Raw genomic sequence first — 57,671 nt, 5'->3', positions numbered from 1 at the left:
CCCCGGTCATTGAGGACGTTCGGCGTGCCCTGCCGCAAGCGCACTGCACCCTGTTTCTGGAACGGCGCAGTCAATCGGTGAAAGACCTGCTGACCATTGATGCCGTGGTGCCGCTGCAAGTGCAAGGACAATCCCGGCAAAGCCTGTTCGCCGAACTCTGGAACCGCTTACGCACCGGGGACTTTGACGCGGTCATCTCCAGCGGTAGCAGTCCCTTTATTCCCGTTTTGCTGTTTGCCAGTGGCATTCCCGTTCGGGTAGGCTTTCAAACCGGGGCGGTCAGTCGTGCGCTACTGACCACCGAAGCCCCACTGGCTCCCAGGCACGCCCGCAAGGGCTACGCCGCCGATATGTACTTCGCCCTGGCCAGCAGCTTTTTGCGGTATCTTCTGGGAGACGCCTACCAACCCATGCGCCCCGTACTGCCGCATCTCAAGCCCCCTTCCGAGGCCGATCGGCAATGGGCAGCCAGCGTGATCCCACCCCATCCGCCCGGCTCCAAAATTCTCATCCACCCCGGGGTCAGCGCCATCAGCGTACAAAAGAACATCCTGAAAGGCTGGCCGCCCGCCCGGTGGGCAGAGTGCATCACCCAGCTCTGCCAGCAGGGGCATCAGGTCTATCTGGCCGGGGGGCCAGATGACGCCGAGACCATCGATCAGATTCAACAGGCCCTGCCTGCCACGCTGAACGGATTCCATAGCTTGTACGGGCAAACCAAAAACCTTTTGCAACTGGGAGCTTTGGTGCTGGCCGCCGATGTGCTGATCGGTGTGGATTCCTCCCCCATGCACCTGGCCGTGGGTTATCAAAAACCGGTTGTGGCCATCTTTGGGCCCACCGATGAGCGCAAATTACTCCCCCCCAACGATGCCCGCTTTCAGGCGGTCACGGTGGAAAACTTAAGCTGCCGTCCCTGCCTGTGGGACGTACGCAATGAGAACTGCGCCACCTCGGATTGCCTGCAAGTGCCCGTGTCTCTGGTACTGGCCAAAGTGCAAGAGGTCCTGCAAGGCGCCGCCAGCCCCGCGATTTAGCCCGGCTCCGCAGTATCCGTTGGACACCCGTTGGATGCCCGCGATTGGGGTGTTTTGCGCTATTCGTATTTTTCCGGTAAAAACGGGGAGCCTTTCACCAGAAACCGGGCAAACTTCAGGAGATCCTCCCGACTGCGGTTTTTGGTTTCCACCACAAAAATAATTTCCCGATCATTTCGGGGCGACTGCTGCAAGGCCATCTCCGGCAAGTGGCGGGGCATGCCCATAAACAGGCGGGCCCCGATCATGCGGGCGCTATTGCCCTGGGCCTGTTTGGCCATGTCTTCCAGAAACTGACGAATCCCCGCAATGGGTGGTGTCTTCTCATACACCAAACGCAGTCGAACCCGATCCGGCATGGGCTTTTCCGTATCGGAAACCGCTTCTTTAAGGGAATCACTGAGCTTCAGGATCTGCCCCTTGGGCGTCAACAGGTGGGGCTCTTCCCGAATGTAGAACACCTTCTGAAAGGTGCCCGGTTCAACAGGCTCCTCCGCCAAAGGGGTATTAGTCCCCCCTCCGGCCCCAAAACACTGAAAACTCTTGAGGTATAAAGGGCGAAGGGTATTCCACTGGTTGAGAGACGGCGGCTTCAGCGGCGTATGCCCTTTTCTGGCCAGCGCAGTCTGCCGACTTTTGGTTAATAAGTCACTACGCACGGCAAAAGAAGAAATAAACGAGTTTTGCATGAGATCCCCTCTACTTGAATCTGAAGATATGAAAGCAATCAGCAAGCGAAATGAAAAAATTTCAAACGGTGTCCTGAATACGGTTGAACGTCTCAGGATGGAGCCATTGTAGAAACAACCCCGCCATTTAACAAGGGGTCTGAAATGTGCCGCAAACCGGTTTCACATCCCAACCCTTGCGGGTGTACAATAGGCGTATGAGTCGATTGAGTGAGAGCCAAGCGCAAGAGAGTCAGGCCCTGCTGGAGCGGGTTCTCTATGAGCTGAAAAAGGTCATCGTGGGGCAGGAGCATCTGCTGGAGCGCCTGCTGGTGGCCGTGATCGCCGGAGGCCATGTGCTGGTGGAAGGGGCGCCGGGGCTGGCCAAAACGCTGACCCTCAAGTGCCTCAGCCAGGTCATGGATCTGGCGTTCAAACGCATTCAGTTCACCCCGGACTTATTACCATCGGATCTGGTGGGCACCCGCATCTACAACCCCAACAGCGGGCTTTTCAGCACGGAAGTGGGCCCCCTATTCGCCAACTTTGTACTGGCCGATGAAATCAACCGGGCCCCAGCCAAAGTACAAAGCGCCCTGCTGGAAGCCATGCAGGAGCATCAGGTCACCATCGGCAAAGAGACCTTTACGCTGAGTGAGCCCTTTATGGTCATGGCCACCCAGAATCCCATTGAGTCGGAAGGCACCTTTCCCTTGCCGGAAGCCCAACTGGATCGCTTCCTGTTCAAGCTGATCATCGACTACCCCTCGGCGGAAGAAGAACTGGTCATTATTCAGCGCATGAGCGGCGAAGTCTTACCCTCGCTGGAAGCCATCCTGGATCAGACCCGCATTTTGGAGGTGCGCCAACAGGCCCAGACTGTTTATCTGGACCCCAAACTCATGCAGTACATTGTGGCCCTCATCGACGCCACCCGACGGCCCGAGCAAAAGGGCATCCAGTACGGCTCCTCCCCACGGGGCTCTCTGGCCTTGGCCCACGCCAGTAAGGCCCTGGCCCTGATGAACGGTCGCACGTACGTGACGCCCGGCGATATTGAAAAACTCATTCATGACTGCCTGCGCCACCGCATTATTTTGTCTTACGAGGGGCTGGCCAGCGGGTTGACCCCGGACAATCTACTGAAAAACATTCAGGCTGACATTCCCGCCCCGGTTATGACAGGAGCCTGAAGCCATGGCAGCCTTCCTGCGTTGGCTCGATCCCATTCTGGATCCCATGGCCTGCCTGCCACCGCCGCCTGTGCAAACCGAAATCCCGGAGAACGCCGATGTGCTGCTGGCCCGTCTGGAGGTTTTGCTGCGCCAGAAATTAAAATACGCCATGGCCGGTAACCAGAAAGGCATATTGCGGGGAACCGGGCTGGATTTTGCCGATTTACGGGAATACCGCCCAGGCGATGACATCCGAAAAATGGACTGGAGCGTGTTTGCCCGCACCCTAACCCCCCACGTGCGGGATTATCATGAGGAAAAGCAACTGACCCTGTGGATTGTAGTGGATTTTACCCCCTCCATGCGCTTTGGGCAGCAACAGACCAAGCTGTCTCAGGCCATTGAACTGTTTGGATTGCTGGCCTTACTGGCCCAAAAAGCGGGGCATAAACTGGGAGCCTGCCTGATAGGGCCCAACCGCAACAATATACTGCCGCCGGGCAATGGCCCCGGCCACGCCCGGCACCTCACCCAGAAACTGCTTCACTGGGCAGCGCATATTGATACCCAGGAGTCCGCCGCCACGGGCGATCCCCTGAAGCGGACCTGGCAAGAGCTGAACCGGGTAGCGGCCCGCCACAGCACGGTGGTCATCCTCAGTGATTTTCTGGATAAATGGAACCCAAAGGCAGGACAGCCCCATGACGGCCCCTGGCACTTGGCCTTGGGGGAGTTGTCCCAGCGGGTCAAGCTGCTTTGCCTGATGCTCAGCGACCCTTTGGAGACGGCCTTGCCGCCTGCAATGGGAACACTGTGCCTGATCGATCCGGAAAGTGCTGCCCCGCTTGAGGTGGACACTCAAAATTCCGCCTGTCTGCAAGCCTATATCAGGCAAGCAGCCAGTTATCAGGAAAGTCGCCTGCAACAACTCAAGACGCTGGGGGCGGCCACGCTTGTTTCCACCCACCATCCCCCGCTGGATGCCCTGCTGAGCCTGTTGAACGGTGAAAGCCGGTGGTGGCCCCGATGAACTGGCACGATCTTTCCACCCTGTATTTGCAATGGCCCTGGATGCTCCTGCTGTTGCTGCTCGTCCCCCTCTTCTGGTGGCTGTACCTCAAACGCCTGCGTCAGCGACTGGTGCGTCAGGCCCTGAACTTCAGTTACGCCGCCGTGGTGGAGCAAATTAAAACCGCACCGCCGGTGTGGAAACGCCTGCTGTTTCCGGGGACAGTCAGCGTGATAATGACCCTGATGATGGTGGCCCTGTCTCGTCCCACCATCGTAACCCAGGTACCGGTCAACTCGGCCGATATCATGCTGGTACTGGATATCTCGCTGAGCATGATGGCCAACGACATCCAGCCAGATCGCCTCACAGCGGCCAGACAGGCGGCCATTGACTTCGTGGAAAGCCTTCCCTCGGACGCTCGCGTTGGCCTGGAGTTTTTTGCCGGAAGCACCTACGTGGTCACCCCGCCCATTCCCCAGCACGCCGAGGTGGTGAACTACCTGAAGGCTCTGAACCTGAAAGACCTGAAACCCCGCACCGAGATTGGCAGCGCCCTGCAAGCCGCCTTACAGGTGCTGAGCCCCCCGGATACCTCCGGGCAGACACCCCCAAAAACCGCAGAGCGCCCGGACAAAAAGACCCCGGATCGGGTAATTGTGCTACTCAGTGACGGGGACAGCCACGAGGGTTTCCCCTCGGAACTGGCCGCCCGGCAGGCCAGAGCCGCCAACATCACCGTGTACACCATTGGGGTGGGCAGCCCGGAAGGGGGCACCATTACTTACCAGGGGCTGCAACTGCCGGTTAACTTTGATGAAACCACCCTGCGGGAAACCGCCCGTCTTGGGGGGGGGCAGTACTTTCGGGTGTTTAAGCAGGACGATTTCCGCACGGTCTACGATCAAATCCAGAAGCGCACCATTCATTACGAACAGCGCGCTGTGGATTTGGCATTTATACTGGCAGGTGCAGGGCTAGCCACGTTGCTCATCGCGCTGGGTGTGGCTATGGTTTGTCTTTAAGCCTCGCCTCCACCTGCTTCAGGGCGGCAGTGGCTTCCGGAAAATCAGGCTTCATCACCAAAGCACATTCGTAGGCAGCCCGGGCTTTATGCCACTGTTGTAACTGCTCATAGTTCTGCCCTTTCAGGTAGTACAAAGCCTCATGCTGACCGTAATAGTGGATGGCATCATCCAGCGCCTTGTTGCTTTTGTCATACTCGCCCATGCCATAGTAGATCTGTGAAAACCAGAAGGGAATGTTGACCTCACCGGGATAGAAATAATAATTCTGCCAGGTCTGCTCCATCAACTGCTTCAAATCCGCCACCTGAGAGTGCAAGGCTTGAGGCAGGGCATCCACCAATTGCTGGCCCATGGCCAAAAACACCCGGGGATCGCACAGGTTCAAACGAATGTGGGACAACAGCTGCTGGATATAAGCGGCGCTCCCGTATTCTTCCCGTCCGGGCATAGCGGCGCATACACTGTTAATGGTGTTGGCCCGGTTCAATTTATGACGATACAGATAATCCAGGTGTTCAAACTTCTGCGCCGGGGTGTTTAATTTCAGGCAGCAAACCGTATGGACACTGAGACTGCTGCCTTCTGTGTGGAAATAATGGCCGTCCTGGTTCAAAAAGTACTGGCCAATGGCGTCGTAGTTTACCATGTAGGAGAAGGCACCCTCGTGGCGGGCATAGTCATGCCTGTAAAACCGGGTCATCTCTTCCACGCTGGTATAGGCCTTGTCCGAGGAAATCACCATCAAACCCTTATCAGACAAGGCTTCCAGGTTCTTGATAACTTGGAAAGCACCGATGGGAAATAAAATACTGCCATTACGAACAGTATGCCGGTAGTGCTTTAAAATGGCGTTCAGGCGAGCATCATCGTAATACTGATCACTGCGGAGATCCTTGTAGTTGTAGACCGGCGTAATCTCGCTGAGCTGGGGGGAGGATTCCGGATCGACCCCTTCCAGATTGCGCTCCAGAGTCACCAATCCTTCTTTCAGCACCTTGGATTCAATCCGGAACACGTCCTGCTTAATAGTATCGAAGAAGTAGTTGGCGATGGCAATTACCGGGTTTTTCAGAGAACCGGGGGCTAACATCTCACCACTCATCCGCAGGGTCACGGAATCATTGGCCAGCGGATTGAAAACGGCAAAATCCAGCATGCCTTTATCCACAAAAGGCCTCAACCGTTCATGCTGCTCCCAGAAAGTAGGGTTGCTATCGGTAAAATCGGTCATCACGTAGCGAATTCGGACGGACTGATACTTGGTAAAGCTGGCCAGCTTGCTTTCCAGTTCCTTCAGCATGTGGTGGCTGAATCGTCCCGTGCCGGTACCCAGTTCAATAATGGTCAGAGGTTCGCTCAAATCCAGATGCTCAAAGTAATCCTCCACGAAAGCCAGAACCATTTCAGCGTAGGATTCGGCAATATAAGCGCTGTTGGTAATAAACAACGGTACATTCTGTTCCCAGGCGCTAATGCCCGCCTCCCGGTAAAACTGCTCTTGCATGTCCCACAACAAAGATTCCGACAGGCGACACTCCTGACCCAGGATGGTCCTGGCCGGCTTGAAAACGGCCTCTTCCTCTGGCAAAGCCTGTTGCGTGGTCACATGACCCAACAAGGAGCCCAAACCGGGTTTTAACAAAAGGTCCAGTGGGCTGGGCAAGGCCGTTTGCAAATGAGCCAGTAGTTCCTGACCGTGAGAGGTGGATTGTAACAAAGTCTCCAGGTTTTCTTCCACCGAAAGCTGACTATCCTTAGGCTGAAATTCATGCATGAGGTGGCGGTCTCCATCGTCATTACTGGCTTTAAAAAAATAAAAACAATTAAAAGAAGGCAATTGTCTTTCTATATAAAAAATTTAAAAAATATATACAAAAGCCAAAGAAAACGACTTCAAAAAAATTCAATATTCCAGAGAAGCGGTCGAAACACTCATAAAGCCTCCGCACAAAGAGGCGCCTCAAACAATGCTGGGGGGGTATCCTCCCTTGGAACATTGAGGCACTATGCAAGCCAAATCATCGATGGAGACTCCCCCATGACGGCCCCCCAGCAGGACGACAGCAGGAAACTGAAACTCCAGAAGATCCTGAACCTTCTGGCCAAGGGAACCTTGACCACCGTGGTGGTGGCCTTGATTCTGGTCACCTTCCTGCTGGCTGGTATTGACCGTATGGTGGCCCAGTTGGAACTCAAAACCTATGATCTTCGAGCCCAGATGCAATGGGGCGAAGTGACCAAGCGGCCCAGTCCCGATATTTTGATTTTACAGTTTGATGATTCCTCGCTCAACGTGCTGAACGATGAGTTCGGGGTGTGGCCATGGCCCCGGGATGTACATGCCCGCATGATCCACTTTTTGAACCGAACCGGGGTGCGCAGTCTCATCTATGACATTATGTTCGTGTCCCATCGCAAGGGCAGTGAGGATGCCGACCAGAAGCTGATAGACGCCTTTAAACATTACAACAATGTTTTCCTGAGCATGAACTTTGACAACGAGCTGTTGCAAAACCAGAAACTGGGCAAGGACATGACCCCCAAGGATATAGAAAACCTGCTCCCACTGGCAGTTGAAGTGCGATCCGAGCTGAATCAGGCTTCCGCCAACAACATGCTGAAGCTGGAGCGAAATGGACGCGACGGCACCGTTTTCTTTGATAACGACCATATGACCTTTAACCACTACCGCAGCATTATGGATGAACTGCTCCTGACCGGGCGCAACATCGGCATTATCAACCACGGGGCCGATTTTGACGGCGTCAGCCGAAGCAACCCGTTGTTATTTCGCTTCCAGTATCAACCCTTCATTCAAACCAGCCACAGGCCGTTGACACAAAAAGGCGGGCATTGGTACGACAGCCAGGGGAACCGGACGGATGCGGATGGTTACCTGTTCGCCAGGACGGAATACCTGCCGGTGGTCAAACTGAAGGAGGGGCACTACGAGGATCACAACCCCACCGAGCCCAAGGCGGTCGACGCGCAGGGGTATCTGGTGGACGACTACGGAAACCTGATCTACGCCCGGCAACCACACTATGAATATAAATACTTTCCATACCTGGGCTTACGGGCCGTTCTGGATTTAAAATTTCCCCATCAAAAACCGGTGCTGACCCTCACCAAGGATGGGCACCTCCAGTTTACCGACTACGACATCCCACTGGATGAGAGCGGGAACTTCCTGGTGAACTGGTATAACGTAAACATCCGGCGGGATGAGTACACCCAAACCCTTCGGGATCTAAAGGTCTACTACGCCTATTTGACTCAAACCATTGAAGAGACTGAGAAGCAACCCCAGAAGAACGCCAAGACCTCCGGGGAACTCCGCCAACTCAAACTCAAGCACCAAAAAACCGAATCGATCATCACGCTGCTGGAAGCGGCCCTGAACAGCAAATACGTTCCCCAGCCCTACAAAATGATCTCCGCCTGGGAAGTCATTCGCACCATGAAAAAAGAAGAGGCCGGACTGCCGCTGAATGAAGAGGATGAAGCCCTCAAAAAACTGCTTAAAAACAAAATTATTTTCGTAGGGGCCACCGCCGTAGGGGCCTATGACATCAAAAACACCTCTATCTATCCCACCATGCCCGGCGTGGTGCTGCAAGCCAACCTGTTTGACAACCTCTATCAAAACGACAAGCGGTATCTACAGCGGGTGCCTCCCTATGTCAACTTCTCCCTGACCCTGCTCATTTGTTTGCTAGCGGCATGGAGTTCTTTCAAAATGCGCTCACCGCTGGCTGGCGTACTGATCACAGCCAATATCTCGGTGCTGTACGTGCTGTTTACCATTGTCATGTATCAATCCCAACACCTGTGGGTCAACGTGGCCATGCCCATGTTGTGTCTGGTCATCACCATTACAGTCACCTTTATGCTCAAGTACTTTTTCCGCAACCAGGATTATGAAAAAACATACGCCCTGGCCACCACCGACAGCATGACCAACCTTTACAACCACCGCTTCTTTCAGGATCACATGCGCCGCTCCGTGGATCAGGCCAATCGTTTCAAGCACAAATTCTCACTGCTGTTAATTGATATCGACTTCTTCAAGAAGTTTAACGACACCTACGGACACCAGGCCGGGGATGAAGTGCTGCGACACGTGGCCCGAAAACTGAAAAAGAACGTGCGCAACGTAGATGTGGTGGCTCGCTACGGCGGCGAGGAAATGGCCATCATTCTGGATCGTGCCAACGAAGAGGAGGCTTTGGCCGTGGCGGAGAAAATCGTCAAATCCGTGGCGGAAGAGGCCTACGCCATTGCGGAAGGGGTGGCCAAGCACGTCACCATCAGTTGCGGGGTGGCCACCTATCCCACCCATGGCGAGGCACCCTCCGAACTCATCGAATTTGCCGATGGCGGACTGTACCGGGCCAAGGAGAACGGACGGAACCAGGTGGGCACCCAGTACAAAACGGAAAACGCTTGTATGACGTCAAAACCAGAAAATACAAATCCCACAGATGGCTATAGTGAATGCGTGCCAAGCGAGTACCCCTCACCGGACACAGCCCATTAAAACCGGAAAAAGTGCCTCCCCCGCAATAATGCCCTTCTCTAGCGTTTTAAACCAGGTAAACCTCCCTTCTCAACACGCTTATCACTGTTTGAGTGCAGCAAATTCAAAAAATTCACGATGGGTGGCTTTACCAGAAACAATGCCACAACTTGTCTCTGATCTGCACACAGCTTTAGAAACGTGTTGAGAAGGGATGCCTACCTTAAGCTAAAGTTTTTTAATACATGATCCGATAGATCATTGGATGACTCCGTAATGCGCCAATAATAACAGGAATGCCCCCACATGCGATGCAGCCCTCCCATGCTCCCTTCGACTGCACTGGGCTTCACCCTGGCCGAACTGTTGGTTTCTCTGGCTATTTTAGGGGTCATCGCCACCTTTGCCATTCCTAAACTTGTCAGTACTCAGCAGGCCGCCACCAACAAGGCCAGAGCTAAAGAAGTGGCCGCCATGATTACCGGCGCCTATCAAAAAGCGCAGCAGGACGGCATTGTTACCAGCAACACCAAATCCTCCGACTTGATACCTTACATAAATTACGTCGCGCAGATTACCGATGGTCGATTGATTGATTCCATCCGCGGGTTCACCTCCAGAACCTGCGATGCAGCTAATCCTTGTGTCTCTTTGCATGGCGGCGGTATCCTCTGGTTTCAGAATACTTACTGGTTTGGAGGCAGCAGCACACTCAATGTCATTGAGTTTGACTTTGACCCAGATGGAACTTACAGCGGCAGTTCCGCAGACAGTCCTGGCAAATCAGTTCAATTCACCCTTTATTACAATGGCCTTCTCACCACACGAGGACAGCCCAAACCCAATAGTTGTGATAATACCGGGTGTACCATCAATCCCGGTAACTTCGACCCATCCTGGTTCAACTGGAACTAGAGCAGCCGCCAAACCTGGATTCGGAGCAGGGACAAAAGCGATCTGCCGCCTTAATGTTTCGTATGTTTACAACATTGTTAATTTTCGTGTCTATTCAGGCAGCTGTTGACTCATCCATTTGGGGATTCTGATAATATATGAATAGTCTAACCATTCCTTTCTTTCTTACGTAAAATTCAAAAGGCCCTTTTTCCGTAGGGCCTTTTTTTTTGGCTTCTATTAGGAAAATGAAGCGCCTTCGGCAAAACGACAGAAAACGGCAAGTCCACAGGCAGGCCAGCCGCCAAAATCCAGAAGAGGTCTTTTTACGGAGCGTTCACCGGTCCAGGCGGCACCCAAACCCGCAATGACCGGGCTTGAGGCTTAGACGGCGTTGCCTCTCAGGCGGGTAAAGCCCTGGCGCCCTCTCCCGGTAAGTCTGCCCCGGGCTCTCCCAAGGGAATGCGGAAGCCAAAAGTACTCCCCACGCCCACTTCGCTTTTAACGAATACCTCACCGCCATGATGATTCTCAATGGCCACTTTCACCAGATGCAAGCCCAGCCCGGTGCCTTTCACCGTGTGGACCTTGTTTTCCACCCGATAAAACCGATCAAACAGATGGGGCAGATGCTCTTCCGCGATGCCACTGCCGGTATCCTGGACGGAGACTTCCAGGGCATCGCCAATCTCGGTGACTTCCGCCCGCACCCGGATGCGCCCACCCTCATCGGTGTATTTAATGGCGTTACTCAGCAGGTTGCGCAGCACCCGCTCAATGCTATCACTGTTAATGTACAACTTGGGCAGGCCGGATTCGATGGCCGTGCTGAGGGTAATCTTCTTCTGATCGGCCAACACCTTCACCGACTGCACGGTCAGGTTGATGACCGGCGTCATATCGGCCAGCTCCCGCTCCAGTACCACGGCCCCTTCATCCAGTCGGGAGAAGTCCAGAATATCGTTCACCAGCTTTTTCAGGCGATCCGTTTCCGTGTTGATGGTCTCGATAAACTCGTCGTAAGTTTCGGCGTCCAAATCTTTCCCGTGGTTGTAGATGGTATCCACGTAACTTTTGATGGTGGTCACCGGGGTGCGCAACTCGTGGGATACGTTGGAAATGAAGCTGGTTTTCATCTTATCCACTTCGGTTTCCTTGGTCACATCGTGCATAATCAGCACAAAGCCCAGCATGTCGCCCTCCGTATCCTGAATGGGAGAGAGCATGATCTTCAGTGTGGTACCCGGCACTTCCAGCTTATGGATAAACAAGGGGGGTAAGGGGGTTTGCTTGTCGGCCAGCACTTTTTCAAAGTCCGCGATGATGGGCTCAAAGCAGCGGGTTCCGCTCTCGGTCGTGTAGTCCTTTAAATTGCTGCCCAGGGCCCATTCGCTGGATTTATAGCCCAGCATATCGCAGGCGGCATCGTTGATAATGGCCACCTTGGCCTGCATATCGCACACCACCACCCCATCGGCGATACTGAGCAGAATGGCCTTGAGCTTGTTGCGCTCAAAGGTGATGGTTTCCAGATTCTGATCCTCATAGGCCCGCAAGCGCATGGACATATCGTTGAAAGATTCGGCCAGCGTTTTCAACTCGCCCCACAGGTCATGCTCCAGGATTTTATAGCCAAAATCTCCGGTGGAAAGGCGCTTAACCCCCCGCACAAAAGTGCGCAGGTGCTTGCTGAGAATATAAGTGTTGAGCGATACGGCCAGCACCGAAATAAACCAGGCGCTTAAAAAGACCCAGATAATAATATTACCCGTGGCGACTTTGATATCCCGGAGGGTTTTGCCGGTCAGCTTCACATGAACCGTGCCCACCTCTTCCGGCTCCATGTCATCGTGCAGCACCCGCCGCAGGGGGGCCACATAATCGGTCATAGTCTTGCTTTCAGCCACAGACAAGGGCTTGGCGCTTTTGTAAATCAGTCGTCCGCTTTTATCGTAAAACTCAATGGCCGCAATGTCCTCACTGCCCGCCACCATGTCATCGGCAAAACGTTTTACCCCAAATTCCGGATTGCTGGAGGAGAGCCGCTCCACCCCGCCCACGGAAACCACCTCGGTAATCATGTTGGCAAAGCGATCGTAGTTATCGGCCAGCGAATTGTTGTAGTTGGTGTAAATGCCAAAGGCCACAATTAAAAACGACACCGAAATACTGGTAATGACCAGTAATAAAATCTTGTTTTCCGAAGAGAAAACTTTAGCTTTCCACACGTCCACAGTTGCCTCGGCTTTGGATGTTGGGCTGGAAGCGCATTCGCGATCCCCATCACACCAGTATTTATTGTATCCTGTTCCGCCCAACAGGGGAACGGGTCAGCGGGACGGAGGCCCCCAGCGGATCCCCAAGGGACAGCGCAGCACAGCTTCTTCGGGCGCTTACTCCAGAATGCGCCCTTGCAGTAACTCCACGGCATGCTTTTTGGCCTCGCTCAAATCCGGATCGCCCGCCAGATTAAGCGTTTCGGTCGCCGAAGCGCGCGGGGAAACCGGGGCCAAATCAGGCCCATCCTCATCCAAAAAAGGGGGCGGATCCCCCATGTCCATGGGCGGCATGTCCTCATCCGCCGGGGGGCCAGCGTTCACGGAGGTAGAAGCTGGCAATGGCTGAGGCGGGGCGTTAAAATTCAGGGGGATGAGCGGGGTTTCCTCAACCTTGGGCATGGCCGGGGCAAAGGGAATGACCGGCTTCTCCGCTACGGCGGTGCCCGTGGGGGCGTTTGGCTCGGTCATACCGGCAGGCTCCGCCATGGCCACCGAGGAAACAACTGTGGCCGATGCAGAGACAGGGGCTGGGGTAGAAGACGATGCTTGCGAAGAGACAGGCGGGGCGAGAGCCGCCACCGGCTCCGGAGCCCCACTGGCTACCGGCACAGAGACCTCTGGAGAAAGAGGCTCGGAAACAGTCACAGAAGCACCGGCAGGCTTCTTTTTTTTCAGCACCAATTCCAAACGCATGGCCCGCCCAAAGGCTTTATCCACGGCCCGCTGCAAGTGGGCAATCTTCTCCGGCTTTTTGACCGTGTTTAAATGGGCTTCGCTCAGGCAGCCCACCACCAGCATGTCACCATCCTGACTGAGGGGAAAGGTTTGCTGCTGAATCAGGGAGCGGAACATCAGGCTGGGAATGGTAGCGCATGCCTGAGCATACAGGGCCTCTAGTGATCCACTGACCGGCGCTGGGACGGTAGTTACCGAAGCAACGGGAGCCGCTGAGGCCGCCGGGGCAGCAGTGACAGGAATTGGTTCCGACATTGCAGGAGCCGAAGGCGTAAGCACCGGCGCAACAGGAGCTGAAGCCATCGCCACTGGCGCAGGCTCTTTGGCAGGTGACGGGTTCCCTGTCGGTTTCGGAGGGAGGGCAGAGGTCACCGGAGCATGCCCAGCAGCAGGCCCGGGAGCAGACGCAGGCAATCCGCCCGCCAATTGGCTTTCCAAGCGGGACACTCGTTCGGCCAAGTCATGAACCAACTGAATCTCATAGCGGTAGGCCAGCTCAATCAAGCCCACTTCCAGCCACAACTGGGGCTGGGAACTCTGGCGCACGTTGCGCTCCACAGAGGAAAGCCGCCCGATAATCTGGGGAATTTCCTCCACCGCCGGGAACAAAGCCGCCTGCTGAGAAAGCTGATTAAAATAATCCGGCGGCAAGGATAACAGCTCGGGATCAGTGTTTCCCCCCGAGGCCTGCACCAGCAATAAATTTCGGAAATGCACGGTCAGATCTTTCAAGAGCTGAATGGGCTCAATGCCCCGGTTCAGCAGTTCATTCAGCTCGTGTAGCAAATCCGCGGCCCGACGCTCGGCAATGGCCCCACCCAGACGCAGCAGCAGATCTTCTTCCAGGTTGCCGATGAACAGGGCCACATCCTTGCGACCGATGACTTTATCCGTCTGGGCCCGGCTGAGGACAGACACCTGATCCAGCAAGCCCACGGCGTCTCGCAACCCGCCCCGGGCGTGACGCCCAATCATCAGCAAGGCCTCTTCATCAATGGCGATGGCTTCCTGCTGGGCGATATAGCGCAAGCGGGAGACGATGTTCTCGGTGGTAATACGGTTAAAATCAAAGCGCTGGCACCGGCTGATGATGGTGGGCAGCACCTTGTGGGCTTCCGTGGTGGCGAAAATAAAAATAACGTTGGCCGGAGGCTCTTCCAGGGTCTTCAGCAAGGCGTTAAACGCCGGAGTGGTCAGCATGTGGACTTCATCGATGATGTAGACCTTGAAGCGCCCGGTCATGGAGCTGTATTGACAGTTTTCAATCAGCTCCCGGGCATCACCGACCCCGTTGTTACTGGCGGCGTCGAATTCAATGACATCCAGGGCGTTGCCTTGGGCAATCCCCGTGCAGGAGGCGCATTGCAAACACGGGGAAACCGTGGGCCCCTGCTCACAGTTGAGAGATTTGGCGAAAATACGGGCGGTAGAAGTCTTTCCGGTTCCCCGTGGGCCGCAAAACAGGTAGGCGTGGGCCACTTTGTTCAGGTTAATAGCGTTACCCAACGTCTGGGAAATGGCCTCCTGTCCCACCAAATCGGCAAACAACTGGGGACGATACTTGCGATACAGGGGGATGTAAGTCTCTATGCGGGGTTGCGGACGACTATCCAGTTGATCGGTACTCATGGCCCTGCCTGATTCTCCTGCTTGGGAAGATAGCATCAGTGTACTGAATTTGCCCCCCGGAATAAAGAGCCCCTCCGTCACCACTCCCAGAATCGGCGCTCTGTCCGAATCGGCTCGCTAGGCCCAACGCCCTACCCCGTGCATCACCTGCCCGGTAACGTTCCGTAACGACTCCTCCCCGGGACGCCGGGCTCGCCATCGGGCAAGGCTCGCGGGCAGCTGATCCTGTGCGGACCGCATGCCCATGCGGATGACTTCCGTCCAGGTAGGAATAATCTGATGCCAGGGCATTTTGCCAATCACATCCAAAACCCAGTTGTTGGCCGCCGTACTGGCCTGTTGCAGGACCAAGGGATGCTGATAGGGTGATAAATAGTAGAGATAGCCGCTGTAATACCCGTAGAAGGAGGAATTACCGTTCTGGTTATGGGCGTGCAGGCCCGCAGGACGCCTCCCCGGATAGCCATGGCCGGGCAGGCTGCTTATGCCGGGTCGATACGGCGGCATCGTAGAAGCGCTCTGGCGGGGCGCATATGCCGTCCTGAACTGGCTGAACTGGGGCGGGTATGGTTGATGAACAGACATGGTATAAACCAATTGGGGGTGTCTGGAAGTGGGGAGGTCACCGTTTTTATTCAATAACATAAAACGCCTCCAGCCCAAAGCGTGCCCTGTTCCCTCGCGTTTTCCAGCGGCCAGATCCCTCAGAAACTCTCCAAGCAAATAAAAAAGCCATTTTTCGGGGGCAATACAGCCTTACGAAAAATGGCAAAAGCGCAAATGAAAGAAGAGTTTAATTAATTTTGAATTCTGAACCCAGCCTATTTAATTTCAAACCCAGCCTGTCTTGTATATTCCAGCCTTGTGATTGCATAAAAACAATCATTATTCAGCCTGGAACAGTTTATTACTATTTGTTTACAATCTGGCGACAAATGCCAGCCGACAGGCAAAAAAAACCTCTCCGAAAAAATCGAAGAGGCATTTAAACGCAAGAAACCAGTAGAGGAGGGAGGAGTGTGTGTGTTTGTGAGGGAGGGAGAGTGAGTCAAATTTGTAATTCCTGACCTACAAATATATAAAAACAATCTTTTGAAACGACGGAACGTATATTTAAGATATATTAAGCCCAATTTAATATATCCCGCTGTCAGGCAGGCCCCATCAAGCGCCAGAGGCAATTCTGCAATAACCCGATGCTAATTATCGAGGCCGTAATTCTCGCTGCCGCCCCCATCACCATTGCAATCAAACACATTGCGATGGGCCAATTTAACATGGCGCTTACTGACCTGGGTATAAATTTGCGTGGTGGAAATGTCGCTATGGCCCAGCAACTCCTGCACAACCCGCAGATCCGCCCCGTTCTCCAGCAAGTGGGTGGCAAAACTGTGTCGAAACGTGTGTGGCGATACCTCTCGCCCAATCAGGTACTTCAGGTCCCGCACCCGTTGCCATACTTCCCGGCGATTGAGCGGGGTTTTCCACAGGGAGCCCTTGCCCTCAAAACTCACCAACAATGGGTCTTCTCCCTGCAGGCCGGTTTCCCCCAGATATTGGCGCACAATCCCCAGCGAGACGTCCCCCAGCGGGATCAGTCGCTCCTTATCGCCCTTGCCCACCACCCGAATGTACCCGCCACCCAGATCGATGGATTTGACTCGCAGGGCCGTCAACTCGGAAACCCGCAGCCCGCAGGCGTACAGCAACTCCACAATTAACTTGTCCTGCAAGGTCAACTGATCGCAGGCCAGCAGGCGGCTGACTTCAGAAACACTCAGGACCCTGGGCAGCAACTTGCGCCGCTTGGGCAGTTCCAGCAAGGTCAACGGGTTATCCCGCAATACCCCTTTTATCTGCAACCATTCGTAAAAGCCCTTGATGCTGCTGATTTTTCTCAGGATAGAGGCCGTGGCGTTGTTTCGGGCTCGCAGTTCTCCCAGGTAGCGGTTCACCTCCCGCCGGGAGATGTGATACAGCTTGACCCGCTGACTGTCGTGATAGCTCAGGAACTCCAGAATATCCCGCTCGTAGGCTTCCAGCGTGTTGGTCGCATAGCCCCGCTCCGTGGATAAATGATCCAGATACTCCGATAACATCAAATACATAGGGCCACACCTTCTATCGGCGGCCCGCACAACCGCTGACCGCATTATTCATTGTATACGAACCGGCTTAGCCGAACCGGGTGAATGCGCCGGGTAAAGAACCGGGGGAATCCCAACTGACTCTGTGGCCTGATTGCCAGTCGCCACCAGCAGTCTGCCAGCCATGCCGCTTTGTGGTTGCTAGCGGGCAGCCCCGCCCCCGCTCACCAGCCGCTTGAAATCCTCGGGGCGGGTGGTCTTGGACAAGGCGTCCTCAAAGGTCACCAGCCCCTTCTGATACAGATCCTTCAAAGAGGTCTCCATGGTCTGCATCTGGTACTGGGCACCGGTTTGAATGGACGAGTAAATCTGGGCGGTTTTCCCTTCCCGAATCAGGTTGGCAATGGCCGGGGTAATCACCATAATCTCCAGGGCCATGACCCGACCGGATTTTTCTTTCAGCTCGTTCAGCTTGGGTAACAACGCTTGAGACAGAACCGCCACCAGACTGTTGGACAACTGCACCCGAATCTGCTGCTGCTGCTCCGGTGGAAACACGTCCACAATCCGGTCCACGGTTTGCATGGCGCTGGAAGTGTGCAGGGTTCCCATGACCAGGTGACCCGTTTCCGCGGCGGTCAGGGCCAGACGAATGGTTTCCAGATCCCGCATCTCCCCCACCAGAATCACGTCCGGATCTTCCCGCAAAGCGGCCCGCAAAGCGTTATCAAAGCTGCGGGTATCCTGACCCAGTTCCCGCTGGTGAATCACGCAGCGCTTGGAGGTGTGCAAAAATTCGATGGGGTCTTCCACGGTTAAAATGTGGTGGGGCTTGGTGCTGTTGATATGATCGATCATGGCCGCCAGCGTGGTGGATTTACCGGAACCGGTGGGCCCCGTCACCAGTACCAGCCCTTTGGGTCGCTCGGCGATTTCCTTGACCACCTGTGGTAAATTAAGTTGCTCAAACGTGGGCACATCGGCCCGAATGGTCCGCAAAGCCGCCGCGTAAGAGCCCCGGTCCTTGTACACGTTGACCCGGAAACGCCCCAGGCCGGACACCCCGTAGGAGCAGTCCAAATCCCAGTTTTGCTCCAGCACCCGGCGCTGTTCGTTGGTCAGCATGCTGAAAATCAGTCGTTGGCAATCCTCTTTGGAAAGTGGGGAAAACTCCATGCGCACCAGATTGCCATCAATCCGTAACACCGGCGGCAAACCGGCAGACAGGTGAAGGTCACTGGCTCCCCGTTCAAAAACCTGTACCAGTAATTCTTCCAGAATCATGCCTGAGCCTCGCTCCTCTTTCCCATCAGGGGGTTATTACTCTCGGTGGCCAAGCCCGCCAAACCGGGCCAAACAGCCAGGGGTTCTTATCCTATCAGGGCCTTGCGTTATCAGGGGCGTGCGTATCACGTTCCATCCATCTATCGATATCACTCTATCTGGCTGTATCGCCTGTGCCACACAGCCTGCTGCAAGGTGTGCCATGACCGGCATTTATGCTCTTCTAATTTGTGATCTTCTGATTAACGCTCTTCTCATTGTATCGAAATTCCAGGTAACGCTTTACACCAAACACGCCAGAGAAGCATAAATTCCCCCAAACGCATGAGCCTCCCAACCGGTTGCTTTGGGCGAACCGCTTCCCGCGACAGGCCGGAGGCCAGCCCGCCTGAAAATCACCGGTAGTGGCAATGGCCCAGTTTTCCGGGGAAACGCTTATAATAAGGTGATGATGAACGGGAAAGAGGCCAGTCAATCTCTGCTGCCAGAGAAAACCCTCCGCCTGATGCTGAGCATCGCCAGCACCATCCTGATGCTGGGCGGCTTGACCCTGTTAATCCAGTATTTCTACGCCATTACCGCATTAATGGGCAGCGTGTTGATTGTGACCTACATCCTGATTGGGCCAGTCAATGTATTGGAAAAAATCATTCTGGCCTGCTCCCAATGGGGCCATCAACAGCCCCTCTACCGCCTTCTGACCCAACGTTCCCCCGAGGCCAATCCCCGGATTCTGGCGGTTTTAATCGTCTACGCGGTTGTTCTCATCGGGCTCGCCCTGGGCGGCATTCGCTTTTTACCCATTCTGGCGGTTCAGTTGGGAGACCTGGGCCAGCGACTGGGCGTACAGGCCATGGAAGCCTCGGATTCGGCCATTGACTGGGTCGATCGCAATGTCGGTCAGGGCACCTTGCGCAGCGTCTTTAAAACAGACATTCAACAGGCAGAGCGACAAGGTATGGTAAAACACCACTCCGATGACGGCAAACCCGTTTCCGTGGAGGAGAAAACGGTCATCCAGCAAAGTGTGATTCAAAACGCCCTGTCCCAGCTGGAAAATTTTCTGATTTCGGCCATCCCCAACCTGATTGCCGTGGCCACCGGCACCGTGAATGGCCTCATCTATTTTATAGCCGGACTCATCCTGACCTTTTACTTCCTGATTGACGCCAAACGCATCAAGCAGGAGTTTTTGCGCATGCTGCCCCTGCACAGTCGCCCCACCATGGCCTATTTACTGGAAACCTTCCATCAGGTCATGTTCGCCTTCGTCAAAGGGCAAGTGCTACTGGGCATTTTAACCGGCGTTTACATGTTCCTGATTTACTCCATTTTCCATGTGCCCTACGCCTTTTTGCTGGGTTCCATTTTCGCCATCGCCGAACTGCTGCCCGTGGTGGGCACCTGGATTGGCATTGGTATTGGCCTCACGGTCATTCTGCTGAACATGGACCCGGCCACCGCCCTGTACGTATGGGCCTGCTCCTACGCTTACCAAACGGTGAAAGACAACATACTGGCCCCCAAAGTGGTGGGGGATGTCATGGGCCTGCATCCCATGGTCATTTTGCTGGCCCTGCTGATTTGCGCCCAGGTGGCCGGGCTGTTGGGCGTTTTACTGGCCCTGCCTCTGGCCAGCGCCCTGAATGTGATCATTCGCCTGTTACTGGAAAACGACGCCAAGGCGTCTCAAAGCGCAGGCCAAAACACTTCGGGAGGCGACGCGCATGTCCAAGCCCCCAGCGCCTGAGGCGTCGACTTCTGCCACCGGGCAGGCTGTCATCTTTTCTCCGTTGACCCGGTTGAACCTGTTTATACTGTGTCTGGTTTTTCTGGCCTATGTGGGCGTCTCACTGACCGAGCGACTGCCCGCCATTATCGCCATGTTGGCCGCTTCCCTGATACTGACCTATTTATTGCTCAGTCCCGTGCAATGGCTGGAAGCAACGCTCCAACGCCTTTTCAGCAAACAGAAAAAAATCCCGACGGGCATGGCCAAGGTGCTGGCCATCGCCCTGGTGTATCTGGTTGGCTTATCCCTGTTTGGCCTGACTGTCTTGCAAATTGCCACCCCCCTCTCCCTGCAGATCAAGGGCTTCGCCAGGGATATTCCCCAACACCTCAACAAGGCCAATCCGGAAACACTCTCCCCCGAGAATAGCACAGTAACGACCACAGTCATGCGAACGGAGCCTGCCACTCTCTCAGGCTCCACGGGCTGGGGAAGCCCTTTAAGGCAAGCCACCGCCCAAAGCTCCAAGGCTCGGATTTTATCGGGCACCCGCGCCCTGGTCACCCAAAAGTTCACCGGCATTTTCAAAAACTACGCCGCCAAACTGGGTCGCTATGTGCTGGATATTGGCACCACAGCCCTCAGCAGCATCATTTATATTTTAACCACCCTGGTATTAACCTTTTACTTGCTGCTGGATGGCAAAACCCTGCAACAGGGACTGATCAACCTGATGCCCAACCGGCACGAGGCCGCTGCCAAACAGTTCCTGACCCGGCTACACCGACAGTTCTACACCGTGGTTAAAGGGCAAGTGCTGATGAGCTTTTTATCCGGCGGCCTGATGTACGCCGCCCTGCTCATTCTGGGCGTGAAATACGCCTTGTTGCTGGGTGTTGTATTGGGCGGGGTTTCCATTCTGCCGGTCATTGGGCCCTGGCTGGGCCTCTTGCCCATTATCGCCGTGGTGGAAATGGGCGGCAACCCCATTGATATCCTGCCCGTGCTTTTGGTGGCGGGCTGCTTTTACCTGCTGAAAGCCTACTGGCTGTGGCCCAGGCTGGTCAGCCGCAAGTTTGATCTGCACCCCATCCTGTTTATTTTAACTTTTTTGATGTGTACCAAAATCATGGGCTTCTCGGGCATCTTTTTATCCTTCCCGATGGCCAGTGTGGTGGGGGTGTGGATGGACATCCAGAAAGCCCGGCACAGCAAGGCCTATCTCACCCGAAACCCTTAATTCCCCGTGTTGAGAGAGTCTATAGAACCCGCTTGCCCATAATCACGGCATGCTGAGCCCCGGTACAGGTGGGAATATTATTGGGAAGCCCCTCTAGATTGGCCCAGGCCAGCAAGGCAAAGGCCAGGGCCTCTTTATATTGATCGGGAATACCAAATTCAGCGTGTGCTTTCACCGTGATTACTTGCTGTTGCTCAGCGAATAACGCCCGTAAATTGTCCAGCAACACCGGATTAAATGAGCCGCCGCCGCCCACCACCGCTTCGGATATCGCGTAACGGGGAAACACAAAGCGTTCGTAGGCATCCGCAATGCTGGCCGCCGTAAACCGGTTCAGGGTGGCCAGCCAGTCCGCCGGGGCAATGGCCGGAAACTGAGTCAACAACTCCTGAAAATAGGGCGCTCCAAACAGCTCTCGTCCCGTGGTTTTGGGCGGATCTTGCGCCAAATAGGGATGATGGAGCAAATGGGCCAACAGCCCCGCCTGCACCTGACCGCTGGCGGCCACCGCCCCGTCGGCATCGTAGGCTTTGCCAAAAAAGTGTTCCATGGCCGCGTCCATCAACATGTTGCCGGGGCCGGTATCAAAGGCCATCACCGGTAACTGGGTTTGCTGCCAATCCGCCAGAGAAGGCACCACGGTGACGTTGGCGATGCCCCCGATATTCTGGATGCAGCGGCCCAGTGTTTCATGCTGAAACAGCCATTGATCGGCAAAACAGACCAAGGGCGCCCCATGACCACCGGCGGCCATATCCCGGGGACGAAAATCGGCAATGGTCAGCACGCCCGTTTTTTCCGCAATCAAGGACGGTTCCCCGATTTGCAGGGTGCCCCCCAACTGACCCGGCTGACCGGGCGGCCAATGGTACAGTGTTTGCCCGTGGGAACCAATGGCGTCAATCCCGGATGCTGGAATATCGTGCGCCTGCATCAGGGCCCAGGCGGTTTCCGCAAACAGGGTGCCCACATCCACGTTCAGCCGACAGAATTCTTCCAGATGAATCTGCTTGTCCCCCATGCAGCGCAGCAGACGATTCCGCAGATCGGCGGGCATGGGCTGGCTGTGAGTGGCCAAAATCTCATAGCGCAATTGACCGGACTCCAGAAAGAAGCGGGCCAGACAGGCATCCACCCCATCCACGGAGGTTCCCGACATCAACCCCATCACCGTTAGCGGAGGTGTCGTCCTATCCCCCTTTAACAAACAGGCGCTCCAATCCCCGCAGCACCTTGTACAAGCGGCGCTCCTGATGCTTAATCAACGGATCCACCAAAATGGTGAAAGCGCCCATGCGCTGCCCCACCCAAATATCGGTGAGGGGACGATCGCCCACCATGGCCACTTCCCGGGCGCTCAAGCCAATCATCTGAAGGGCCTTGCGAAACTGGGAACGTCGGGGCTTGGCCGCATGACTGATGACCGGGATATTCAACACCTTTTCGGCCAACTGGCAGTAGTCCGCTTTTTTGTTGTTGGACAGCACCAGACACTTGAAGCCTTCCGCCTGCAACAACACCAGCCAGCTTTCAATGCGTTGCTCCAAAGCGCCCGTATGCGGGGCCATAATGGTGTTATCCAAATCAAAAATGAACCCTTTGATGCCATTGGCCTTGAGCAGGGCCAGATCAATGGTGGTGATGTCCTGAACGATGAGAGACGGTTTAAGAAACAACGGCGGCCAACTCCTTACCTCGAATCATAGACCAGACCAAAGCGGCTTCATCCGCCTGCAAGTCAGACGGTACCGGAATGGTCACCACATGGTTGGTCTGGGCTTCCCGCACCGGGAACCCTTGTTGATCATATAACGCATCCAGCGTGAAGGAAACCATCCCCGAAGGCGTGATCCAGTCCACAGCGTCTCCCACCCGGAAGGGATTGCGGGCCTTAAAGCGCAAGCCGCCATCGGTCAACACCGATCCCGCTTCATCCGGCAAGGCCGTCCCCAGAAACATGGCCGTCTGGTGACTGCGAGAATCCTCATAGTTGTAGGCGTCCTTGTTGGGACGCCCATCAAAAAAGCCTTCTGTAAAGCCCCGGTTACCCGCCTGAGACAATTCCGATACCCAGCGATTGGTCAAACTCTCCGGGGCAGTGGCGTGTTGCTGGAAATAGTCAATGGCTTCCCGGTACACCCGACCGGCGGTGGCCACGTAATACACGCTCTTGGTGCGCCCTTCCACTTTAAAGGAGACAATGCCCGCATCCTGCAACTCCCGCAAATGCCGCACCAGGCACAAATCCTTGGAGTTCAGCATGTAAGAACCTTTTTCATCCTCCTCAAAAGTGTAGATATTGTTAGGCCGGGTGGTTTCCACCATCTGCATGCTTTTCAGGCCGCTTTCAGTCTCCTCGCACTTTCCGGCGTTATCAGAAGAAGCGCAACCACAAGCGCCCGTCTCGGATGAACCTGCCTCAGATAGGCCCGCATGCGGCTTGGGCGTTTCAAACTCCCACCGACAACTGTTGCCGCACATGCCCTTGTTGGAATTCTTGGTGTTATCGGTCAGATAATCGCTGATCACGCAGCGCCCGGAGTAGGCCACGCATAAAGAGCCGTGAATAAAGCACTCCAGCTCCAAATCGGGCAGTTTCTCATGGATTTCCACGATTTCCCGGTAAGGCACCTCCCGAGCCAGAATGACCCGCTCCACCCCCAGATCCTGCCAGAAAGCGCAGGCTTCCACATTGAGGGTGTTAGCTTGAGTACTCAGGTGCAAGGGCACCGATGGGGCGTATTTTCGGGCCAGCCGATACACGCCGGGATCGGTAAAAATAATGGCATCCGGGCGAATGCCCTCCAGCAGCTCCAAGTGAGGAATAATGCGCTTTAAATCGTGATTGGAGGGAAAAATATTAATGGTGGTGTAGGCCTTCACCCCCCGGGCCTGGGCATAGGAAACGTACTGCCCCAGATTTTGCGGGGTAAACTGCTCTCCCCGACCGGGGGTGCGCAAACTGGCCATGGGCAAGCCCAAATAGACCGCATCGGCCCCGTAGGCAATGGCGTACTTAAGTTTTTCAGGACTTCCGGCGGGTAGCAACAGTTCTGGCTTGGTGGATGCGCTTGCGGTCATGGTTCAGGGATCCCGGTTGGTGCATGGTGAGCATATCAAAAATCAGGACAGGGTTGAAGCACAGGCATTTTCCACCCACTGCTTGAGGGCCTCGTTCATGGCCCGATACCCTTGCCGTGATTCTGGCATATTCATAAAAGGCAGTAGCACGCCGGAAAATGTCTCTTTCTGGGTCAGGCGGGTTCGCTGGGTATTTTGTCCATCAGGCCCGTTATTTAAAGGCTCTAAAATAAACTGATGGACGCCGTTCAGCAACCAGCCAGCCCCGTAAACGCCACGCCAAACCAGCTTCTGTGACGGCTCCAGAGCCAGAATGGTGGTTTTAAAGCGCACCCGCTTCTCTTTGGAAACCACGACCCACTCCTCCAGAACCGCGCCCACAGACGCCTTCCCGTTGAGCTGGATGATAAAGGGATTCCAATCCGGGTAGCGCTCAAAATCCAGCAAGGCCTGCCAAACCTGCGGAGGGGCCGCATTAATTTCCACCGATTCGTTAATATGTTCCATCCCCAACCTCCCCTGCATCTGTCTGTCTATTGTAACCAGAGGCCCCGGCAAGCAAAAGCCCCCGGACAACACCGGAGGCTTTTGGATTGCTGCTGTGCTTGTGGCTGGAAGTTTTATTCCGCCGAAGGGGGAGCGTCTCCCGCATCCCGGGTGGCTGATTCCCCACCCAAAAGGGCTTCCTCGTCATCCATGGGCACAATTTTGGTAACCGAGGCCACGAAATCGTTCTCATCCAGATTCTGCAGCCGCACCCCGGTGGCCATGCGGCTTTGGCGAGAAATCTCTCCGGCCCTGAGGCGAACCACCACACCATTGGCGCTGACCACCATCAGCTCGTCGTTTTCCGTGACGATGCAGGTATTGGTCACCCGGCTCTTGGCGTTTTTGAACTTGGTGGAAATCAGACCGATACCACCCCGGTTCTGGGAGCGGAATTCGGCCACGTTGGTACGTTTACCGAAACCATCGTTGGTGATGATCAACACATCGGCAGTGTGATCGTTGTTGGGCAGGGTGCTGAAGTCAACAATCTCATCGCCAGCACGCATTTTCATGGCGGTCACCCCCCGGGCGGTTCGGCCCAAGGGGCGCAGATCCTTCACCGGGAAACGAATGGCCATCCCCAGGCTGGTGCCAATTAACAGATCATCCTGATCAGTGGTGGCCATGACCCAACCCAGATAGTCGTTATCCTCCAGACCAATGGCGATAATGCCATTGCGACGGATGCTGTCAAAGTTGGTCAGCTCAATTTTCTTAATCCAGCCCTGCTTGGTCAGCATAATTAAAAAGTGACCCGAGGAGAAATCGGTTACCGGCAATACAGCGGTCACCGTCTCATCCTGCTCCAGGGCCAACAGGTTGATGATGGCCAGGCCCTTGGCGGTGCGCCCGCCTTCCGGCAAGTCATAGACCTTCAGGCCGTAAGCCCGTCCCTTGCTGGTAAAGAACAGCACCTTGCTGTGCATGCCAGCGGTAAAGAAGTGGGTGACATCATCCTCATCCCGGGTTTTGATGGCCCCTTTGCCCCGGGTGGCCCGGCTTTGCCGCTGGAAGGTATCCAGAGCGATGCGCTTGATGTAGCCCTGCTTGGTGATGAACACCGCCATGGCATCGTTGGGCGTCAGGTCTTCAATGCTGAACTCATCATTTTCATCCGGCTGGATGGAGGTTTTACGGACATCGCCGTATTTTTCCTTGGCTTCCAGCAGTTCAACTTTAATAATTTCCAGCACCCGGCCCCGATTGGCCAGAATCTCGTTGTACTCGGCAATCTTCACCATTAAGTCAGAATGTTCCGCATTGATTTTTTCCCGTTCCAAGCCGGTCAGGCGTCGCAGCTGCATTTCCAGAATGGCGTTGGCTTGCAACTCATCCAGACTGTAGTTGGTGGTCAGCTTCTCCCGGGCTTCCTCGGTGGAATTGGCGCTGCGGATCAGCTTGATAATGTTATCCATATCGCCAATGGCAATCATCAAACCGGCCAGAATGTGGGCCCGAGCTTCCGCTTTATTTAGCAAGAACTGGGTGCGGCGGACAATGACCTCCACCCGATGCTCAATGAACTCGCTGAGGACATCCACAATGTTCAGCAAGCGGGGCTGATTTTTAACGAGGGCCAGCATGTTGACCCCAAAGGTGGTTTGCAACTGGGTGTGCTTATACAGGTTGCGCAACACCACATCCGGCTTGGCGTCCCGCTTCAGTTCAATGACCAGACGCATGCCTTCCCGGTCAGATTCGTTGCGTAGATCGCTGATGCCTTCCAGCTTTTTGTCCCGCACCAGATCGGCCATTTTCTCGATCAGGTTACTGATGTTCACCTGGAAGGGCGTTTCGGTGACCACGATGGCGGTGCGCTCCTGACGACCACCGCCGCCCGGAATCTGTTCGATAGAAGCCACAGCCCGCATGACCACACTGCCCCGCCCGGTACGGAAGGCTTCCCGAATGCCGGAATAGCCAATGATACTAGCCCCTGTGGGGAAATCCGGCCCCTTGATGTACTGCATCATGTCATCCGGGGTCAGTTGCGGCTGATCAATCAGCGCCACCAAACCATCCACCACTTCCGTCATGTTGAACGGCGGAATGTTAGTGGCCATGCCCACGGCAATCCCGCTGGAGCCATTCAGCAACAGCATGGGCAAACGGCACGGCAACACGGAGGGCTCCTCTTCCGAGCCGTCGTAGTTGGGCACAAAGTCCACCGTGTCCTGCTCGATGTCTTCCAGCATGGTGGTGGCCACATGGGTCAGTTTACACTCGGTGTATCGCATGGCGGCTGCGTTATCGCCCTCAATGCTGCCAAAGTTCCCGTGACCATTGACCAACGGGTAACGGCTGGAAAAATCCTGAGCCAGACGCACCAAGGCGTCATAAACCGCCGTATCACCGTGCGGGTGGTATTTACCCAGCACTTCCCCCACCACCTTGGCGCATTTTTTAAACGCCTTGTCCGGGGAGAGGCCCATTTCGTGCATGGCGTACAAAATGCGGCGATGCACCGGCTTCAGGCCGTCCCGCACATCCGGCAGGGCACGGCCCACAATCACGCTCATAGCGTAATCAATGTAAGAACGGCGCATTTCATCCCGAATACTAATTGGAAGGATCTTGCCGTCACCAAAAATCTGCTGAGAACTCAAGGTATCTGCCTTTCCTGTTAAGCGCCCAAGTGCTGCACACACACAGGCTCAAACTGCGGGATCATCAGGAACTCTGCCGATTCCACGGCACTCTAACTAATTCCCATTGACATGTGGGCCCATTATACCCCAAAAGGGTTTCATCCGCTGGCCAAGAGATCCCTTTTGTTACCAAAGGCGCAACAACAGGAGACAACAAGCACAAGCGCTAGCCCGCATTCCAAAACCGCAGCCCCGGACGAAGCAATACAAAGGCAAACAGCCGCACCAGCCACGGCGGAATCAAAAATCGGTCGCTCAGGGCCACCTGGTACTGTTCCACCTGCAGCAACCAACCCGGCTCGCTCAGGGCTACCTGAACAAAGCCCGTCCGCCAGTCAAAGCGCACAATGGTCCCCGGCGCCACAGCCTTTGCGGGGGCAGCCCCTTCCAGAACAAAGCGGCTGTGATAAAACAGCACGGGCCACCGTCCCTGCAGGCGCGAATAACACACCACCCACGGGTATAGGGCCCGAATTTGCCGGGACAGGGCTTCCGGGGACTGAGACCAGTCCAGCAAACCGGACTCCTGCTTGAGCTGTCCAAAGTAACTTTTGGCCGTTTCATCCTGAGGGCGTTCCAGCAAGGGGTGGCCCAACAATAGATGATCCCGAAGCTGCCCAATCAGATCGGGAACCATTTCATAAGCAGCCACCACGCACTTGACCCTGACGGAATCGCCGGTTTCTTCCCGACTCAGGGGAACAGCCCGCTGCAACAGAATTGCCCCCGTATCAATCCCGGCGGCCATGCGATGAAAGGTAACCCCGGTTTCCTCCTCCTGCTGCAAAATGACGGAGGCGTAAGGATTGGCCCCCCGGTGGGCGGGCAACAATGAAGGATGACAATTCACCAGAATGACACCGGGAAATTCCAGCACGTGGGCTTTTAATATTTCCCCCCAGGAACCCACCAAAACCACATGCGGACGAATCTCCTGCAACAACTGAATGAATTCAAAACTGTTCATACCGGGACAGACAATATCGCGCAATCCAGCCTGAGCCACCAGGGCTTTAAAGTCATCTTCCACGGGCTCCCAAAAGGCCTGTCCACCGGGTCGGGCCGTCCAGCGAAACACGCCCGCCACCTCGCACCAATCGGGCAGGCTCAATAACCCCTGAAGCAAGGCCAACCCCAGATGACCATAGCCGCAGAGCAAAACTTTCAGGCGACGGGTGTCAGTGCTAAGGGTTTCCATGGGCGTACAGATACATTGAGATATTGGCCACCATATTCAGCTTGACGGGAAACTCCGGATTATCAGCGGCGGCGGGCTGTGGGTCCTCCACTTTCTCCGGTCGGGAGATGGTGACCTTGTTAATCCGAATCAATTTCTTACGAATCACCAGCTCATTGAGAACATCCACCAGAGCGGGATACGTTCCGCTCACCTTCAGTTCATAATCAAACCGCTCCACCGGCAATGTCGTGGAACCAATCTGGAACGGGACTCCCTGGGAAGCCTCCGGGGACGTGCCACCCGCAGACCCTGCCCCAGCAAGCTCCGGGTTGGCGGGAGCCGCGTCGGGAGAGGATGGCGCTTGCGATGGCGCTGCGGCGCCCGCTGAACCATTCCCCGCATTGGCATCGGCACCATCAGGCTTCAATAAATCCATCTGGGCACTGGAGAGGAAAGTCAGGGATGCCTCACTGCGCTGATCGTGGGGCGGCAGCAGACGCGGCAGCACGGTCTCCTCCCGCTTGTTGCCCTTGACCAGTTCCAGTATCTCGGCGGCCTCTGTCACCGCCACAACCTTGGAGGAATTCCCGGCAGGCACCGGAATCAATTCCGTCCTCATGCTTTTTAGCTGCTTCTCCAGCGTGCTGTACTGCTGTTCAAGCCCCTCACGCTCAGCCAGCAGCTTTTTCTGCTCCTCCAGCCCCTTGGTTCTGGCTTCCATCTGCTCCATACAGGGGCGCAACACGGTATCCCAGGTGCCCATGTAGATCAACAGAATGTTCAACACAATCAGCCCCAGAATTTTGAAGTCCAGGATGACCGCAAAAAAATTGCTCGCCAGGCGCTTCAGATTGATCCCGTCCTGCTGCAAACCCATAGCCTAGGGGCCTCCCATGGGTAACGCTGACGGCGACGAGGGGGGCATACCCGGCCCACCGCCCTCGCTGGATTGAGTGGCGTCCGGATTTTGAATGGTCCAGGTAAAATAGGCCTGCCCATCCGTGGATGTGGCCGGAGCCGCATTGGAAACCTGCAAATTGGACCCTGTGGCTATCTGGTTAAGGGGGGCCAGCATGGCGTTCACCGTACCCAGTTCAATGGCTTTGCCCTCCAGAGAAATGGCCAGCGGTTTTTCGGCAGCCCCAACCGCCAACTGGATTTTTTCCAGCCACACGTTGGGCTGGACCGTGGTGCCCAGACGAACCAGAAAATTGTTGGCCTGCACGTTGCGATCAATCACCGATTTAATAAATTTCCGACGCTGGACATCATCCATCTTGGCCGTATCAATACCAGCCCCCAGCTTGGCCAACTGCTCACTCACGGAGGCCCGCTCCATGTCCTTCTGCCACAGAAACAGGGCCATCACTCCCCAAATCAACAGGGACAAAAGAAACACCAGCACGTTGGAACCAATCAGCCAGACCATGGCCTCTTGCCGGTAGCGCAATACGCCCGCCAGATCAGATCCGCCCTCCATCTGAAAGTTGATGGCGGGCATATCGGCATATTGCTTGTAAAATATCCCCCCCAGACCCTCCAAAGTACATGGAAAAGCACCGTCCAGCGCCCCCCTTGAACGCAGGGTCAGGGCATTCTGGTCAATTTGAGTAACGGTGGCGGGCATCACAATTCGACACAGCAAATCTTCACTTTTCAGGCGATTGGCATTGTTCACGAATACCAGGCGTTCAAAAAACTGGTTATCCGTAAAAGCCTCAAAGTCCTGAATAATCTCCTGAATCGTGGCCATATCGTCCTCTTCGTTGATCGATAGAGGCGCGTCGGCAGTCTTTAAAATTTTGGTTCCTTGCTGAATAGAGGCAAAAAATGAGTAGTCGCTAATGACCAGCAAGCACCAGGGCTGCTCCTGTTCCAGTTCCTGAGAAACCGCTCCCGTTACCACCAGTCCCCGCAAAATACTGAAGTAACTTAACTCAATGCCCAGCAACGGAATACGGAGTTCCTGAAATACTTTCATGTATTTTTCAATTTCGGCCTTGGGAAAAGCCGAGTAAAGCAAGCGGGATTCATCCAGATTGATCCAGCCAATTTGCGGCTCGCTTTTTTTGAAAATATAAAATCGCTCCGCCTCGGAAACCAGGGCAAAGCGCAGCTCATCCTTGCTGAATTCGGCAGGCAGCTCAATTTCCCGGGTAAAAAAGCTGGGCAACACCAAAACAACGGGCGTGGTATAGGGAATCCGATTCATGCTGAACAGATCGCGAATGGTCTGCATCATCTGATCCCGGTCACTCATCTGCCGGGCGGCCGTGTCAAAGGAACAAGGCAAAGCGGACGCTTTTTCGATCTCGCCGGTTTTATCGTCAAACTGCACCAGTTCAACGTAATCCAGCGACGGAAACACGTTTATGGCAACAGGCAGCTTTTTTAAACTCATAACGCCCAACGGTACCAGTTACAAATCAATCAATTGGCACTTTCCTCACTATATCATACCCCATTAAACGCAATGAAAACCGCCCTCAGCGTCCTGACTCCTCCAAATGCAGGAAGTGCATACGGCACACAGGTTAAGCCGGGTAGGGGCTGTGGCCGGGCCTTCACAGAATTTACAAATCCCTCAAAACCGCATTGGGCCCACGGATTATCAATTTTTTACAGGAGAAAAACAAAGGGAGGTCAAAAAATTTGTAGGCAACCCGAGGATCTCTGCTATAATCATAGGGCGTGGATGATATCAGTCTTATGGAAAGTATTTGTTTTACGGACAGGGCTTGAGTGCGATTACTTTCCTCGGCGTTTTCTCCAATGAATAGAGGCAGATAGAGAAAAGCAGATAGAGAGTACCCAGGGTGAGTATGGCTTATACCAATCGTCAATTTGCTTACACGGAGGTTGCCTATCCCGAGCTACAACCCGTTATAGAACGGCAAGTAAAGCGGCAACCGGTCAGAAAATCTCAATACAAAAAAAGAACAACCCGGTTTGAGTACCTGTTGTACCTGACCATTAACGCGGCGTTGATTTTTGGGGTGGTGCAATGTGCCAGAACCCTGATTACAGCCAGCTTCAATTTATCGCAACTGGCCAGCAGCCAGGCTTCTGTTAAAACCTTTTTCAACCAAACCAAAGTGGAAAACAAGATTTTAAACGACAAAATCCGCGTGTATTCCTCTCCTTCAGGGATTGAGGAATTGGCCCGGAACTATCTGAACATGGTGGGTGAAAACGAGCTTCCGGTTCGTTTCCAATAAAATTTTCCAAACAACTTCCTTCCCAAGGTATCTCTATCAAAAGGCATCCACATTGCGGGATGCCTTTTTGCATGACGGGTTCACGGCCCCTTGCGAAAGCTGCAACGGGTTTGCCTCCCTGCGGTTCCAGCAGACATACTCAGCAGGCACAACGAACTAAAGTTTTGTAAACGCCCGGTAGGGTCTGGCGGCACAGAATTAAATTGAGGCGTGTTAATGGCCTTAACGCCTCATCCCCCATGAACCAAGCCAGGTTTTTTTCCGTGGTTTCATCCCTTTCCAATACAACCAAACCAGCGCCCAGAGCGTTCACTCCCCCACCGCCACCGGGGGATGGCTTGACTCATAACTCCCGCCACCAGCCGGACACACGGACACCCCCACAGGTGGCATGCGCCAGTCCCCAGCCAAAGGCCCAACCCGGATTGGGCCCAGCCTCTCCCCAGTTTGGGGCAAGCAGCGCAAAGCCTACCCAGTCACCCAAACCGCTGTTTCGGGACCAACTCTGGCACGCCTTCAAGGAAGGCGCCTGGAAATCCTACCGGCTTTTGGAAGAGGCGGTAAATTCTCTGGTGGCCGTGGGATGCCGGATGGCCCTGATGAGTACCTTTGTGTTTGGCAAAATGCCCAAGGCGATCTACGACTTTATTGAGCGTCAGACTTTCTATTCACCCATCAAAAGTTGCTCGCTGGAGTTGCTGGATGATGACGAACTGGCCGACAAAATTATTAAATGCCCCATCCCCTTTAAAACGGACGGTGGAAAACGCATTGATATTTCAGCCTGGCACATCCCCGAGGAACCGGGCAGCAACAAACCCACCATCGTTTTCAGCCACGGCAGGCACAGCAACATCAGTAACCTCAAGCATTATTTAAAAACCTTCAGCGATCAGGGGTATGGCATTTTGGTTTACGACTACCCCGGCTTTGGCAACAGCGAGGGCAAAGTCACCCTGGAGAACTGTTACAAGTCCGGTGTGGAAGTGTGCAAGTTTTTAAGCAAGCACAAGAAAATCCCGCTTGAGCAGCAAATTCTGGTCGGCTACTCGCTGGGAACGCACATCACCTCTCACATGGCAGCCACCATTGCCCAAAACGCCAACAACGAATTTGAGGGCAAAAAACCCAAATGCGTGGTGCTACTCAACAGCTTTCCCAAATTGAGCGATGGGGTCACCTATCAGAAAAAGAAAATCGCCGATCGTCTGTTTTTATTACCCAAACCGGTGGCCTTAAAAATCATCGATAAATTTTTTGACACCCGCAAGATGCGGGTGGACCTGAATACCCAGGCCAAGCTGGAGGAGGCCGCCCGGTTTAAAAAGCTCAATACGCTCATCATCAGCGGAGACGCCGATCGGGAACTGGATTATCGGGATGCCCAAAGAATGGCCGCCGACCTTGGCCTTCCGTTTAAAAAAATGGACGGCGTGGCCCATAATCTGAAAGAGAAAGACTGTCAGGCCCTATTCAAAATCCTGGAAGGTCATTTGGCCCAGATCGCTTAATGCGGGCCACCCGCCCGACCTAATAGTGATTTTCTGCCACCGTTTCCAACGGCAGGGCTTCTCCGGCCACAATTTGAACCCCGGAACTGGTGCCCAGCCGGGCAGCTCCCGCCTTCAGCAAGGCTTCTGCCTGAGCCCGGGTTTTGATACCGCCACTGGCTTTCACCCTGGTTTTTGGGTAAACCTTTAGCACCGTGTTCACCATGCGCTTCACCGTTTCCACCGTGGCTCCCAAGCCCCCTTCCACCATACCGGTGGAAGTTTTGACCATCAGCAGTCTTAATTCCGCGCACCAGCGACTGGCCAGCACCACTTCCTCATCACTCAGCAAGTCAGTTTCAATAATCGTCTTGATGGGCCGCCCCTGAGCCGCCTCCTGAATGGACTTCAGCCCCAGACGGGCCACCTCCGACCCACGGCGGGCATCCACTTTCAACTGCGGCACATCAATCACCACATCCAGCTCATCGGCCCCATCCAGAATGGCCTGACGGGTTTGCGACAATTTATCCGATAGCGGTTGACGCCCGATGGTGAGCTGCAGCCTCTCCGCCTCCAGCCTGACTTTAGCCGAGGGAAAGCCAATGACCGTGGCCACTTTGACCCCGGAGTCGGCCAGACGGGCCTTGCAAAAGGCCACATGTCGGGGCTGCACACAGACCGAGTAAAAGCCGTAGGTCAGGGCCTCCTCGCACAATTGGGCAATGGCAGCCTCTTCGTCCTCGCCGGGCGCAAACGTCAATTTGGTATGATCGATGGCCTTGGCCAACTGGGCCACCTGTAACTCAGCCCCGGTTGTTTGTGAACGTTGCATGCCAAACTCCTAACTCATTGTCTGCCCGATATCTGGCCGGTGTCTAATCGGTGCCCGCCCGGAACTTGTCCTGAATTGAGCCGACACACTTTCTCCTGATAAGACCATCTTACCCTTGAACGGGTCAGGCAATCAATTCCCACTTGCGTTTTTTTCCACCGGGATTGCCGGGAGGCTCCACCCGGGGCGGCGTGGACAAGAGATCCAGAGAACGCCGGGTCTGGGACTGCCCCTCTTCAAAAACGGTCACCAGCGGCAGGTGATCCGAGGCCTCCTTCCAGGGGGACGCCTCAAACGAACCGGCCACATAAGCCTGACGCACCAGCGGTGTGAGGGCCTTGGAGGTAAAGGTGTAATCCAGCTTGGCATCCGGGTAACCATGGGAGCGGTTGGTGGGAATGCACTGATGATCCTTGAGAATCACTTCTGACAGGGCCTCTTCTCCCTCCGCCTGACCCAGACGCTGCAAGGTCTGGATGACCGGGCGGCCCGCTTCGCTGTGATGATGCGTATTGAGATCTCCGGTCAGGAAGAGGGGGGCGTCAGGCTCGGCCTCCAGGCGCTTTCGCAGGATGGCGGCGGCGGCAGTGGCCTCCTTCATACGAACCGGGGCAGTCTTCAGCTCATCCCCGCGCATGGACTTGAGGTGGGCGTTGAATACGGTAAACCGATAGCCGCTTTCCGTCTCAAAGGTGGCCTCTAAAAAATCACGCACCGCCGCCCCGTGGGAGAGTTTGCAGAATTCCGTCCAATGACTTTTGGTGTCCACTACACGAATATTACCTTTGGTCATAAAGGCCAATTGATGCTGACTTTTGACCCACACCGGCTTACTAATAACATTGGGGTAGCGCCCGTTCAGGTACTTCAGATTGAATTGAGTCAACAGGCCTTTGTCCCCCACCTCCTGCAAGGCGATGACATCCGGCTCCTCCTGATTAATCACGTCCGCCAGGGCCTGAATGGAAGCCTGTGACTTAATATGGGCGTTTTTGGAAGACTGGTAGAAATTTTCCGCGTTGTAGGACATCAACTTGCGGAAGGGCCGCAACAACCGCAGATGATCCCTGGCCTCCTCATTCTCCACCAGAATGATGGGCTGAAACTCAGGCTCGACTGCCTTCCCCGGATGAGAGAGAAAGGCGGATGGCAAAAGCAGCGGGGCGAACCGGGCCATTTCCTCGCTGGACAAAGAGGTCAGACGTTTGGTATGGGCTTGGCGCACCCATTGCTTGCTCCCCCCGGAAGCATCAACAACCACCGGCCCCGGAGCCCTGACTGGTAGCTTGCCAGCGGCCACCCTTGGCGCAAAGAAAGAACGTGTCATCATCACACTCACACCCCTTTTAGGATCACCCAATATGCCTTGAGGGAGGCCCAATGGCCTGATCTCCATTCCCATTCCTGACATCCCAATTGTCTGACAATAAACTGACGAAGCACTCAAAATAGTTGTGTTTTAAAATTCTTGGCAATATTAACACAGTCGGGTTCAAAAACAAACCGTCATCCCACCCGGCCCAATGGACTGAAAAACCCTCACAACAAGTCTATCAGCCGTTTCAAGAACTGCTCAACTTGAGCCCCGCTATCCCCAGGGCGATACAGCCAATGCAGATCACCTTGATCACCGAGACCGATTCTCCCAGAAAGAACATACCCACCACGGCCACACCCAGCGCCCCAATCCCCACCCACACCGGGTAGGCCAGACTGATGGGCAGCACCTTGAGGGCCTGAGACAGCAAGACCAGACTGAGGACCATGGCCGTTGCCGTAAAAATACTGGGCCACAAACGCGTCCAGCCGTGGGTGGCCTTTAAACCCAAAGCCCAGCCCACTTCCAGTAGACCTGCCAATACCAGCAACACCCAGGCGTTCATAAAACGGCCCTCCTCAGCTCAAAATGGCTTGCGCTTGCGGCTGAAAAGGCGGCCAGGCCTGATCTTTGGGAGACAGTACCCGCTCCCCGACGTCTGGCCAGTCAATACCAAAGGCCGGATCATCGAACCGGGCCCCCACTTCCTGCTGTGGCTGGTAGGTGCCTGCCACCTGATAAGACACGGTGGAATCGGGTACCAGCGTTTGGAAGCCGTGCAAAAAGCCATGCGGCATGTACAACATGCGATGGTTCTCAGCGCTCAGCACCAGGCCATACCACTGAAGGTAGGTGGGAGAGTGGGGCCGGATGTCCACGATCACGTCAAAAATGGCCCCCTGAATGCAACGCACCAGCTTAGCCTCCTCGTAAGGCGCCCGCTGGCTGTGCAGCCCTCGTACCGTTCCGGCCTTGCGGTTGTAGGAAATATTGGTGCGGTTAAAGACCACCGAAATCCCGTGGGCCGCTGCGACCTCATCTTTCCAGCCTTCGGCGAAAAAACCGCGCTCATCCTCCAGCTTTTCGATATCCACCACAAAGGCGCCAGCAAGCGGGGTCGGGGTAAAAATCATTCGGGCAATCCCCTCTCTTACAGCGCTTTTTCAAGCTGGCAGACAAACAGAACCTGAAAATTCCAGTTCACCGGAAACGGCAGCTTGCGCAAGAAGCGCAACAGACCCGGGCTTTTGGCCGGATGCCGCATCACAAAGCGGTAAATGGGCGGCACCGTGGGGAAGATTCCCTGTCGCTCCACCACCCGAAAGCCTGCCCGTTCAAACAGTTCCTGATACTCCAGCATGGGCCGATCGCCGGGATGATGGCCCACCGAAGCGGTTCGCAACAAGCGCCCCCGGAACATCAGCTTGAGGCGGCTGGTAAAGTGGGCCAGATTGGGACAGGAAAAAATCAGGGTGCCCCCGGGCTTCACCACCCGGCGAATCTCGCTGATAGCGACAGATTGTTCGTTGTAATACAAATGCTCCAGCATATCCAGGCACATCAGGGTGTCAAAGGTATTATCCGCAAAGGGAAGCGCCGTTACACTGCCTTCCTGCACATAGGCCGAGGCGTAGTTTTTATCCACTCCCACAATCTCCCAACCCTGCCGGGCGTACTTTTCCACCAGAACGCCCTCACCGCAGCCAGCATCCAGAATTTTGCCGGACTGGCAGCCATAGCGGCGCAACAGCTCGTCAATCAATTCCACCTTGTTGATATAAACCGGGTAATAGCTCCAGTTGGGGTTCAGGTTGCGGTGAAATTCCCCCTGGCGGGCATACTCCCCTTTCAGGGAAGGCTGCACCGGCTCCAGCGGCGAAGTCGAGGTCTCAGGCAATGGCTCGGTCATGGGTGGCATGGTTGGCTCTGGGTCAATATGCCCTATTTAATCACAAAAAGCTGCGCCTGCCGATGCCCTTGGAACCCGCCACGCTCAAAGACGTCCACCCCTATTCCCTCCTCCGTCTATTCCCTCCTCCCTTTGTTCCCTCCTCCATTTACACGCTTTTAAAATCCCACTCAGCCAAAGGTGCCAGATCCCATGTATGATCAAACGTATGCGGTCTCCGTGAAACCGCCTGTATCCCCGGTGGCCCCTGGCCTGGAAAGACCCAAACAACCGACCATGTCCCAAGCCCCCTTCGCGCGTGGCCTGCACTGGCTTCACCTTCCCGACGCCAACACCGTGGCCCAACAGGCTGCTGCCATTGTGGCCGAGCAATTGGCCCAAAAGCCCAGCGCGTCCATCGTTTTTCCCACCGGAAATACCCCCTTGGGCATGTACGCCCAACTCCGCCAACGAAACGACATCAACTGGGAAAAAAGCCGCCTGTTTCAGTTGGATGAATACGTACGGCCTGAGTTTGATGGCCCCTTGCCCTACCAGACCTTCGCCGATTTTATGCAAAACGAGCTGTGGCGCTTTGTGGGGGGCCAAAAATTCTACATGGCCCAGTATTTTGAATGCCCCGCCGCCTATGAGGCCCTGATCACCCAGAATCAGGGGCCCGATCTGGTCATTCTGGGCATTGGCAAAAACGGACACATCGCCTTCAACGAGCCTGGCTCCCAACCGGATTCCCCCAGCCGGATTGTGGCGTTAGCCCCGCTGACCCGCATGAGCAACTTTGCCGACCCCACTCAACCGGGACTCCCCACGCAGGCCATTACCCTGGGGTTAAAAGCCATTCTGGGGGCTCGCCATATTTTAATGCTGGCTACCGGCGCCGGGAAACAGGACATTGTGGCCACGGCCTTTCATCCCCAAACCCCGCCCGATATCAACTGTCCGGCCTCCTGGCTCAAACAGCACCCCAACGTGACGCTCCTGACTGATTTTTAGGCTAACTGACTTTTTAAGGCATGACTGAGGTTCAGGACGGACTAACGATCAAGCCCACCGGCGCTGTGAACAAGCGGCACTTGAAGGCCAAAACGCTGGACCCTATACCGTTTCCCCCTTCTTAAAGGGCCCCGCAGGAAAGAGGCCAGCCAGTCCGCAATTTCACGCATTGAAATCCCACGCAATGCTGTTAGAATATGAAGCAGGGGTATGTGGTTGTCTGCGGTGGGCAGCATGTTATCGCCAATGGCTGGTAAACACCGGACACTATGTCCCGCTTGAAAGACCTCCGTTCCTTCATTCAATCAGGATCAAACGTTTTTTAAGGGCGCGCCGTATTAGACTGACACATTCCCTGCTTGATTAAGGCCTTTTCCGGCATTTGCCGAGACTGTTTCCGCAGAAAGAAAGAAGTAAGCTGATTTTGGGACAAAAAGACCGTCTGATGAAGACTTTGGATACCCTCATCGATTTTAATTTTGGCTACATCAAACAACAGGCCAAGCCCGGCAGCTGGCGTCGGGGCTACAGCTATTTCAAAGAGAACCAGTTGCAGCACATTACCCTGGATGCCATTGGCGTGCGGGCCAAAGTCAAAGGCAAGTTCAAAGAGGCCTACAATATCCAGCTCAAGTTCAAGAAAGATCACGTTGAGCCGGTTTGTGACTGTCCGCTGGAAGAAGTGTGGTGCAAGCACTCGGTGTCCGTAGCACTGGAAGCGGTGAAGCGCCATTACTGGCAAAAGTATTACCGCCTGCCCATTGAGGATGAGCTGGTCACCGTGCTAGACTCCAGCAGCTTTGAAGGCAGTTACCGCTTCATCATCAAGCCGGACAAGCACCACAAGCCCAAGCAAATTGGCATTAAGGTGGAAGATCGGGCCAGCGGCAAAATCATCCACAATCTGGAAAAAGTCTTGCAACAGGCCCTGGATCAGGGCAACCGGCAAGGGGAAGACAGCTTTAGCAAAGTCCAGAAGCGGGAAATCACCACCGTTCAGTTCATTCTGAAATACGCCAAAGGCAAGCCGGATCACGGCTGGTTTAATATCCCGGTGGCGGAAGGCGACAACCTGATGCAGTTGCTGTCCCAAGTGGAAGAAGTCAGCAACACCAACGGTCAGCGACTGGCTTTTGAGCATGATCCCCTGTTTTTGCTGATGTCCGTGAATGTCTCCATGGCCGGTAACGTGCTGGTGTCGCTGCACTGGATTCGTCAGGAACCCTATGACGCCTACCCGCTGGAAGAAATCACCCTGTTTGGCCGAGATGTGCCCTGGGGGCTGTACAAAAATCGCATTTACCCACTCTCCAACAAGTTGTCGGATCTGCCCAATCACCTGACCAAATCCAGCTTTACGGACATTAAAGATGCCGACGGCGGCAAGTTTATGTACGAAGATCTGCCTCAACTGCGCAAAGTGGTGGACATGGATCTGGCGGACATTGTGCATCAGGTGGATCTCAAGAAAAGACCGCCCACCAAAATAGTCACCGTGGAACTGCTGGATGAGGCCACCCTGAAAATTCGGGTCAGCCTGGATTTTGACTACGATGGCGTGAAGGTGCCCTTCAGTAAAAAGGCCCCCGAAACCCCGTATGTCATGATCACCAAGAAAGACAAGAAAAAAGAAAACGAGAACATCTACTGGGTCAAACGGGACATTGAAAGCGAGCATGACGCCTATCAGGAACTGCTGGACGCCGGTTTGCAACCCTTACAGACCAACCACTTTTTCGCCGAAGGCGATGAGGCCATCGACTTTTACAACCTGACCCTGAAAAGCCGCATGGAGCAGGAGCAGGATGCCTGGAAGGCCAAGTTTGAAAACGACATGAAGTCGCTGAAGGCCTCTGATCATCCCCTCAAGCTGCGGGGTCGCATTGAGTTTGCCCAGACCGTGGATTTGTTCATCCTGAAGATTGATTGCATCATCGGGGACAAGGAAATGACCCTGGATGAAGTGCAACGCCACCTGATGCAGGGAAAAAAATACTTCTTTATGAAGGATGTGGGCTACATTGAAATTCCACTGGCCGCCATTTTACACATCACCAAAACCTTGCAATTCTTCGATGCCGAGAATATCGATCAGGATACCTACCAAATCCAGACCTTCCGGGCCGGGCTAATTGCCGAATTGGTGGATCAGGGCATTGAGCTGGATCTCAGCAAGAAATTCTCCAAGTTCTGGAGCGTGATTTCCTCCCAGACTTCCATGGAAGAAATCGAGAAGCCGCCGCAAGTGCAGGCCGAATTACGCCCATACCAGAAGGCCGGGTTCAACTGGCTGTGGTTCCTGTATTCTTACGGCCTCAACGGCATTTTGGCCGATGACATGGGCTTGGGTAAAACCCTGCAAACGCTGGTGCTGCTGCAACACGCCAAAAATCAGGATGGCCACATGCCGTCGCTGATCATTTGTCCCACTTCGGTGGTGTACAACTGGGTGAACGAAATCGCCAAGTTTACCCCGGAATTGTCGGTGGTCAACCTGACCGGCAGCGATCGCCATGTGCAATACAAAAAAATTAAAGAGGCCGACGCGGTCATTACCAGCTACGCCCTGATGCGCCGGGATATTCGGGCCTTGAAGGAATACCCGTTCCGCTACGTCATTCTGGATGAATCGCAGAATATCAAGAACTACGAATCGCAGACGGCAGCCGCCAGCAAAGCATTACAAGCCTCTCACCGACTGGCTTTGTCCGGTACCCCGGTAGAAAACCGCCTGATGGAGCTGTGGTCCGTCTTTGATTTCCTGATGCCCAACTTCTTGTACGACAAGGACGATTTCAAGTACCGCTACGTGTTCCCCATTGAAGAACGGGGCAACCGGGACGCTGAGCGTCGCCTGAAAAAGCAGGTTTTCCCGTTCATGCTGCGCCGCCTGAAACAGGACGTGGCCAAAGATCTGCCACCCAAGATTGAAGCGGTACAGTACTGCGAACTGACCGAAGCCCAGCGGGAACTGTATCTGGAAGTGCTGGAAAAAACCAAGGAAGAAGTGTTTGCCAACGTGGCCGAAAAAGGCGTGGGCGGCTCCACCAATTCCATTTTTGCGGCCCTGTTGCGACTGCGGCAAATTTGCTGTCACCCGCAACTTATGGGCGAGGAATTGTCCGGCGGATTGAAGGATTCCGGCAAATTCGATGCCCTGAAGGACATGATCGAGGAAGTGATCAGCGAAGGGCACCGTATTCTGCTGTTCAGCCAGTTTGTGGAAATGCTTAAAATCATTCGCACCTGGCTGGATAAAAAGGGCATTAAATACGAATACCTGACCGGGGAAAGCCGGGATCGCCACGTAATGGTGGATCGCTTTAACAACGATGATTCCATTCCCATTTTCCTGATGAGCCTGAAGGCCGGGGGTACGGGCTTAAACCTGACTGGGGCCGATTATGTCATTCACTACGATCCGTGGTGGAACCCCTCTGCGGAAGATCAGGCCAGCGACCGGGCTCACCGGATTGGACAGACCAAGACCGTGTTCGTCTACCGACTGATTACCAAGGGCACCGTGGAAGAAAAAATTCTCAAGCTCCAGGATCGCAAGCGGGATCTGGTGGATTCCATCATCGCCGCCGATCGCTCCGTGGGTAAAATGCTCTCGTTTGAGGATCTCAAAGAGATTCTATCGCCCGACTTTTAACCCACTTGCCGAATGGGCGGCTGAAATGGCTGTGGAAAGGACTGCGGGCCAAACCCGGCCCCGGGAATGGGAAATGCACCGCCCACCGCCGGTAAAACGGATTGCTGACTGGTGGCGGTAAACCCGCCTGCGGACGGCATCGGTAGCCCCATGCCCGGCAAAGGAATAGCAGGAGCCATGCTCGCCTGAGCCGCATCCACCATCTCATCCGCTGAGCCAGCGGTAGCCCGCCCGCTCATTTTGTTACTCAGGGCCTGTGTGCCCATGTTCACGGCCTGATTTATGGCCAGATCAGTGGCCGTTTCTTTCACAAAGCTGCCGAATCCACCCGATGACTCCTCATCCGGGGCAGACTGTGCCTTGCCTTGACCTGGCTTTCCAGCCGGTTCTACTTTTTTACCGGGGGCTTTCACATCAGCGGCGGCTTCCACCTTGGCGGACGGTTTAGCCCCGCCGGGGGACAATTTAGAGCCCATGCCCTTGCCCGCTTCCAGCGAATTTCCGCCGCCAGCCCCGTTCAATTTGAGCTTGGCCCGCACGCGGTTCAATAAATCTTTCAGTCGCTTGCTGATATTGCCCAGCACTTTGTTCAGCTTGTCCATAATTTTGTTTAAAACCTTCATCAGGGTTTCAACAATTTTAGACAGCACTTTGGCAATTTTAGCCAAGGCCTTGGCCGCCGCCTGCATGGCCTTTCCGGCGGCTTTCATAGCCAGTCCGGCAATTTTCAGGGCGGTACCGGCGGCAATCAGGGCCGCACCCGCCGCAGCCGTAAAGGGATTGGACAACATGGACTGCCCGCTGGAAATCATCCCCTGACCCGCGTTGCTCAGGGCTTCGCCAGTTTTTTCCAGCGTCATGCCAATTTTGTCCAGAATCGTGCTGGCCTTGTCCTGCATTTTGGAGCTTTTATCCAGCATTTTGGATTGCTTGGAGATTTTTTCAATCTGGGAAAGCTGCTGGCTCTGCTGACTGAGCGACTGGGTCAACTGCTGAATCTGGCCTGCTTCCGGGGAACCCATCAGTTCCTTTCCAGCGTTCACCAATTCCTGTTTGACACCCTGCATACCTTCCTTGGCCGCTTTGCCGGGAGAATCCCCGGAATCCTGAACGCCGGGCATATCCCTCTGCGCCCGTGACTCCTCGCTTTTTCCCCGGCTTTCCTCGGCCTTGCCTTCGTCCTTGGAGGGCCCGCCACTGACAGCAGGTGTCACGGCAGAGAAGCCGGAAGCCGGAATGGCTTTGCTCTGCCATGCCCCGGACGGTTGAACGTAGGGAGTCGCCCCGGCCAACTCGGAAGTCAAGGCCAGTCCCGTACTGGACGTGCTGGAGGTCTTGGCCCCCTGGTCCATCCGGGTAATCAGATTTTGTGGGGTAACCGGCGTACCCGATGCGCTCTGATAGGCCTGACCCGTCAAATCCACATATTGCGCACCCGAGCCCGCTGGAACCCCCGGCAATACGGGTAACTGACCCGTCACCGGATCCGGTTGCAATCCATAGCCATTGGCTGCGTTGACGTGATAGCTCACAGTCGCCATACCCCTAAATACTCGTGTCCCCCAAAGCGATCTGAATCACTCAAATCACATGTATTCGCATAAAAACAGCCGACCCGATTTTGTTGCCATGAATTCACTCGACTTGTAACGTACCACCCTCTAAACAAAAGCAAGAAATGGAAATGGCCCGAAAAAGCCAAGATCAATCTTTTTCTATTGTTTGTTTTTATTTTATTGCAAGAATCAGTGAGGCGCTGTGTTCGACCCCTGCGGGTTAAACACCCCTTATTGTTGTGGCGCAATTCGTTCAGCCAAGTCACCAATCGACGGTCCTTCACCCTGCAGAATGCTTCATGCGCATTCTCGGAAGTGTTGTGAAAACCAGCGCCCTATCATCATGGTCTTTTAGCAAATGAAGAGGATTATCCACACATGGGTGCCAACCGTGTCAGCCTAGTGAATAATTTCCAGCCATCCCCACAACGGGTGGACGATATGTTCAGTTTTTTCTCCATGATTGCAAATATCATGCAACAATCCAGTATGCTCAGGCTTTTCAGCTCAGGTCGTGGCGGCGGTGCTTCTACCACCAATGCGACACCTAACCTTGGCAGCGTTGACCCGGGCCAGGGTGATCCCTTTGCGGTACTGTCACAATTATTGGCCCAACAAGGCAGAAGCCAGGTATTAAATGGCTATGCCCCATCATCCGTGAGACCAGGCACCGCCCAGTCAGCGGGGCAGCCAAACGCCCAAACGTCAGCCGGACAGGCAAGCGCCCAACCGTCAGCCGGACAGCCAAACGCTGTTCAGCAAGGCGCACCAAACGGCAATCCAGGTGGTGCATCCGGCATCACGGACCTGTCTGGCTTTAAACTCATGCTCCCCACGGGTCAGGAAGGAAGGCCGGATATGGTGCAGGGCAAAGACCTGAACAGCTATCAAAGCCCTTATTTCAGACAGGAAAATGGGGCGCTTACCTTTTTCTCCCCGGTGAACGGGGCAACCAGCGCAAACTCCGATACCACCCGCAGCGAACTGGGTGAGGCCCAGGGGTGGAAAATGAGTTCAGGCCCGCGTAGCCTGTCCGCCACACTTTCTGTGGATCAAACCCCCTCAAACGGCAAAGTGTCTGTAGGTCAATTGCATCAACGGGGAGGCTCAGGCCGCCCTCCCATTATGCTCCACTGGGAAAACGGAACCGTGGAAGCCAGCGTCCTGGAGAGTAATTCCCCCAGCGCCGGGCGTCAACGCTATGTCCTGGCAGAGAATGTGCCCAAGGGTCAGAAATTCAACTACAACATCGACGTGACCCCGGATGGCACGGCAGGGCTTAGCGTGAATGGAAGAACAACCAAAGTCAAACTCGACCCCAGTTTCAATAACAGTGACATGTACTTCAAAGCCGGAGTCTACTTACAAGATAATGAAGGCGGCAGCTCGGAAGGCGCCAAGGCAACCTTCAACGCATTAAACATCAGCAAAGGGGCAGAAACGCCCAACGCTGAGCCTCAGGCCGATCAGGAGCAAACTGAACAGCCTGCTAAAAAGTAAACCCCAATATCTTAATCAGTCACAAAAAAGCCTTTGGCAAAACCAAAGGCTTTTTTAAAAAGCTGGGGCGAAAGGATTCGAACCTCTGAATGCCTGGACCAAAACCAGGTGCCTTACCGCTTGGCGACGCCCCAATCAAACTGATTGATTGAAAGTTTTAACATTCTATCCAGAGGGTCATCCGGGATCAAGTGCCTTTGCGCAACTTTTACGGAAAATGGGCAATTTTTTTCAGACCACTCACGATTTGGCTGGTGGCATCCGGGTGTCCCAAGCCAATGGCAGCGGACTTCATGGCCAATAAACGGTGCGGATTTTTCAGTAGCCCGCTAATTTCCTGAAACAAGGATGCCCCCGTACACTCGGCGTCCTCAATCATCACCGAGGCCTCGGCCCTGACGGAAGCCTGAGCGTTCTTGCGCTGATGATCAGCGGCGGCATGCGGGTAGGGCACCAAGATGGTAGGCACGCCACACACGTACATCTCGGACAAACTGAGTGAACCGGCCCGACAAAGGGCCACATCGGCCACGGCCAGCAGGGCGGCCATCTCCCCGGAATAAGGGCGCACCTGATAGCAGGCATGGCTTTTCAGGGCAGGATCGAGCGCATCCAGCGCCTCCATGGTTTCGTCATACAGCTTTTTGCCGGTAATATGAATGACCGCCAGCCCCAATTCATCCAGCAAGCGGGGCAAGGCTTCCACCACGGCCAGATTGATCCGCCGGGCCCCCTGAGAACCGCCAGTCACCAACAGCACTTTCTTGTCTTCAGGCCAGTCCAGCCCCAGTAGCTTCTGAGCCTCCGGGCGGGACAGCGTCCCAATGCTCCCCCGAATGGGGTTGCCGGTCACCAGAATCTCCTGAGTGGGCCTGTAACGAAGCAATTCGGCCCCCTCCGTAAAGCTGGTGGTAATCACGGCCGCCTGTCTGCCCATCAGCCGGTTCACCAACCCGGGATTGGCATCCGGCTCATGCACCACATAGGGAATCTTCAGGTCGTGGGCGGCCATCAGCACCGGGGCGCTGACGTAGCCGCCCGTGCCAAACACCACGTGGGGTTTGATTTCCGATAAATACATCCGGGCCTTGCGCTTGGCCTGCTCCAGCCGGGCCAGCCAGACCAATAGGCGAAACGGCAGCAACGGGCTTTTCCCTCGGGGCATCCCGTAGAAACTGATGCCCAGAAACTCAATGCCATGCTGCGGCACCAATTCACTTTCCAGCCCCCCGGTTTTGCCAATGTAAGTGACCGAGGCCACCGCAGGATCGTTCCGCATCAGCTCGGCCACGGCCAAGGCCGGGTAAATATGGCCACCCGTGCCTCCACCGGTCACCACCAGCCGCATGTCCACCGCCTAAAATTCCTCTTGGGGTTGTGGCAGCGGGTGCGTGCGGGAAATGTTCAGCAGCATGCCAATCATGGCCAGGGTTACAATCATGGAGGTGCCTCCGTAGCTGATCAGGGGCAGGGTCACGCCCGTCACCGGCATCAGGCCGATGGTTACGCTAATGTTGATCATGGCCTGCAACACGATGGCCAAAGTCAGGCCAAAAGCCAGCATTTTGCCGAAGCGGCTGGGGCAGTGCCAGGCGATGGTGAACCCCCGCCAGCCCAGCAAGGCAAACAGGCCCATCACAATCAACGCCCCGAAAAAGCCCCATTCTTCGCAAATTACCGAAAAAATAAAGTCGGTGTGCTGAAAGGGCAGGTAATACAGCTTCTGGATGGAATTACCCAGCCCCACCCCGAACAATCCGCCCGAGCCAATGGCGTAGTAGGATTGAATGAGGTTATAGCCAGCGTCCTGGGCGTCCTTCCACGGATCGAGCCAGCCCACGATGCGTTTCCACTGATACTCGGTATGGCGAATTTTTTGATACGCCAGAAAAACAATAAAGGGCAAAGTACCCAGCACAATGCTGCGGGACAGACCGGCCACAAACATCATGGCAAAGGTCAAAATACCCAAAATCATGGTCACACTGAGGTTGGGTTGCTGCAAAATCAGGACGATCATCATCCCCACCATCAGCAAGTTCAACCAGCTTCCCATGCTCCAGATGCTGCGCTCGCTGGTGGCCTGAGCCATCAGGGCAATGGCCCCCACCTTGGCAAAGTCGGATGGCTGAAACTGAAAGCCAAAGGGCAGCATAATCCAGCGCTCACTCCCGTTGGCGGTCGTCCCCATAAACATGGTCATCAGCAACAGGCCCACGCAAACCAGAGAAAACGGGCGGGCCAAGCGTTTCAGACGCTCAAAAGGGAAGCCGATGAAAAAGACCAGCGCCCCAGCGCCAATCACGGCGGAAATCAATTGCTTGAAGAGCAAGGTCAGACTGTTACCGGTTTCCAAATCGGCCTGAGCGGCGCTGGCCGTGAATACCGAAACCAGTCCCACCACCACCAGAGCCACCGTGGTGTACATCAGGGTCTGATCAAATGCGCCAGCCCGGGCCCCATTGCCAACGCCATCCCCAAAGCGTTCGCCGGGGCCAAAGTCACCGCCAGTGCGATACCGGGTGGGATTCACCGAACGAGAGGCTGCTTGGGCGTAGGCTCGACTCATGGCTTAGGATCTCACCGAATTTTGCACTTGGGCTTTCAGGGCTTGCACACCCGCCTTAAAGGCCCGGCCCCGTTCTTCAAAGTTTTTGAACATGTCAAAGCTGGAGCAGGCCGGAGCAAACAGCACCGGCTCCCCATCGCTGAGGTGATAGCCCCGGGCAATGGCCGCTGGCAAATCCTCGGCGAATTCCACGGCGTGATATCCACTGGCTTCAAAGGCCTGGGCAAAGCGCTCCTTGGCCGCCCCTATCAGGATGACGGACTTGGCGTTGGCCTGCGCGGCGGTCACAAAGTCATCCAGCGGGGTCATTTTGTCGTAGCCCCCGGCAATCAGGATGACCTTGCGGTTCTTAAAGGCCCGCAGAGCAGAAATGGCCGCATCGGTGTTGGTAGCCTTGGAATCGTTGTAGAAGACCACTTGCTTGGCCCCCAACGCATCCACCCGCTCCAGCCGATGCTCCAGCCCCTGAAAGGACTGACAGGCCCGGGCAATCAGGACGGGCTCAATGCCCAGCAACAGGGCAGCGGAAGCGCTGGCCAGCACATTCTCGAAGTTGTGATCCCCAATCAGTTGCAGGGAATCCACCGGGAACAAGCGCACCGGGGCTTGTCCTTCCAAATGAATGACCACGGTCTGGCTTTCATCCAGATAGGCCTTGTTGGCATACTGGGCCACCAGATGCTGATCCCGGGAGAACCACAGGATTTTGCTGGTGGTGCGGCTGGCAATCAGCTGGCTGACCGGATCATCGGCCAGTACCACGGACCATTCCGGGGATTGCGGGCCGGTGAATAACTTCAGCTTGGCCTCCTGATAGGCTTCCAGAGAGCCGTGCCAATCCAGGTGATCGGGCTTGAAGTTGGTAAAAACAGCCACTTTGGCCGTCAGGGTCGGCGAAAACTCCAGCTGAAAGGAACTCAGCTCCGCCACCAGATAATCGGGGAGCGGCCCGTTAATGACATCGGTGATGGGGACGCCAATATTGCCGCAAGCCGGGGCCTGCTTGCCCGCCTGAGTGAGAATCCAGGACACCAGCGTGGTGGTGGTGGACTTTCCGTTGGTGCCGGTAATGCCCACCAAGGGAATGGATGGAACCTGACGATAGGCGAACTCCACCTCGGAAATGACCGTTTTACCGCTCAGGCGCAGTTGCTCAATGGCCTCGCTGCTGGGCGGAATCCCCGGACTGACCACCACCAGATTGGCATGGGTAAAGCACTGCTTGCTGTGACCGCCCATTTCCACGGTCACCCCCAAACTGCTCAGCTCATGGCGGAGAGCTTCATTGTACGGGGCCGCTGGAACGGTCTCACTCAGGAAAACACGACCGCCCCGCTGGGCCACATAGCGGGCCACGGCCGCCCCGCTGCGAGACAACCCCAATACCGTGAGCGGTTGATCAGTCCAATCCTGTGTCGCCATAGCCATCCTTCACTTACATAGCAAAATTGTACAGAAAAACGGCCAGGGTACAGCAAAAAAACTGGAAGGTCACAAAACTGTAAACCACCCGATTCTCGCTCCAGCCGCCCAGTTCAAAATGATGATGCAGGGGGCTCATCCGAAAAATGCGCTTGCCCGTGGTTTTAAAGGAGTACACCTGCAAAATCACTGACAGGGTTTCCACCACAAAGACGGCGCCCAGCAACAAGGCCCAGCACTCCAGCTTCCCCAGAACCACCAGCGCCCCAAAGGCCCCTCCCAGGGCCAGACTGCCGGTATCTCCCATAAAAATACGGGCCGGATTGCGGTTAAACATCAAGAATCCCAGACAGGCCCCGGCCACCCCCAGGGCAAACAGGCCCAGCGCCCCCTGCCCTGTGGCCAATAGCATCATGGCCAGGGTAATAAAAGTCATCAAGGCCGTTCCACTGGCCAGGCCATCCAGCCCATCGGTCAGGTTCACGGCATTGGAAGCACCCGTGACAATAAAGGCCGCCAGCAAGGGATAGAGAAAGCCCAAGGGAATGGAAAACCAGCCAAACACGCTGACATCTCCACCGTGAGGCAGGCTTTGTAAGGCGTACCAGCCCGCCCCCAAACCGGCCACCACCTGAACGGCCAGCTTGGTATAGCCGGTCACGCCCTTGTTTTTCTTTTTGGAGATTTTCAGATAGTCATCCACAAAGCCCAGCAGACCAAAAGCCAGGGTCACGGCCAGGGCCACGCCCACCGCCGGAGCGAAAAAATGGGTGCCCATCAATGCGTACAGCACCGCCAACCCCACCAGCAGGGAAAACAGAATCAGCACCCCGCCCGCTGTGGGCGTCCCGGCCTTGCTCTGATGGCTCTGAGGGCCATCTTCCCGGATGTACTGACCCATATAGCGCTTTTGTAAAAACCGAATATACGGCCCCCCCAAGGCCAAACTGACCAGAAACGGGGTCAAAATAGCCACGGCGGCCCCCACCCGTTCCACGCTCATGGGCGTGCCTCCTGAGTGGCCGAAGCGGGGCTCAAGGCCGCTTGCTCCAGCAAGGCCGGGAGTTGATCCAGCTGGTAGGCCCGGGAGCCTTTCAGGTAGACAATGGCCTTTTGCAGGGTAAAGGAGCCACCGGTAAGCTGGCTGACCAAATGCGAAAGGCTTTGAGCATGGCGCACCGGGAAGCGGGCATTGCCAGCCGCTTCCGCCAACCAGGCCCCTTCTTCGCCCAAAGTAAACAGGGCATCAATGTGGGGCTGTGCAGCCAGCCACAAGCCCAGTTGTTCGTGATACTGGCGACTGAGATGGCCCAGTTCCTTCATACCGCCCACCACCAGAAAATGCTGTTGATCGGCTTGGGCCGTGGATAAAAATGCCTTGATAGAAGCCTTGGCACTGTCCGGGTTGGCGTTGTAGGCGTCATCAATGACCCACACATCGGTGTAGCCTTTCAGGGCCTTGCGTTCTCCCCGCCCTTTCTCCGGCTTAAAGGCAGACAATCCGGGAGCCAGTTGGGCTGCCGTAAAGCCCAATGCCTCCCCCACTTTTAGCACCCCAAGGGCGTTGGCCACCATATGCTCCCCGGGTACCGGCAAGGTCACCGAGACGCCTGCATAGTCAAAGCGAGTGCCCGGCTGCCCCTCGATAAGGACAGGGGTGACATTCCGAGCCTCACCCAAGCTGTAAGCCACCGTCTTGCCAGACCACACCGTGGGGGTCAAATCGGCCAAATGGGGGGCCTCCTGATTGATGACCAGCTTTCCCGAGGCCGGATTGAGGCCTTCGGTAATCTCCAGCTTGGCCTTGGCAATGTTTTCCAGAGAGCCCAGCAAGCCGATATGGGCCGGGCCAATACTGTTAATGATGGCCACATCCGGGCAAGCCGCTTCTGAAAGCATGTAAATCTGGCGCAGGCCCCGCATGCCCATTTCCACAATCAAAATTTCGGTGTCGGGCTCCAGGGCCAGCAGGGTTTGAGACACGCCGACTTCGTTATTAAAGTTTTTGTCCGTCTTTTGGGTCTTTTTCAGGGGGGAAAGCGCCGCGAACAGCATCTCCTTGGTGGTGGTTTTCCCGGAGCTGCCGGTAATGGCAATCACTTTGGGATTAATCTTGTTTCGGTGCAGCCGGGCCATGGCCAAATAGGCCATCACCGGGGACGCCACCGCAATCAGGTTGGGAAAGGTTTGCCATTCTGGATGCGTGGCCAGTTGGTCCGCAGCCACAAAGGCTCCCACCGCACCCGCCTGAAAAGCCTGCGCCAGGTAATCATGCCCGTCAAAGCGCTCCCCGGACAGGGGCAAAAAGAAGTCCCCCCGCTGGATACTACGGGTATCCGTCCACAAACGGGCCCGCTCAAACGGAGCGTGAGGAGAACCCGCTTTGCCCTGAGAGGCCTCTAACAATTCCTGATAGGTGAAATGAGACACGGCCAGCCTTTACTCCAAGCTCATCAACTGTAAATCGGCCCGCAAACGGGTTCCAAAGGTCAGGCTCAACTGAATTTCCTGAGCCGATAAGTAACGGGGGAACAACACCCCACTGACCTTGGCCTCCTTCATGCTGGCCCCATCCAGCCTGGCCAGACTCAAATCCAGTGAGCGCAAGTCTGCGGAACGCAAATAAGCGCCACTCAAGTCCGCTTTCTGCAGTTTGAACTTGCGCAAGTCGTACGCCCGTAAGTGAGCCCCGGTTAAATCCACCACGCCCCCCGCGTTATCCACGTAGTTATTGAACTCCAGATATCGCTCTTCCTGGATCAAGTTCAGGGCATGGGAGTCTGCCATTCCGTTTACCTCTCTTGGCTCGCTGGGGGATTAACCGCATGAGGGATATTATAGCCCGTAACAGGCGTTTTGCGTGTCTCGGATTCGGGGTTTACAATGAGAAACCGGAGCAGCTCTGCGCTTTCGGACTCTTGAAATAAAATGTGTAAAAAAGCCAGCTACTACACTTCGTAGTTTCATCGAAGGTCGGTTATGATCGATTCATCGAACGGGGCGCAATTAAAACAGTCCTAAACCCGCTCAGCGACAGTGCCGAGTGCGTTTTATCCGTTCGTACCGCAGTCGGGCAAGGTCATTCAAGCCCTGCTGCCAAGGGATATAGAGTTAGCGTTTTTAAGCGACAGCGTGTCATCACTTCCGGCATCAAAAAAGTGCAGGGAGTTGCTGCTCTGCCACAAAAACGCAAGGTGTCCGTATGGTTTTTGAATTCGCGAACAGAAACGGGGTGATGCTTAACCGGACAAAAAGGCCAAAGGGGCATAGTCAAAACCGATGGCCTGACCCTTCTTCTGGAAATTTTCTACAGAAATCTTTCTGGAAATTTGTTGGATAAAGAATTTTTGAAAGCGCAGTTCTGGATTCATTCGTCTATTCTTTCATTGAATGGAAGTAAACGAGTCACAATAAGTAAGATTGGAAAGCAACCGCAAAACGCCATTGCCCTCTCAAACCTGGCTTCACAGTAGTGTTTGACGGGTTGCGTGTTTTACTTGCCCAAGTGCGGTTGTGTTAGACAAAAGGATCGATGTAAGTATGCAGCAGTCGTTGTTTGGCAGTTTGGCCGGGCCCGTCGTGGCCGAGGAAAAGCCCACCGTATCGCTTTCCAAAGTGGCGTTGTGCGATGCCGTTTTTTCCGTGCTGGATTTGGAAACCACTGGGCTGAACGCCAAGCGGAACGCCATTACCGAGGTCACCGCCATCCAGTATAAAAACGGGGTGGAAATCGGCAAGTACTCCACCCTGATCAAGCCCACCGAAGCCATCCCGGAAGAGGTGGAACTGCTGACCGGCATTAGTAACGATATGGTTAAAAACGCTCCGGCTTTGGTCATGGCCCTCAGCGAACTCTCCGCCTTTTTGGGGCCATCGCCCATCATCGTGGGACACAACGTTTCCTTTGATATCGGCTTTTTGAAAGAAAAAATCAGCCAGAGCGGGCTGGATGTGTTTGCCGATCGCTACGATTTAAGCCGAGCCTTTTGCACCAAGGTGCTGGCCCAAAAAGCCCTGCCCAGCTTACCCAGCTACGAAGGCATTGTGGTGGCCACCGCCGTGGGCTACCACAACCCCAATCCGCACCGGGCCGAAGCCGATGTGCGCATGAGCGCGGCCATTCTGTTTGCCCTGATTGAAAAACTGCAAGCGGAAAACGCAGCCGTCAAAACCGTGCAGGATTTGCTGATCTATCAGGGCGTGCTGTCCGAGCGCTAAGCGAGCCAGCCCATCCCTAAAACTGGGAAAATTCGGGCGACTCAGGCATCTGGTGCAAAGGCCACAATCCGGTGGAAGATTTCAGGAGATCATAAATGGCGGAATGCCCCTCCACGCCTGCGGCAAAAAGGGCTTCAACATCCTGATCCTCAGCCTGCAGATCGAGACTGTCCTCCTGAAGATACTGCTGCACGGCTTTCAGATTTCCGACTTCCGCTGCCTTCACCAGCGCCGTTTTACCTGCGGAAGCCGCATAGTTCAGATCGAATTTGGGGTGCTGGCGAAGCGTCTGGACAAATTCGGTGCGAGAATGCGAGCGTATCTTGAATAGCGCGTTTTCACCCTTGGGGTTGGTGCAATTTACAATATCCCTGGACAGTTTCGGGTGAGCCAACAACTGATCAAAAGTTTCGGGTCGGTTGAAGTAGGCCGCCGCCACCAAAGCTACAGCCCCTTGGGGTCGCTCGGCAGGAGCCGATAAATTCAACTGAGGGTGATTTAAAATGTCCTTGACCAGGGCAGGATTTTTAACAATGGCCTTGTACAGCGGGGTCATAGACAAATCCCCGGAAGGCTGATTGACATCCATTTTTGGATGGCCGAGCAGATAGCGGGCAATTTCATCCTGACCGCAATCCAGGGCCGTCAACAAAATGGACTGCGGCTTATTATTGTTCTGGGGAACCGGCTGATTCACAAACTCGGGCGTCACTTTGGGGTGGTTCAGGATGACCTTTACCACATCCAGATGCCCCAGCATGACCGCCTGATTTAAAGCCACCAGCGTTTGCAGCGCCGGACCGCTTGCCTTCAAGTCAAAATCCGGATGATCCAGCCGGTTAGCAATGCTCCTGGCGTTCCCCACCATACCAGCCAGGGCCATCCTGCGAACCTGTGTCGTTTTGCAATGTCCGGTACCCAAAATACTGTCCAGCATCTGACTGCGGTCTTTCGGGTTGGGTGTCCGCAGAATGGCATCCAGTAAGGACAACGTGGACTGCTGGATTTTGATGGCCGCCTGGGACACGGGTGCCTTGAAGGCGCTTGAGTTTGACTTGAGGGGCTCTCGTCGATAGGGGTGAAAATCGTTACCGGCCCTGCCGCTGGGTCGTTTTTGCCAGGAGGCCTGGAACTGATCCGCATTGCGAGCCCCATGCCCACGATCCTGCTCGTGAAGTTGCTCCGCATCGCCTTGCTCAGCGAATTGCTCGGCCATGTCGGCAAGATGCCTCAAGCGGCTGTTGTCCACTTCCGGGGGGTGGACAGGTGCGGATTGTCTATTGATCAACAGTTTGCTCAGGCTGGTATTCATGGGTAAAAAGGGCTCCAGGGCTTGAATCAGTAAAACAGTTCTCAAAAATCATCTCAATAAGAAGCGCTGGAGAAATCAAGTCCAAACAAAGACAGAATTGCCAAACAATTACTCGTCAAATTTCAGGGTCAACGTCACCGGGCAATGATCAGAGCCCTGCACGTCCATTTCAATGCCCGCGTCCACCAGGTTTCCCTTGAGATCGGGACTGGTAAAAAAGTAGTCAATTCTCCAGCCCACATTGCGCTCCCGGGCAAAGGTGCGCATGTTCCACCAGGAGTACATGTCCTTTTGGTCCGGGTAAAAATGACGGAAGGTATCAATGTAGCCATGCTCTACAAACTTGTCCACCCAGGCCCGCTCAATGGGCATAAAGCCGGAGATTTTCTCGTTCTCCTTGGGGCGGGCCAGATCAATGGGATGATGGGCCGTGTTGAAATCCCCGCAGGCAATCACCTTTTTGCCTTGCTTGCGCAGATTCTCGATATGCTCAAAAAACACATCGTAAAAACCCAGTTTGTACTGCAAGCGGTCATCGCCCCGCCCCCCGTTGGGATAATAGATGTTATACAACACAAAGTTGGGATACTCGGCAATCAGGGTGCGGCCTTCCGTATCCCACTCCGGAACGCCCAGCCCTTCGGTCACGGAAATGGGCTTTTCCTTGGTGAAAATGGCCACCCCGCTGTAGCCCTTTTTGTTGGCATGGCTCCAGAAGGTGTGATACCCCTGCGGCGCCACCATATCCAAGGTCAGTTGCTCGGCGCTGATCTTGGTTTCCTGCAGACCCAGAATATCGGGCTGATCCTGAGCCAGCCAGTCGAAAAATCCCTTTTTAATAGCGGCCCGAATACCATTCACATTCCAGGAAACCAGTCGAATCCGCGACATCAGAAGCCCTTTCTTTACACACTTTTTTCTAGGAAAGACCTGCCCCCATTGTGCCACAAGCACAATCAAGACTCATCCGAGGCTACTGGCCCCCTTGCCCCAGCCAACGCAGAGGGCCTCGTTTGGCACTCCTGAACGAACCCACCCAAAATGCCAGCAAAAACGCCAGAAATCCGTGGGCCACAATGGCACCCGAGGTAGAATGCCCGCCGGTGGCCATAATCAGGGCCAGCGCACACAACCAAAACAACAGCAACTCTTCATCGGGCCGCTGGAGCAAGCGGTACACAAATCGCCCCGGAATGTGGTATCCCCCGCCCAGAACGCCCAAAATGGGCACCAGCCCAATCAGCAATAGCCCTGTGCTTTTCAGTATGGCGACGAATATGGGGCCAGACCGATTCCCGGGACTGGCAGAACCGCCCACCGCACCCCAAAGAGCCGTAAACTCCTGATGAAAGGATGAGAAATACCCCCACGGCACCTGAACGCCATGGCCAGAGGAGGACGAGCCATGCCAACCCCAAACCGCTGAGTTCAAGTCAAGAGGCAGGAACTGCCCTCCCCAAAAACCGAGCAGGACGGGCAGGGCCCAGGCCATACCCCACGAGCGCACCCAACGGCTGAACACCGCCCGCCGGGGCACCACCCCATACCCCACGGCCCGTTCTTCCCGCTCGTGCAAAAGGCAATGCAAGCCGGAAAAGCCCATCAAGGCCACCATCAGGGCCAATCCGGTCGTAAAGGAAAGCCAAAGCGTCAGCAGGGTAAAAGCCGAGCAGGCCCATAGCCCCAGTACCCCGGACTGTCCGGCATAGCGGCGCTGCAAGTAATACCAGCCCCCCAGGACAGCCCATAGCCCGGCCCCCCCGGCCCAGTCGGAGGGACTTCCGCAAACACAGCACAGTCCCAATACACCCCACAAGGTCAACAGCAGTATCAGCCAGGCCCGTGACAAATGTCCACTGGCCATTTTCCACCCCGGAATGAGGGCGAACAGCACCAAAGGCCAGAAGCCCAACGCTTGTCCGACTGTGAACCGCAAGTGCCCTGAACCCTCCCCTAAACGCTCCTGAGTACCCAACACCGTCCGGTTTCAACGCCAGAGCAGGCCGAATCCTTATTCTAGCAGAGCCGCCGTGGGAGGGCTTGCCCATTAAAAACGCCGGGAGCCCGAAGGCAACCCGGCGTTTTTCTCGGATGTTTGTCTTGAACCTTATGTTCTGGTCAGGGCTTGACTGTTTGCTAGAATCCGTAATTCCGCATCCAGTGGAAAAGGAACCGATAAAAAACCATTGCGAAGTAAGGGGCCCATTGACCAGCGCCTGTGAAGAGGCCGCCGTTACCCCACGGCTGAGTCACAGGGGGCCTCTGGACGGGTGGAGAATTAACCGGTGGCTTATTCACGGGAGGCTTGCTCACCGGAGGAGAACCGACCGGCGGCTTATTCACTGGCGGTTTGCTTACCGGAGGAGAACCGACCGGCGGATTATTCACCGGAGGTTTGCTCACCGGAGGAGAACCAACCGGCGGATTATTCACCGGAGGTTTGCTCACCGGAGGAGAACCAACCGGCGGATTATTCACCGGAGGTTTGCTCACCGGCGGCTTGACAACCGGGGGTGTCACGACCGGCGGGTAACCAGTCGGGGGGGTCTTCACCGGCGGCTTAACGACCGGGGGTGTCACGACCGGCGGGTAACCAGTCGGAGGGTTCTTCACCGGCGGATAGCAGACCACGGGTGGGTAATAGGGTGAGCTATTTTCGATTTTAATGCCATAATCCGTCCCGTAAATCGGTTTGGAGACATCCCGGTAAACCGGTCGATCGGTGTAAACCGGTTCGGGTTTGTATATCTGACGAACGCCATATTTATTGCGAACATCGTAAACCGGCTGCTCTTCGTACTGAGGCTGTTTCTCGTAGACGGGGCGCACACCATACGTATCACGAACCCCGTATGTATCCCGAACATCGTAGACCGGCTGCTCTTCGTACTGAGGCTGTTTC

At 55.1% G+C, this 57,671-nt stretch carries 45 protein-coding genes and 1 tRNA gene (1 of these 46 running past the window's edge); 14 read left to right on the top strand and 32 right to left on the bottom strand.

Going from position 1 to position 57,671, the window contains the following annotated elements; all coding sequences use genetic code 11:
• A protein-coding gene (locus DF283_RS02595; RefSeq protein WP_303673152.1) for a glycosyltransferase family 9 protein crosses the window boundary here: on the top strand, positions 1-1,037 show its 3' portion. Its footprint begins 100 nt before the window's first position; the window shows 1,037 of its 1,137 coding nt (coding positions 101-1,137); the start codon falls outside the window, past its left edge; its stop codon occupies positions 1,035-1,037.
• A 59-nt stretch (positions 1,038-1,096) separates the two neighbouring features.
• Here the strand turns inward: DF283_RS02595 and DF283_RS02590 are convergent, their stop codons facing one another.
• Positions 1,097-1,726 carry a hypothetical protein gene (locus DF283_RS02590; RefSeq protein ID WP_303673151.1) on the bottom strand — a complete coding sequence of 210 codons (630 nt, stop codon included), beginning with the start codon at positions 1,724-1,726 and terminating at the stop codon, positions 1,097-1,099.
• Positions 1,727-1,923: 197 nt separating this feature from the next.
• Between DF283_RS02590 and DF283_RS02585 the strand changes: the two genes are divergently transcribed.
• Genes DF283_RS02585 through DF283_RS02575 form a run of 3 tightly spaced genes read left to right on the top strand, consistent with a single transcriptional unit; the run spans position 1,924 to position 4,914 of the window.
• Positions 1,924-2,898, top strand: coding sequence for an AAA family ATPase (locus tag DF283_RS02585; RefSeq protein ID WP_303673150.1), 975 nt, complete (start codon positions 1,924-1,926; stop codon positions 2,896-2,898).
• 4 nt (positions 2,899-2,902) lie between these two features.
• Positions 2,903-3,910, top strand: a complete 1,008-nt coding sequence (locus tag DF283_RS02580; RefSeq protein WP_303673149.1) for a DUF58 domain-containing protein — start codon at positions 2,903-2,905, stop codon at positions 3,908-3,910.
• Positions 3,907-4,914 (top strand): VWA domain-containing protein, encoded by a 1,008-nt coding sequence (locus DF283_RS02575; RefSeq protein ID WP_303673148.1) that lies wholly within the window; start codon positions 3,907-3,909, stop codon positions 4,912-4,914. The genes DF283_RS02580 and DF283_RS02575 overlap by 4 nt, the downstream gene beginning before the upstream one ends.
• Here the strand turns inward: DF283_RS02575 and DF283_RS02570 are convergent.
• Positions 4,898-6,691 (bottom strand): SAM-dependent methyltransferase, encoded by a 1,794-nt coding sequence (locus DF283_RS02570; RefSeq protein WP_303673147.1) that lies wholly within the window; start codon positions 6,689-6,691, stop codon positions 4,898-4,900. The genes DF283_RS02575 and DF283_RS02570 overlap by 17 nt on opposite strands.
• A 264-nt stretch (positions 6,692-6,955) precedes the next feature.
• Between DF283_RS02570 and DF283_RS02565 the strand changes: the two genes are divergently transcribed.
• Both DF283_RS02565 and DF283_RS02560 read left to right on the top strand, forming a co-directional pair.
• Positions 6,956-9,457, top strand: coding sequence for a diguanylate cyclase (locus DF283_RS02565; protein ID WP_303673146.1), 2,502 nt, complete (start codon positions 6,956-6,958; stop codon positions 9,455-9,457).
• Between the two features lie 285 nt (positions 9,458-9,742).
• Positions 9,743-10,351, top strand: coding sequence for a pilus assembly FimT family protein (locus DF283_RS02560; RefSeq protein WP_303673145.1), 609 nt, complete (start codon positions 9,743-9,745; stop codon positions 10,349-10,351).
• Between the two features lie 380 nt (positions 10,352-10,731).
• Here the strand turns inward: DF283_RS02560 and DF283_RS02555 are convergent, their stop codons facing one another.
• The 5 genes from DF283_RS02555 to DF283_RS02535 all read right to left on the bottom strand — a co-directional run bounded on the left by DF283_RS02555 (position 10,732) and on the right by DF283_RS02535 (position 18,344).
• Entirely contained in the window at positions 10,732-12,558 is a 1,827-nt protein-coding gene (locus tag DF283_RS02555) for an ATP-binding protein (protein WP_303673144.1), read from the bottom strand.
• A gap of 165 nt (positions 12,559-12,723) precedes the next feature.
• The gene (dnaX, locus tag DF283_RS02550; protein WP_303673143.1) at positions 12,724-14,973 is read right to left on the bottom strand and encodes a DNA polymerase III subunit gamma/tau; all 2,250 of its coding nucleotides are present in this window, start codon (positions 14,971-14,973) and stop codon (positions 12,724-12,726) included.
• A 117-nt stretch (positions 14,974-15,090) separates the two neighbouring features.
• A complete protein-coding gene (locus tag DF283_RS02545) occupies positions 15,091-15,618 on the bottom strand; it encodes a hypothetical protein (protein ID WP_303673142.1) in 528 nt (175 codons plus the stop codon).
• A gap of 554 nt (positions 15,619-16,172) precedes the next feature.
• A complete protein-coding gene (gene xerA, locus DF283_RS02540) occupies positions 16,173-17,081 on the bottom strand; it encodes a site-specific tyrosine recombinase/integron integrase (RefSeq protein WP_443082983.1) in 909 nt (302 codons plus the stop codon).
• A 180-nt stretch (positions 17,082-17,261) separates the two neighbouring features.
• Positions 17,262-18,344, bottom strand: coding sequence for a type IV pilus twitching motility protein PilT (locus DF283_RS02535; protein WP_303673141.1), 1,083 nt, complete (start codon positions 18,342-18,344; stop codon positions 17,262-17,264).
• Positions 18,345-18,792: 448 nt separating this feature from the next.
• On the opposite strand from DF283_RS02535, the gene DF283_RS02530 reads away from it, so the two are divergent.
• Positions 18,793-20,094 carry an AI-2E family transporter gene (locus tag DF283_RS02530; protein WP_303673140.1) on the top strand — a complete coding sequence of 434 codons (1,302 nt, stop codon included), beginning with the start codon at positions 18,793-18,795 and terminating at the stop codon, positions 20,092-20,094.
• Positions 20,072-21,316, top strand: coding sequence for an AI-2E family transporter (locus DF283_RS02525; protein ID WP_303673139.1), 1,245 nt, complete (start codon positions 20,072-20,074; stop codon positions 21,314-21,316). The genes DF283_RS02530 and DF283_RS02525 overlap by 23 nt, the downstream gene beginning before the upstream one ends.
• Before the next feature lie 19 nt (positions 21,317-21,335).
• Here the strand turns inward: DF283_RS02525 and DF283_RS02520 are convergent, their stop codons facing one another.
• The 8 genes from DF283_RS02520 to DF283_RS02485 form a co-directional block, all read right to left on the bottom strand.
• Positions 21,336-22,484, bottom strand: a complete 1,149-nt coding sequence (locus DF283_RS02520; protein WP_303673536.1) for an anhydro-N-acetylmuramic acid kinase — start codon at positions 22,482-22,484, stop codon at positions 21,336-21,338.
• Positions 22,485-22,506: 22 nt separating this feature from the next.
• Complete coding sequence (locus DF283_RS02515) at positions 22,507-22,992, bottom strand: YqeG family HAD IIIA-type phosphatase (RefSeq protein WP_303673138.1); 486 nt, start codon at positions 22,990-22,992, stop codon at positions 22,507-22,509.
• Positions 22,982-24,397, bottom strand: a complete 1,416-nt coding sequence (locus DF283_RS02510) for a peptidase U32 family protein (RefSeq protein WP_303673137.1) — start codon at positions 24,395-24,397, stop codon at positions 22,982-22,984. Before DF283_RS02510 ends, DF283_RS02515 begins: the two co-directional genes overlap by 11 nt.
• Before the next feature lie 42 nt (positions 24,398-24,439).
• Positions 24,440-24,904 carry an SRPBCC domain-containing protein gene (locus DF283_RS02505; protein ID WP_303673136.1) on the bottom strand — a complete coding sequence of 155 codons (465 nt, stop codon included), beginning with the start codon at positions 24,902-24,904 and terminating at the stop codon, positions 24,440-24,442.
• Between the two features lie 113 nt (positions 24,905-25,017).
• On the bottom strand, positions 25,018-27,552 hold the full coding sequence (gene gyrA, locus DF283_RS02500; protein ID WP_303673135.1) for a DNA gyrase subunit A: 2,535 nt from the start codon (positions 27,550-27,552) through the stop codon (positions 25,018-25,020).
• Between the two features lie 208 nt (positions 27,553-27,760).
• Positions 27,761-28,792, bottom strand: coding sequence for a methionyl-tRNA formyltransferase (locus DF283_RS02495; RefSeq protein ID WP_303673134.1), 1,032 nt, complete (start codon positions 28,790-28,792; stop codon positions 27,761-27,763).
• Complete coding sequence (locus DF283_RS02490; RefSeq protein ID WP_303673133.1) at positions 28,779-29,651, bottom strand: hypothetical protein; 873 nt, start codon at positions 29,649-29,651, stop codon at positions 28,779-28,781. Before DF283_RS02490 ends, DF283_RS02495 begins: the two co-directional genes overlap by 14 nt.
• A 3-nt stretch (positions 29,652-29,654) precedes the next feature.
• Positions 29,655-31,175, bottom strand: coding sequence for a type IV pilus biogenesis protein PilM (locus tag DF283_RS02485; protein ID WP_303673132.1), 1,521 nt, complete (start codon positions 31,173-31,175; stop codon positions 29,655-29,657).
• Positions 31,176-31,596: 421 nt separating this feature from the next.
• Between DF283_RS02485 and DF283_RS02480 the strand changes: the two genes are divergently transcribed.
• Together DF283_RS02480 and DF283_RS02475 are read left to right on the top strand one after the other, a co-directional pair.
• A complete protein-coding gene (locus tag DF283_RS02480) occupies positions 31,597-31,992 on the top strand; it encodes a septum formation initiator family protein (RefSeq protein ID WP_303673131.1) in 396 nt (131 codons plus the stop codon).
• Between the two features lie 338 nt (positions 31,993-32,330).
• Positions 32,331-33,503: an alpha/beta hydrolase gene (locus DF283_RS02475; protein WP_303673130.1), complete on the top strand. Its 1,173-nt coding sequence runs from the start codon at positions 32,331-32,333 to the stop codon at positions 33,501-33,503.
• Positions 33,504-33,522: 19 nt separating this feature from the next.
• On the opposite strand, the gene deoC is transcribed toward DF283_RS02475, so the two are convergent.
• The 5 genes from deoC to DF283_RS02450 all read right to left on the bottom strand — a co-directional run bounded on the left by deoC (position 33,523) and on the right by DF283_RS02450 (position 37,553).
• Positions 33,523-34,317, bottom strand: a complete 795-nt coding sequence (gene deoC, locus DF283_RS02470) for a deoxyribose-phosphate aldolase (RefSeq protein WP_303673129.1) — start codon at positions 34,315-34,317, stop codon at positions 33,523-33,525.
• A 124-nt stretch (positions 34,318-34,441) separates the two neighbouring features.
• The gene (locus tag DF283_RS02465) at positions 34,442-35,647 is read right to left on the bottom strand and encodes an endonuclease/exonuclease/phosphatase family protein (protein ID WP_303673128.1); all 1,206 of its coding nucleotides are present in this window, start codon (positions 35,645-35,647) and stop codon (positions 34,442-34,444) included.
• Between the two features lie 232 nt (positions 35,648-35,879).
• Complete coding sequence (locus DF283_RS02460) at positions 35,880-36,200, bottom strand: DMT family transporter (RefSeq protein ID WP_303673127.1); 321 nt, start codon at positions 36,198-36,200, stop codon at positions 35,880-35,882.
• 13 nt (positions 36,201-36,213) lie between these two features.
• Positions 36,214-36,768, bottom strand: a complete 555-nt coding sequence (gene rfbC, locus DF283_RS02455) for a dTDP-4-dehydrorhamnose 3,5-epimerase (protein ID WP_303673126.1) — start codon at positions 36,766-36,768, stop codon at positions 36,214-36,216.
• A 17-nt stretch (positions 36,769-36,785) separates the two neighbouring features.
• Positions 36,786-37,553, bottom strand: a complete 768-nt coding sequence (locus tag DF283_RS02450) for a class I SAM-dependent methyltransferase (protein ID WP_303673125.1) — start codon at positions 37,551-37,553, stop codon at positions 36,786-36,788.
• A gap of 183 nt (positions 37,554-37,736) precedes the next feature.
• On the opposite strand from DF283_RS02450, the gene DF283_RS02445 reads away from it, so the two are divergent.
• Complete coding sequence (locus DF283_RS02445) at positions 37,737-38,537, top strand: 6-phosphogluconolactonase (RefSeq protein ID WP_303673124.1); 801 nt, start codon at positions 37,737-37,739, stop codon at positions 38,535-38,537.
• Between the two features lie 445 nt (positions 38,538-38,982).
• The gene (locus tag DF283_RS02440) at positions 38,983-42,192 is read left to right on the top strand and encodes an SNF2-related protein (protein ID WP_303673122.1); all 3,210 of its coding nucleotides are present in this window, start codon (positions 38,983-38,985) and stop codon (positions 42,190-42,192) included.
• Here the strand turns inward: DF283_RS02440 and DF283_RS02435 are convergent.
• Positions 42,189-43,733: a hypothetical protein gene (locus DF283_RS02435; protein WP_303673121.1), complete on the bottom strand. Its 1,545-nt coding sequence runs from the start codon at positions 43,731-43,733 to the stop codon at positions 42,189-42,191. The genes DF283_RS02440 and DF283_RS02435 overlap by 4 nt on opposite strands.
• Before the next feature lie 393 nt (positions 43,734-44,126).
• Here DF283_RS02435 and DF283_RS02430 point away from each other — a divergent pair, with 393 nt between their 5' ends.
• Positions 44,127-45,248, top strand: a complete 1,122-nt coding sequence (locus DF283_RS02430) for a polysaccharide lyase family 7 protein (RefSeq protein WP_303673119.1) — start codon at positions 44,127-44,129, stop codon at positions 45,246-45,248.
• Positions 45,249-45,310: 62 nt separating this feature from the next.
• On the opposite strand, the gene DF283_RS02425 is transcribed toward DF283_RS02430, so the two are convergent.
• From DF283_RS02425 to DF283_RS02395, 7 genes are all read right to left on the bottom strand, one after another.
• Positions 45,311-45,382 (bottom strand) — tRNA-Gln (locus DF283_RS02425).
• Between the two features lie 74 nt (positions 45,383-45,456).
• A complete protein-coding gene (murG, locus tag DF283_RS02420; protein ID WP_303673535.1) occupies positions 45,457-46,596 on the bottom strand; it encodes an undecaprenyldiphospho-muramoylpentapeptide beta-N-acetylglucosaminyltransferase in 1,140 nt (379 codons plus the stop codon).
• Between the two features lie 9 nt (positions 46,597-46,605).
• Positions 46,606-47,817 carry an FtsW/RodA/SpoVE family cell cycle protein gene (locus DF283_RS02415; protein WP_303673117.1) on the bottom strand — a complete coding sequence of 404 codons (1,212 nt, stop codon included), beginning with the start codon at positions 47,815-47,817 and terminating at the stop codon, positions 46,606-46,608.
• Between the two features lie 3 nt (positions 47,818-47,820).
• Positions 47,821-49,239, bottom strand: a complete 1,419-nt coding sequence (gene murD / locus DF283_RS02410; RefSeq protein ID WP_303673116.1) for a UDP-N-acetylmuramoyl-L-alanine--D-glutamate ligase — start codon at positions 49,237-49,239, stop codon at positions 47,821-47,823.
• 13 nt (positions 49,240-49,252) lie between these two features.
• Positions 49,253-50,242, bottom strand: coding sequence for a phospho-N-acetylmuramoyl-pentapeptide-transferase (mraY, locus tag DF283_RS02405; RefSeq protein WP_303673115.1), 990 nt, complete (start codon positions 50,240-50,242; stop codon positions 49,253-49,255).
• Positions 50,239-51,669: a UDP-N-acetylmuramoyl-tripeptide--D-alanyl-D-alanine ligase gene (locus tag DF283_RS02400; protein WP_303673113.1), complete on the bottom strand. Its 1,431-nt coding sequence runs from the start codon at positions 51,667-51,669 to the stop codon at positions 50,239-50,241. Before DF283_RS02400 ends, mraY begins: the two co-directional genes overlap by 4 nt.
• 9 nt (positions 51,670-51,678) lie before the next feature.
• Positions 51,679-52,026, bottom strand: coding sequence for a pentapeptide repeat-containing protein (locus DF283_RS02395; RefSeq protein WP_303673112.1), 348 nt, complete (start codon positions 52,024-52,026; stop codon positions 51,679-51,681).
• Positions 52,027-52,779: 753 nt separating this feature from the next.
• Between DF283_RS02395 and DF283_RS02390 the strand changes: the two genes are divergently transcribed.
• Positions 52,780-53,457 (top strand): 3'-5' exonuclease, encoded by a 678-nt coding sequence (locus DF283_RS02390; protein WP_303673110.1) that lies wholly within the window; start codon positions 52,780-52,782, stop codon positions 53,455-53,457.
• A 16-nt stretch (positions 53,458-53,473) separates the two neighbouring features.
• Here DF283_RS02390 and DF283_RS02385 read toward each other — a convergent pair whose 3' ends face one another.
• The 4 genes from DF283_RS02385 to DF283_RS02370 all read right to left on the bottom strand — a co-directional run.
• The gene (locus DF283_RS02385) at positions 53,474-54,814 is read right to left on the bottom strand and encodes an ankyrin repeat domain-containing protein (RefSeq protein ID WP_303673109.1); all 1,341 of its coding nucleotides are present in this window, start codon (positions 54,812-54,814) and stop codon (positions 53,474-53,476) included.
• Between the two features lie 63 nt (positions 54,815-54,877).
• The gene (locus tag DF283_RS02380; protein ID WP_303673107.1) at positions 54,878-55,660 is read right to left on the bottom strand and encodes an exodeoxyribonuclease III; all 783 of its coding nucleotides are present in this window, start codon (positions 55,658-55,660) and stop codon (positions 54,878-54,880) included.
• Between the two features lie 82 nt (positions 55,661-55,742).
• Positions 55,743-56,705 (bottom strand): hypothetical protein, encoded by a 963-nt coding sequence (locus DF283_RS02375; protein WP_303673106.1) that lies wholly within the window; start codon positions 56,703-56,705, stop codon positions 55,743-55,745.
• 200 nt (positions 56,706-56,905) lie between these two features.
• Positions 56,906-57,671: hypothetical protein (locus tag DF283_RS02370; protein WP_303673104.1), on the bottom strand; the 766-nt coding region annotated here is incomplete at its 5' end.

The sequence above is a fragment of the Vampirovibrio chlorellavorus genome (assembly GCF_003149375.1).
GTDB classification, from domain to species: Bacteria; Cyanobacteriota; Vampirovibrionia; order Vampirovibrionales; family Vampirovibrionaceae; genus Vampirovibrio; species Vampirovibrio chlorellavorus_B.
This window is presented reverse-complemented; position numbering and strand designations above follow the sequence as displayed.

Coding starts and splice junctions, on each gene's coding strand:
- DF283_RS02560 (WP_303673145.1), top strand. CDS start 9,743: ATGCGATGCAGCCCTCCCATGCTCCCTTCGACTGCACTGGGCTTCACC.
- DF283_RS02460 (WP_303673127.1), bottom strand. CDS start 36,200: ATGAACGCCTGGGTGTTGCTGGTATTGGCAGGTCTACTGGAAGTGGGC.
- murD (WP_303673116.1), bottom strand. CDS start 49,239: ATGGCGACACAGGATTGGACTGATCAACCGCTCACGGTATTGGGGTTG.
- DF283_RS02430 (WP_303673119.1), top strand. CDS start 44,127: ATGGGTGCCAACCGTGTCAGCCTAGTGAATAATTTCCAGCCATCCCCA.
- DF283_RS02390 (WP_303673110.1), top strand. CDS start 52,780: ATGCAGCAGTCGTTGTTTGGCAGTTTGGCCGGGCCCGTCGTGGCCGAG.
- DF283_RS02480 (WP_303673131.1), top strand. CDS start 31,597: ATGGCTTATACCAATCGTCAATTTGCTTACACGGAGGTTGCCTATCCC.
- DF283_RS02535 (WP_303673141.1), bottom strand. CDS start 18,344: ATGATTCTGGAAGAATTACTGGTACAGGTTTTTGAACGGGGAGCCAGT.
- rfbC (WP_303673126.1), bottom strand. CDS start 36,768: ATGATTTTTACCCCGACCCCGCTTGCTGGCGCCTTTGTGGTGGATATC.
- DF283_RS02435 (WP_303673121.1), bottom strand. CDS start 43,733: ATGGCGACTGTGAGCTATCACGTCAACGCAGCCAATGGCTATGGATTG.
- DF283_RS02490 (WP_303673133.1), bottom strand. CDS start 29,651: ATGGGTTTGCAGCAGGACGGGATCAATCTGAAGCGCCTGGCGAGCAAT.
- DF283_RS02570 (WP_303673147.1), bottom strand. CDS start 6,691: ATGCATGAATTTCAGCCTAAGGATAGTCAGCTTTCGGTGGAAGAAAAC.
- deoC (WP_303673129.1), bottom strand. CDS start 34,317: ATGCAACGTTCACAAACAACCGGGGCTGAGTTACAGGTGGCCCAGTTG.
- DF283_RS02580 (WP_303673149.1), top strand. CDS start 2,903: ATGGCAGCCTTCCTGCGTTGGCTCGATCCCATTCTGGATCCCATGGCC.
- DF283_RS02395 (WP_303673112.1), bottom strand. CDS start 52,026: ATGGCAGACTCCCATGCCCTGAACTTGATCCAGGAAGAGCGATATCTG.
- DF283_RS02575 (WP_303673148.1), top strand. CDS start 3,907: ATGAACTGGCACGATCTTTCCACCCTGTATTTGCAATGGCCCTGGATG.
- DF283_RS02510 (WP_303673137.1), bottom strand. CDS start 24,397: ATGACCGCAAGCGCATCCACCAAGCCAGAACTGTTGCTACCCGCCGGA.
- DF283_RS02530 (WP_303673140.1), top strand. CDS start 18,793: ATGATGAACGGGAAAGAGGCCAGTCAATCTCTGCTGCCAGAGAAAACC.
- DF283_RS02545 (WP_303673142.1), bottom strand. CDS start 15,618: ATGTTATTGAATAAAAACGGTGACCTCCCCACTTCCAGACACCCCCAA.
- DF283_RS02415 (WP_303673117.1), bottom strand. CDS start 47,817: ATGAGTCGAGCCTACGCCCAAGCAGCCTCTCGTTCGGTGAATCCCACC.
- DF283_RS02495 (WP_303673134.1), bottom strand. CDS start 28,792: ATGGAAACCCTTAGCACTGACACCCGTCGCCTGAAAGTTTTGCTCTGC.
- DF283_RS02505 (WP_303673136.1), bottom strand. CDS start 24,904: ATGGAACATATTAACGAATCGGTGGAAATTAATGCGGCCCCTCCGCAG.
- dnaX (WP_303673143.1), bottom strand. CDS start 14,973: ATGAGTACCGATCAACTGGATAGTCGTCCGCAACCCCGCATAGAGACT.
- murG (WP_303673535.1), bottom strand. CDS start 46,596: ATGCGGCTGGTGGTGACCGGTGGAGGCACGGGTGGCCATATTTACCCG.
- DF283_RS02585 (WP_303673150.1), top strand. CDS start 1,924: ATGAGTCGATTGAGTGAGAGCCAAGCGCAAGAGAGTCAGGCCCTGCTG.
- DF283_RS02465 (WP_303673128.1), bottom strand. CDS start 35,647: ATGATGACACGTTCTTTCTTTGCGCCAAGGGTGGCCGCTGGCAAGCTA.
- DF283_RS02525 (WP_303673139.1), top strand. CDS start 20,072: ATGTCCAAGCCCCCAGCGCCTGAGGCGTCGACTTCTGCCACCGGGCAG.
- DF283_RS02445 (WP_303673124.1), top strand. CDS start 37,737: ATGTATGATCAAACGTATGCGGTCTCCGTGAAACCGCCTGTATCCCCG.
- DF283_RS02380 (WP_303673107.1), bottom strand. CDS start 55,660: ATGTCGCGGATTCGACTGGTTTCCTGGAATGTGAATGGTATTCGGGCC.
- DF283_RS02450 (WP_303673125.1), bottom strand. CDS start 37,553: ATGCCACCCATGACCGAGCCATTGCCTGAGACCTCGACTTCGCCGCTG.
- DF283_RS02520 (WP_303673536.1), bottom strand. CDS start 22,484: ATGGGGTTGATGTCGGGAACCTCCGTGGATGGGGTGGATGCCTGTCTG.
- DF283_RS02590 (WP_303673151.1), bottom strand. CDS start 1,726: ATGCAAAACTCGTTTATTTCTTCTTTTGCCGTGCGTAGTGACTTATTA.
- DF283_RS02565 (WP_303673146.1), top strand. CDS start 6,956: ATGACGGCCCCCCAGCAGGACGACAGCAGGAAACTGAAACTCCAGAAG.
- DF283_RS02440 (WP_303673122.1), top strand. CDS start 38,983: ATGAAGACTTTGGATACCCTCATCGATTTTAATTTTGGCTACATCAAA.
- DF283_RS02485 (WP_303673132.1), bottom strand. CDS start 31,175: ATGAGTTTAAAAAAGCTGCCTGTTGCCATAAACGTGTTTCCGTCGCTG.
- mraY (WP_303673115.1), bottom strand. CDS start 50,242: ATGAGCGTGGAACGGGTGGGGGCCGCCGTGGCTATTTTGACCCCGTTT.
- xerA (WP_443082983.1), bottom strand. CDS start 17,081: ATGTATTTGATGTTATCGGAGTATCTGGATCATTTATCCACGGAGCGG.